Annotated in this window: 37 protein-coding genes (1 of these 37 running past the window's edge); 18 read left to right on the forward strand and 19 right to left on the reverse strand. The window is 43.8% G+C overall.

Annotated features, from left to right (window positions below; translation table 11 throughout):
* The first annotated feature begins 930 nt into the window (after window positions 1-930).
* Both QZ938_RS33125 and QZ938_RS22995 read left to right on the forward strand, forming a co-directional pair.
* Window positions 931-1188: a pentapeptide repeat-containing protein gene (locus tag QZ938_RS33125; RefSeq protein WP_363318822.1), complete on the forward strand. Its 258-nt coding sequence runs from the start codon at window positions 931-933 to the stop codon at window positions 1186-1188.
* A 354-nt stretch (window positions 1189-1542) separates the two neighbouring features.
* Complete coding sequence (locus tag QZ938_RS22995; protein ID WP_293351575.1) at window positions 1543-3288, forward strand: AAA family ATPase; 1746 nt, start codon at window positions 1543-1545, stop codon at window positions 3286-3288.
* Here the strand turns inward: QZ938_RS22995 and QZ938_RS23000 are convergent.
* Entirely contained in the window at window positions 3251-3667 is a 417-nt protein-coding gene (locus QZ938_RS23000) for a hypothetical protein (protein WP_293365641.1), read from the reverse strand. The two genes, QZ938_RS22995 and QZ938_RS23000, sit on opposite strands and share 38 nt — an antisense overlap.
* 51 nt (window positions 3668-3718) lie before the next feature.
* Between QZ938_RS23000 and QZ938_RS23005 the strand changes: the two genes are divergently transcribed.
* From QZ938_RS23005 to QZ938_RS23015, 3 genes are read left to right on the forward strand one after another with little or no spacing between them, the layout of a single operon-like run.
* Window positions 3719-4267: a DUF192 domain-containing protein gene (locus QZ938_RS23005; protein WP_293351571.1), complete on the forward strand. Its 549-nt coding sequence runs from the start codon at window positions 3719-3721 to the stop codon at window positions 4265-4267.
* Between the two features lie 45 nt (window positions 4268-4312).
* Window positions 4313-5332 (forward strand): hypothetical protein, encoded by a 1020-nt coding sequence (locus QZ938_RS23010; protein WP_293351569.1) that lies wholly within the window; start codon window positions 4313-4315, stop codon window positions 5330-5332.
* A gap of 10 nt (window positions 5333-5342) precedes the next feature.
* Window positions 5343-5831: a hypothetical protein gene (locus QZ938_RS23015; RefSeq protein ID WP_293351567.1), complete on the forward strand. Its 489-nt coding sequence runs from the start codon at window positions 5343-5345 to the stop codon at window positions 5829-5831.
* Window positions 5832-5998: 167 nt separating this feature from the next.
* Here the strand turns inward: QZ938_RS23015 and QZ938_RS23020 are convergent, their stop codons facing one another.
* Window positions 5999-6697, reverse strand: a complete 699-nt coding sequence (locus QZ938_RS23020) for a hypothetical protein (RefSeq protein WP_293351565.1) — start codon at window positions 6695-6697, stop codon at window positions 5999-6001.
* A gap of 314 nt (window positions 6698-7011) precedes the next feature.
* Window positions 7012-7995 (reverse strand): hypothetical protein, encoded by a 984-nt coding sequence (locus QZ938_RS23025; RefSeq protein ID WP_293365642.1) that lies wholly within the window; start codon window positions 7993-7995, stop codon window positions 7012-7014.
* A gap of 317 nt (window positions 7996-8312) precedes the next feature.
* Between QZ938_RS23025 and QZ938_RS23030 the strand changes: the two genes are divergently transcribed.
* Entirely contained in the window at window positions 8313-8600 is a 288-nt protein-coding gene (locus QZ938_RS23030) for a helix-turn-helix domain-containing protein (RefSeq protein ID WP_293351561.1), read from the forward strand.
* Between the two features lie 135 nt (window positions 8601-8735).
* A complete protein-coding gene (locus tag QZ938_RS23035) occupies window positions 8736-9782 on the forward strand; it encodes a Fic family protein (protein ID WP_293351559.1) in 1047 nt (348 codons plus the stop codon).
* A gap of 735 nt (window positions 9783-10517) precedes the next feature.
* Here the strand turns inward: QZ938_RS23035 and QZ938_RS23040 are convergent.
* Window positions 10518-11468, reverse strand: coding sequence for a tyrosine-type recombinase/integrase (locus tag QZ938_RS23040; protein WP_293351557.1), 951 nt, complete (start codon window positions 11466-11468; stop codon window positions 10518-10520).
* Window positions 11469-12234: 766 nt separating this feature from the next.
* Here QZ938_RS23040 and QZ938_RS23045 point away from each other — a divergent pair.
* The 4 genes from QZ938_RS23045 to dnaB all read left to right on the forward strand — a co-directional run bounded on the left by QZ938_RS23045 (window position 12235) and on the right by dnaB (window position 18041).
* Window positions 12235-12615, forward strand: a complete 381-nt coding sequence (locus QZ938_RS23045) for an HNH endonuclease (protein WP_293351555.1) — start codon at window positions 12235-12237, stop codon at window positions 12613-12615.
* A 127-nt stretch (window positions 12616-12742) separates the two neighbouring features.
* The gene (locus QZ938_RS23050; protein ID WP_293351553.1) at window positions 12743-14086 is read left to right on the forward strand and encodes a helix-turn-helix domain-containing protein; all 1344 of its coding nucleotides are present in this window, start codon (window positions 12743-12745) and stop codon (window positions 14084-14086) included.
* A 531-nt stretch (window positions 14087-14617) separates the two neighbouring features.
* Window positions 14618-16336 (forward strand): hypothetical protein, encoded by a 1719-nt coding sequence (locus QZ938_RS23055; RefSeq protein ID WP_293351551.1) that lies wholly within the window; start codon window positions 14618-14620, stop codon window positions 16334-16336.
* A gap of 337 nt (window positions 16337-16673) precedes the next feature.
* Window positions 16674-18041, forward strand: coding sequence for a replicative DNA helicase (dnaB, locus tag QZ938_RS23060; RefSeq protein ID WP_293351549.1), 1368 nt, complete (start codon window positions 16674-16676; stop codon window positions 18039-18041).
* Window positions 18042-18244: 203 nt separating this feature from the next.
* Here dnaB and QZ938_RS23065 read toward each other — a convergent pair whose 3' ends face one another.
* The gene (locus QZ938_RS23065; protein WP_293351547.1) at window positions 18245-19396 is read right to left on the reverse strand and encodes a ParB/RepB/Spo0J family partition protein; all 1152 of its coding nucleotides are present in this window, start codon (window positions 19394-19396) and stop codon (window positions 18245-18247) included.
* A gap of 273 nt (window positions 19397-19669) precedes the next feature.
* On the reverse strand, window positions 19670-20500 hold the full coding sequence (locus QZ938_RS23070; protein ID WP_293351545.1) for a ParA family protein: 831 nt from the start codon (window positions 20498-20500) through the stop codon (window positions 19670-19672).
* Window positions 20501-20564: 64 nt separating this feature from the next.
* Here QZ938_RS23070 and QZ938_RS23075 point away from each other — a divergent pair, with 64 nt between their 5' ends.
* Entirely contained in the window at window positions 20565-20696 is a 132-nt protein-coding gene (locus QZ938_RS23075) for a hypothetical protein (RefSeq protein WP_293351543.1), read from the forward strand.
* Between the two features lie 235 nt (window positions 20697-20931).
* Here QZ938_RS23075 and mobV read toward each other — a convergent pair whose 3' ends face one another.
* Window positions 20932-22089: a MobV family relaxase gene (gene mobV / locus QZ938_RS23080; RefSeq protein WP_293351541.1), complete on the reverse strand. Its 1158-nt coding sequence runs from the start codon at window positions 22087-22089 to the stop codon at window positions 20932-20934.
* A gap of 818 nt (window positions 22090-22907) precedes the next feature.
* Window positions 22908-23372, reverse strand: a complete 465-nt coding sequence (locus QZ938_RS23085; protein ID WP_293351539.1) for a hypothetical protein — start codon at window positions 23370-23372, stop codon at window positions 22908-22910.
* A 141-nt stretch (window positions 23373-23513) separates the two neighbouring features.
* On the opposite strand from QZ938_RS23085, the gene QZ938_RS23090 reads away from it, so the two are divergent.
* Complete coding sequence (locus QZ938_RS23090) at window positions 23514-25172, forward strand: DUF3466 family protein (protein ID WP_293351537.1); 1659 nt, start codon at window positions 23514-23516, stop codon at window positions 25170-25172.
* Window positions 25173-25474: 302 nt separating this feature from the next.
* On the opposite strand, the gene QZ938_RS23095 is transcribed toward QZ938_RS23090, so the two are convergent.
* Window positions 25475-25753 carry a hypothetical protein gene (locus QZ938_RS23095; protein WP_293351535.1) on the reverse strand — a complete coding sequence of 93 codons (279 nt, stop codon included), beginning with the start codon at window positions 25751-25753 and terminating at the stop codon, window positions 25475-25477.
* Window positions 25754-26307: 554 nt separating this feature from the next.
* On the opposite strand from QZ938_RS23095, the gene QZ938_RS23100 reads away from it, so the two are divergent.
* From QZ938_RS23100 to QZ938_RS23115, 4 genes are read left to right on the forward strand one after another with little or no spacing between them, the layout of a single operon-like run.
* Window positions 26308-34050: a S8 family serine peptidase gene (locus QZ938_RS23100; protein WP_293365643.1), complete on the forward strand. Its 7743-nt coding sequence runs from the start codon at window positions 26308-26310 to the stop codon at window positions 34048-34050.
* A 27-nt stretch (window positions 34051-34077) separates the two neighbouring features.
* Window positions 34078-37065 carry an S-layer family protein gene (locus QZ938_RS23105; protein WP_293351529.1) on the forward strand — a complete coding sequence of 996 codons (2988 nt, stop codon included), beginning with the start codon at window positions 34078-34080 and terminating at the stop codon, window positions 37063-37065.
* Window positions 37055-38995 (forward strand): ShlB/FhaC/HecB family hemolysin secretion/activation protein, encoded by a 1941-nt coding sequence (locus QZ938_RS23110; RefSeq protein ID WP_293351527.1) that lies wholly within the window; start codon window positions 37055-37057, stop codon window positions 38993-38995. The genes QZ938_RS23105 and QZ938_RS23110 overlap by 11 nt, the downstream gene beginning before the upstream one ends.
* Window positions 38944-42045 carry a CHAT domain-containing protein gene (locus tag QZ938_RS23115; protein WP_293351525.1) on the forward strand — a complete coding sequence of 1034 codons (3102 nt, stop codon included), beginning with the start codon at window positions 38944-38946 and terminating at the stop codon, window positions 42043-42045. The genes QZ938_RS23110 and QZ938_RS23115 overlap by 52 nt, the downstream gene beginning before the upstream one ends.
* Before the next feature lie 30 nt (window positions 42046-42075).
* Here the strand turns inward: QZ938_RS23115 and QZ938_RS23120 are convergent, their stop codons facing one another.
* The 4 genes from QZ938_RS23120 to QZ938_RS23135 are packed head-to-tail and all read right to left on the reverse strand — an operon-like array spanning window position 42076 to window position 48451.
* The gene (locus QZ938_RS23120; protein ID WP_293351523.1) at window positions 42076-42924 is read right to left on the reverse strand and encodes a DUF928 domain-containing protein; all 849 of its coding nucleotides are present in this window, start codon (window positions 42922-42924) and stop codon (window positions 42076-42078) included.
* Between the two features lie 15 nt (window positions 42925-42939).
* Window positions 42940-45306 carry a CHASE2 domain-containing protein gene (locus QZ938_RS23125; RefSeq protein WP_293351521.1) on the reverse strand — a complete coding sequence of 789 codons (2367 nt, stop codon included), beginning with the start codon at window positions 45304-45306 and terminating at the stop codon, window positions 42940-42942.
* A 27-nt stretch (window positions 45307-45333) separates the two neighbouring features.
* On the reverse strand, window positions 45334-46818 hold the full coding sequence (locus QZ938_RS23130; RefSeq protein ID WP_293351519.1) for a DUF1822 family protein: 1485 nt from the start codon (window positions 46816-46818) through the stop codon (window positions 45334-45336).
* Between the two features lie 13 nt (window positions 46819-46831).
* On the reverse strand, window positions 46832-48451 hold the full coding sequence (locus QZ938_RS23135) for a hypothetical protein (protein ID WP_293351517.1): 1620 nt from the start codon (window positions 48449-48451) through the stop codon (window positions 46832-46834).
* Window positions 48452-48534: 83 nt separating this feature from the next.
* Here QZ938_RS23135 and QZ938_RS23140 point away from each other — a divergent pair, with 83 nt between their 5' ends.
* Entirely contained in the window at window positions 48535-48753 is a 219-nt protein-coding gene (locus QZ938_RS23140; RefSeq protein WP_293351515.1) for a hypothetical protein, read from the forward strand.
* 480 nt (window positions 48754-49233) lie between these two features.
* Here QZ938_RS23140 and QZ938_RS23145 read toward each other — a convergent pair whose 3' ends face one another.
* The 6 genes from QZ938_RS23145 to QZ938_RS23170 all read right to left on the reverse strand — a co-directional run.
* Complete coding sequence (locus QZ938_RS23145; RefSeq protein ID WP_293351513.1) at window positions 49234-50514, reverse strand: transposase; 1281 nt, start codon at window positions 50512-50514, stop codon at window positions 49234-49236.
* Window positions 50515-50849: 335 nt separating this feature from the next.
* Window positions 50850-54299 carry a DEAD/DEAH box helicase family protein gene (locus tag QZ938_RS23150; protein WP_293351511.1) on the reverse strand — a complete coding sequence of 1150 codons (3450 nt, stop codon included), beginning with the start codon at window positions 54297-54299 and terminating at the stop codon, window positions 50850-50852.
* 4 nt (window positions 54300-54303) lie between these two features.
* Window positions 54304-54765: a hypothetical protein gene (locus QZ938_RS23155; RefSeq protein ID WP_293351509.1), complete on the reverse strand. Its 462-nt coding sequence runs from the start codon at window positions 54763-54765 to the stop codon at window positions 54304-54306.
* 33 nt (window positions 54766-54798) lie between these two features.
* Window positions 54799-56073, reverse strand: coding sequence for a transposase (locus QZ938_RS23160; protein WP_293351507.1), 1275 nt, complete (start codon window positions 56071-56073; stop codon window positions 54799-54801).
* Window positions 56074-56184: 111 nt separating this feature from the next.
* A complete protein-coding gene (locus QZ938_RS23165; RefSeq protein WP_293351505.1) occupies window positions 56185-57549 on the reverse strand; it encodes an AAA family ATPase in 1365 nt (454 codons plus the stop codon).
* On the reverse strand, window positions 57500-57671 hold the 3' end of the coding sequence (locus QZ938_RS23170; protein WP_293351503.1) for a restriction endonuclease subunit S. The gene runs 1019 nt beyond the window's last position; 172 of the gene's 1191 nt are visible here — the last part of the coding sequence; its start codon lies beyond the right edge, outside the window — the gene reads right to left on this strand; the stop codon is at window positions 57500-57502. The genes QZ938_RS23165 and QZ938_RS23170 overlap by 50 nt, the downstream gene beginning before the upstream one ends.

Raw genomic sequence — 57671 nt, forward strand, 5'->3', positions numbered from 1 at the left:
GTTCCAGGTTCCAATTTTGTCCTAACCAGTCGTGCTGATTTTGTTCCAGGTTCCAATTTTGTCCTAACCAGTCGTGCTGATTTTGTTCCAGGTTCCAATTTTGTCCTAACCAGTCGTGCTGATTTTTTCCCAAGTCAGGTTTTATTCTAATCAGTTGTGCTGATTTTTTCCCAAGTCAGGTTTTGTCCTAACCAGTCGTGCTGATTTTTTCAATTTGGCCTAATAAATATTTGAAAGTGAGGTAACGTTAAATGCAATCTGTGAGTACAGGAGAAATAGTTTCGTTTCAAGAATCTTTTTTGAGATCCGTAGTTGCCGCTGTTGTTAGTGCTGAAATAGCTTTTAAGCAAGCCGAAGAAGAAGCAGCACGACGGTTGCGGGAATTGACTCAACAAGAGGAAGATGAGCGGCGGAAATTAGAAGCAGACGAAAGAAAAAGAAGTTTAGAAAGTGGGATGCAAATAAGCATGGGAGATGTCCTGCTTTTTGGGTATGCAGGCGGTTCAAAAGTAGACACTCTTTCCGGTATGGCTGGTAGATTTTACAATCCAGGCTTGCCAAAAACTTTAGATGCTCTTAAAAATGTTGCAGAAGGCTCAACATTGCCCGGTGCCGCCGATTTGCGAGTTGATTTTGCGGGCAAACCCGTACTGCAAACCGATGCCGAAGGTACTGTTTTAGTTAATAAGTTTATAGGTGCTGGTTTTGAGTCAAATTATTTTGCCTCTTTTTTTAAAGTTCGCGAAAGTTCGCCATTAAGCGAAGAACCCACGCGCATTATTGAAGAACTGAATCGAGGTAAGCAAGTAGTTGTAGAACCTGTAAAGGAAGCTGTCGGGGGTTCTGTCGGAGAGAAGCAATCCGCTGTAAAACCCAGAAGTCGTGCGGTAGCTACTCCGGAGAAGTCAGTATCTTCGCCGTCATTCGCACCTGCACTGGAAGCATCTCAATCATCGCAATTTCAATCATCTCAACCTCACTCATCTCAATTTCAATCATCTCAACCTCACTCATCTCAACCTCACTCATCGCAATCTCAATCATCTCAATTTCACTCATCTCAATCTCAATCATCTCAATTTCAATCATCTCAACCTCAATCATCGCAACCTCAATCATCTCAATCTCAACCATCTCAATTTCAACCATCTCAATCATGGGGTAGCGATTCTAGATTGCGTTATGTAGTCGAGCATTTAGTTGAATTTTCTGCCTCCGTCGGCACGCCTGTTGAAGTGAAAGGGACACACTATATTTGGAAAGCCACTCCCGACGGTAGGTGCCGCATCGACGACCCAAATCGCGGCTGTTTGCTAATAGACGATGGTTGCGGGAACTTCCGCAGTCGCATGACCGAAGCAGATTTAGAGCGTTTTGAAAAAGCTCTTCCTGAATTGATGAAGATGAAGCCGAGTCAGTCTCGACCTTATGAATCTAATTCTAAACAGTCGAAAAAAGCACAGTTAGAACTTTAACTATTGGGGTTTTGGGGTGGATAAATCTCCCACTAATTAGGGCAATGTAAAACAACGAGGATGATTTATGGCTCATGCAAACGCGCTGTCAGGTATTATGGCTTCTGCCGGTTGGGTAATAGAATTTGTGGCTCCTTTGATAGAGCGACCCTCTGCATTTCAATTACTTGAAGAAGCTTCATTAGAATTTAAAATACCTTGCTATTTTTGGGACTTTGGTTCCTGTCGATTTCAAGATATTTCTCGTCCTCACAGTTTCGTAGCTCCCGATTGCTGCGGCATTTTTGATATTTTGAAGTATTTGTGCATGACAGACACTCCGGGTATATTTGTAATCGAGAATATGCAGGAACTCATGCAGATTCGCAGCATTTCCGATTTCAACTCAGAAGAAAGGCAACTGCAACTATCGGCAATAGTTGCCAATTTGTACTTTAAATTTGCAGCCAGCGGTGGCAGTAATTTTTTAGTATTGCTTTCTACAAATGGGCTGCGGGTAGACGACTATTTAAAAAGTTTAGTACCTTCAGTCTTTTTGCCACTGCCGGATAGAAAGCATTTGGTTGAGTCAGCATCTCGATTGTCCGCAGAATTTGGTTTGGAGCAAGCCGATTCGGAACAGTTGATTAGTGCGATGTCTGGTTTATTTTTGAAAGAAATTGCTAGGGGAGTAACTCTTTGGCAGCAGGGTTATTACGGAAATTCAGACATATGCAGCAGTCTGCGCCAGTATAAAATTGGGAAATTTCGGGAATTGGGATTGACTTTTAAGGAACCTTCAATTTTAGGCGAATTCGGGGGTTTAGACTTGCTGAGAAATGCCTTAGAAGACGTAAAATTTCAATTTTCTGGGATGGCGAGAAGCTTTTCTATTCCCTTGCCGAAAGGTTGGCTGTTGGTGGGGCCACCCGGTACCGGCAAGACATTTGCCGCGTCTGTTTGTTCTTCTAAATTGGGCGTACCCTTGGTGAGCGTAGATGTGGGCGCTCTGATTGCTGGAGGAGCGGCGTATTTGTCCTGTGTTTTACAGCGAGTGGAAGCAATAGGAGCTAGCGTGCTCTATTTTGATGAGTTAGATAAGCTTTTTTCTTCTAATTCCAGTTCTCTTTCTGGCGAATCGGGCAACAGCATTCAAATTCTCGGCCAATTGCTGTCTTGGCTGCAAGATAAAACGGGTCACACTTTTGTAATTGCCACTCTCAACCGCCTCGCAGCACTACCCCCAGAGCTAACCCGTTCAGGCCGATTTGATGCGATTTTCTACGTGGGATTTCCGCAAGCGTGCGAGCGAAAGCAAATTGTGGAACTCCACGCTGCTCGTTTTGATAACAGATACAAAAATACTTCAGAATCTCCCCTTTCAGACCGCGATTGGCAGATTTTGTTGAACATGACTAACAACTTTGTTGGAGCAGAACTTGCCCGCATGGTAGAAGTCGCTGCTCAAAAAAAAGCTAGAGAAATAGCGAATATCTTGAGCGGTAAAAACTCGGAATTTTCGCTGTGGAACAAAAGAGATAGAGAGCAGATTCAAGAATTGAGGTGTTTGGTCAATTTACCCGAAAGCGATTTGTTGATTTTGCCTTTGTCAATCGAATCTAAAACTTTACGCGGCATTGTCAGATTGGAACTGAACGATTTTTTAGAAGAGAGGAAGAAAATAACGCCTTTATTCGTGAGAGATACAGATAGAATTCTGGCAATGGAAAATTCATCGCGCTATGTTTCCGTGCCTGCTTCCAGTCCCGATACGAGTTTATTTGCACCCGTACTTTCTACTTTTTGGGGAGAGGAAGTATCAAGTAAATCTTGAATGATGAAATTGATTCCATAAATTCGCTCGCTAGTGCCGACGTACAAAGTAGCAAAATATGAGGATATAAGTGTTGATAAATTGATGGCACAACTTCACCTATACCGACGTAAAAAGCAGCAGAAAATGAGGAATTAAGTAAATGTTCACGAATTGGTTCCACAACTTCATCTATACCGGCGTACAAAGCAGCACGAAATGAGGAATTAAGTAAATGTTCACAAATTGGTTCCACAATTTCACCTATACCGACGTACAAAGCAGCACGAAACCAGGGATTCACTAAATGTTGACAAATTGGTTCCACAGCTTCGCCCATACCAACGCACAAAGCAGCAGAAAATGAGGGATTCACTAAATGTTGACAAATTGGTTCCACTATTTCATCTATACCGACATATAAAGCAGCAGAAAATCAGGGATTAAGTAAATGTTCACCAATTGGTTAAAGTTTGACTGGCAAAGATTTTCTGAAAAAGTGTTTGTAGCTAACACTTTTTTGGGTTGGAGTTTGCTGCTTTTACTGCCTTCAGTTGTGGCGCTGCGAACATTCGTACAGTATCGCTCCAGACAGGCACAATATCTCCAAATAGGAGCTTATTTGATATCGGGAAGCAGGCGAATTGAGTTAGAAGTAGCCCGCAGTTCTGAAGAAAAAGAAAAGGGTTTACAGTTTCGACCGCCACTGACTGGCAACCGGGGAATGATGTTTGTTGTAGACCCACCAATACCTGTATCAGTGGTAATGCCGAACATGGAAGCTGCTCTTGATGTGGTGTTTTTGCGCTCTGGGACTGTTGTAAAAATGGCATCGAATGTTAAACCCTGTTTGCTTCGTCGCGGTGTGGCGCATTCTGATTGCAAACCCGTTTATTACCCGCATCCAGTGGATACAGTTTTGGAATTGAGGGCAGGTACTTTAAGGGAACTAGGCGTACAGCCCGGTTCTGAATTGATTTTAGTCAAACGCAGTCATTAGGCTGCATAAATCATTAATTCTTGGTTGTTTTTGAGGAAAAAAATCATGAAATTATCAACCTTATGGGGAACCATTTTAACTGCATCGATTTTCTTAGTAGTTGCTAAGCCTGTTGTTGCCGCCGTACTGAAGAATAACGAACCCGTTGTCGGTGCGGTGAGAGCGACTAGCCCAATTTATCGTTTTACCAACTTTTGGGAAAGCAGCAATCCCGTCCAGCAACTTCGAGGAGAGGAGCATTTATTTGGAGCGAATGCAGGTGAAAAAATTCTGTTTGATTTTAGAGCCGAAGTACGCGGTTTTAATCCGGTTTTTGCAATTTTTGATTCTTCAAACCGACAGGTGGGTTTCAGTCAGCATCCCTATTTTACATTCATGCCGCCGTCGAGCGGTTACTACAAAGTAATCGTGATGTCTAAAGACCCCTCGATGGTTCCAAATCGCTATTCGCTGCGGGCTACAGCAGTTTCTGCAACTTCGCCAACACAGCCGTCGAATTTCCCGCCGACTGATGGGTTGAGTTCTGACGTTGCAGGTTTTTTGAGCGCTCCGCCGTTTGGAGAAGTACCTTTTTCTCCTGCTACTAATACCCCCGCTGTAAGTAGCAATTCCAGTTTTGGTGGCGGTTTTGTAGAGTCGTTGGAGCGAGCAAGCGTTTCAACTAATTTCAGCAACTCTTTCAGTTCACCAGAGGGGTTGGAGCGACCTGTCACTCAGCCTCCGAATTCTAGCAACAGCACCTTTAGTTCTCCACAACCGGCTGGACAAAACTGTCGCACGTATTTGGCAGGAACCGTAATATTTGCCGGTGCGATTGCAGCGCGTTATTACACTTACTGCTTCCTGCCGACAGCAGTTTTTCCAACTGCAAATCCTTCTATTCCTGCTTTCTCAAATACCGTTCCCTTACCGCAGTCAGTTAACAATTCATTGCCCGTTCCCCCTGGAAATCCTGCTTCCCTGCCTGCTGGTGTTGGCAGCAGCCCAGTCGAAAGTGGCGGTACGGCTCCTGCAAATCCGGGCAATTTCCGCCAGCCTTCAAAGCCAGAGTTTTATCCTTATTGAGGGACAAATTATGAGATTTTTAACAACTTTGCCAGACCAAATGCACTTCCATTGTGATGCCCAACCTTTTCCTGAAAAGTGGGTTTTTTACGAGAATATAAATCCTGCTTTTAGGATTGTTTCGCCTTCTCCCGACCCTTGGGATAACGAGTGGGTAGCGATTGCGACTTGCCAGAAATTCAAGATTAACGGCATCAGCGTTTTTTCCAGGATGGATTTGACACTTTACGATCCAAATGCTTTGTATTATCCGCTGGGCAACGTACCGCATTTGCCGTTAATCAGAGAAACTTATTTCGGGCAGTACGGATTCAATCACTCGCCTTGCATTCCTCTCTTTTTTGCTCCGAGTACCAGCAACCAATTAGACCATCAAAATGCGTGGATATCTTATTATTTGAAGCTCCCCATTTCCGATGTTACTGTCTCTGATTCTGTAGTTGTCGAATACAGGTTGCAGCCGGAAAAATCCGTGAATAATTCCTGGTCTCTCGGCTGATTTTAACTCAAAAATAATGCGACGGCATCAGTTCTTTTGCAAAAAGCAAACAGGGTGAATCTGTAAATAACGATCCACCCTGCGAACTCCCCGCTTCCGTTCCGTCAAGAGCAATCGTACCTCGTTCTGGAGAATAATTTTCCAGCAAGTACGATCGCCTTTTTTTGTTAAATCTCAACTTCTGGAGCTTCCTCAACCAGTCGCAAATAGTATTCGTTCGGATTCTTTATTTCTGGCTGCGTTGTTGACAGCTTTTGCAGCGTTTTGTCCAGGCGTTCAAAGAACGAATTAAACTGTGCAGTGTTGTAGTCAAAGTTGTACTCTACGCTTGTATTGCTGCAACCGTTCACAAACCAATAAGTAAAACTGAGACTTTCTGGTGCTAAATCGTAGTTCTTCGCTAGCAGAAAGAGAGGTAGTTGTGTTTTCCAGTGCTGCTGTACGGTCGCTTCTGTTGGAACATTTCCTTCGTTCCAAGTCCAGTTAATACAGCGAAATTCAGATTTTTCTGGGTTGATAACTATGAGGTCTATTTCAGACCAAATTAGACAGTTTTCCCAGAGTAATTGCACCGTATAATCTTGGTGTACTTGTTCCGATGTATTCAGCCGAAATATTTCCTGGAGTTGTAACTGTATCACATTTATACAGTTAGCAAGCTTAGGATAATTTTCTAGGATCTTTTGCACCGGAACATTCAAGAAAATTTGTTTCATTAAAAGGTGCATTTGACCTGCTTCGCTTTTGCACATTGTTGCGTATCGGTGCGGGTTGTATCTTCTTTCAAAGTCTGAATATTCTAACTTGAAAGACTCTTCTTGCTCTAAGATGCTGAGGCTTTCCCAATTTAGGTGGATTAGTTGCATGGAAATTCTGACCTATTTTTATAGTTCGAGAATTTCGGCGCGGAGCGCTTAAATCAATACTCCGGACAGTTTTTTAACGACTCTGTAAACGTTACAGCGTAAGCCCTGGCATTTTTAATGGTTTTTTGAAACTCAGGACGCTTACTTAAAGATTGAAAAAATACTCATCCCTATAGCCATCAAGGGTTGGAGATACTCGATTATATCTAAAACTGTCCGAAGTATTGTTAAATAATATTTGTACAGAAAACCCGGCTGCAAATTGTCAGGATTCGTGCCGTATATTTTCCGTACAAATGCCAGAAAATGAAAATTTAAGCAGATTTTTCGGGGAGCAAAATAACTCGATTCGTATTGGTTTTGACGCGAACGTCGAACTGCTCTAATACTCGGTATTCCGGGTATAGTAGAGTAGCAATAACGGTTATTGGGTTTTTGATTTCGCTCTTGTAAAATTCGAGAGCTTCTTGATAGTCAGAAGTTGCAAAAACAGCTTTTGTGTTCCTGCGTACTTCGTACTGTTTGGGAAAGGTAAGCGTACTTGGATTTATTTCTGCAAAGTCAGCGGATGGAGGCTGTTTGTTCAGATTGATCAAGTACAGTATTTGGATATTTTTTAACCCCCAGATTTTGATTTCGTGCTTGCAGGCTGTAACGCAATTTGGTGCGCGTAATTGGAATCCAGCAGCATATTTTTCTCGAATCAAGTATCTGCCCCATGATTCAAGTTTTGCTTTATTATTCCCTCTCAGGTAAGAAAATTGTATCTCTCCGTCAGAAGAATACACTTGACCGATTCGGCTGTCGCCACAGTAAGTTAAGTTTGCTTGTTTTTCTGTCAAGAAGCTGTCTTGGTTGCTGTTGCCGTTTTCGGGATGGCTATCGCTGTCTTGGCTGCTGTTGCCACTGTTTTCGGGATGGCTGTCGCTGTTTTGGTTGCCGTTGCTGCCACTGTTTTCGGGATGGCTGTTGCTGTCTTGGTTGCTGTTGCCGCCACTGTTTTCGGGATGGCTGTTGCTGTCTTGGTTGCCATCATCGGGGGCTCTGTCGTTAGGGTCATTGTCCCACAAGGACATGACCGACTTTTTCAATTTCTCGATCGCCAGTGGTGCTATTTCGGTTGCTGTGGCGATGGCGGAAGTCAATGCAGCCATCGCATCGATAACGCTAAGTTCTGCGGATTGCAGCGACGATATCTGCGCTTCTTTGATGCGGATTTCTTCTTGCAATACTGCGATTTCGTCAGAAAAAATTTCTCCTAACATAGCTTTTGACTCCTTGTTCTGGGGTTTTCCCACCTGAGCCACTTCCAATTCGGGACTGGTGGTTTTCGCTCCAGCGCGAAGCGCTTTTAATCAAGTTTTTCAATTGCTATAACTACTAAATCACTTTCCAATTCTACCTTAAAGTAATTAAATATAGAACTAGCTAAAATTCCGCCGGCTCGCTACCATTCTGCTGTTGTTTTAGATGCATAAATAGATGCTAATTTGACTAGATTTTGCCCAAAAAAGTGAAAAAGTAGTATTCCGATTTAACGAGAATTTGAGAATTATCTACTAATTTGCCGTAAAATTGTAAATGCCGTCAGGTCGCCCCTATTTTATATTGTTAAATGAATCGCACGATTCCCGAACAAGAATCCCTCACCGTCGAGTTTAAAAGCGATCGCACTCGCCTACCGGACAAAGACCTGATTGAAACCGTTGTCTGCCTTGCCAATACCGACGGCGGCTTCATTTACCTCGGCGTTGAAGATGACGGTACTGTAACAGGTTTGCACCCCCAACACCAAAACCTGTCCACCCTAGCAGCCACGATCGGCAACCGCACCAACCCCCCAGTCAGCGTGCGCCTTTTAAACGCGCACCGCGCCTTTTTAAACACGCACCGCGCCTTTTAGACACGCATCCATACAGAAGCGATCGGGTACAATACTTTTAATATAGGTACTGTGACCAGGCTAGTACCTATATTAAAAATACTTATATAATAGGCCTAAGCGACTCAATGGCTATGACAGTGGTGCTTTTAATCTATGAAATCTTTTGAACAGACCTTTTTAACCCAGCAACCGATTACCCAAAAACTGCTACAGACGATTCGCTTAATTGGGGAGTACAAAGGCAAGCAGGAATTATACAAGCAACAAGCGCCACAAGTGCTAGAAACTTTGCGGCAAACTGCGATTATTCAAAGTACCGAATCTTCTAACCGCATTGAAGGAATTACCGTTCCTCTGGCGCGAATTCGCAAATTAGTAACGGAACGCACAGCACCAAGGGATCGTTCAGAACAGGAAATCGCTGGTTATCGGAATGTACTGAATACAATTCACGCCAGCTATGGTTATATTCCATTTACTCCGAATATTGTTTTGCAGTTTCACCGCGATTTATATCAATTTAGCGTCGGTTTAGGTGGCTGTTGGAAAACAACAGAAAATCTAATTACGGCAACCACAACTGATGGTAGACAAATAGTGCGATTTACTCCTGTTGCCGCCTATGCCACCTCTCATGCTATGGAAGAGTTGCATGAGAAATTTAATCTATTTTCCCGTGAAGGTGAGATTGAACCATTGTTGTTGATTGCTAGTTATGTTCTCGATTTTTTGTGCATTCATCCGTTTCTGGATGGTAACGGACGAATGGCAAGATTGCTGACGCTGTTATTGTTGTATCAAGCGGGTTATGAAGTAGGGCAGTTTATTAGTTTAGAACAAATTGTGGAGCGCACCAAAGAAAGTTATTATGATGCCTTGTACCAATCTTCTCAAAATTGGCATGAGGGGAAGCATAGCTTGTTGCCTTGGTGGGAGTATTTTTTAGGGGTAATGTTACTGGGAGCTTATCGAGAATTTGAGCAGCGGGTTGGGGTGATTGGAGGAGCAAAAGGAACGAAATCTGCAATGGTTTTACAGGCAATTGAGAGTTTGCCTTGGGAGTTTTCGATGCGAGAGTTACAGCAGCGTTGTCCGGTGGTTTCTGTGGATTTAATTCGTCGCATTTTGCGTCAAGAACGGGATGAGGGAAGGATTAAATGTGTGGGACGGGGAGTGGATGCGCGGTGGCGAAAGTTATAGACAATTTCCAAGGGAACGCATTTCAGAGGCGGCGATTGCTTTTGCTCAACAGATATTAGAAATTTACCAGCGTCGGCTGCTTTTACTGCGGTCGGAACTCCGTTGAATACTCTATTTGTTGCTTGGAACTAACTACCAAGTCAAGCTTGGTTCCCTACTGGATTAAACTTCATATCAATCGACCTACTGCCACTACTGTTGCACGATCTGAACTGGTATTATGTTCTTCAAGTAGCTTAGGAAAAACCTGACAACAGCCAATTATTCTGTAGCTGAAACCCATAATTAGGGCTTGCTGAATAAAACTAGAAAGCTTGCCAGATAATGGGTTTAAGCTTTTTTTGCTTAAAAAAGTGCAAGTTAGAGGATTATAGAGCAATACGGTTGACTTAAGATGGTCATTGCGAGGAACGAAGCAATCTCCGTATCTATTTTTCTTTTCATAGCGGTTTACCCCCAGGGTGAGCTTAAGTAAACGGTATTGGATTATAGAGGCTCAAAACCCTTGCAATGAAAGTTGTTAGTTTCTGGCTTGCATTCCCAAATGCAAGCCAGAAACCTACTATTTTTTAAGCTGTGTAGCCTCGTTTTTCCACTACGTACACTTTTTCAGCAAGCCCCAATTAGCAAAGGCTATTGATAAAGGAACTATAAGTTTCATCAGAGTCCTAGATGTCAGTCTTGCCCACCTTTTATAGTGCGTCAGCACTTAACGGCAGAGAACGTCACAAAGCACTAAAACTCCAAATGCTGCACGGCCCGCCGCTTAGTTTCCTCCCCACGCCTATCATACTTTGCCGTAGTTACCGGAGAAGCATGACCCGCCAACTTTTGCACCGTCACAATATCCACCCCAGCATCAAGGAGGTCCGAACAAAACGTGCGCCGGAAATCGTGGGGACTAAAAGACTCCACCCCAGCGAGGAACGCCCGCCGCTGCACAATCTTCAACACACCATCCTCCGTCATGCGCCGGCACTGAATTTCTCCCCCCTTCCGAATCGGGTACAACAGAGGGCCCGGAGCCTCCCCCCTCAACTCCAGCCACTCGGACACCAAAACACAAGCAGACTCCGGGAGGTAAACCGTCCTGTCTTTCTTACCCTTACCCTCTCGGACGAATAGCGCTCTCGTGGATGGGTTGAAATCTCGCCTCAACAGATTAACCGCCTCACCGCGACGGATGCCACCCCCGCGCAAGATAGCAATCAGCGCCTTATCCCTAACATCAATAGGAGTCTTACCAGAGCAACTTTCCATCAAAGCAGCAATCTCAGAGAGCGTTAGCGCCCGCCCCCTAACTTTTCCCGATTGCTTGACACTCCTGACATCCACCGCCTTACTGTAATCTATTGGGTCGATTAAATCCAACCGCAGAGCTTCCTTCAACACCCGTCGCAGGGCGCACAGCATTTGGTTTACCGTCGCCGGGGCGTACTTTTTCTCCAGGGCCGAGCGTAGGGCCGCAGTATGTTTGTAGCGCAATGCCGCCCAATTCAACGTCATGGCGTCACACTCCCCACCTGTCAGCATTCGGGCCATGATATTGAGTCCTTCTCTCATGGTTGCCTTTGACCGTTCGCTTCCCAAACTGTCCAGGTACACTGCTGCCGGGTGCAGCGCGAGCGGCACGGGTTCTTGCAGCCTCAAGGTTTCCGGCTGTTGCTCTCCAAGTAAGTCGAGCATTTATTCTTTCAAAGTGGCATTATAAATACTAAATTTTACGGCCGAAAGGTACTGCGCGATCGCTCGACTTGGGACTTAGGAATAAAAAATTAATAACTTGACTACTTAGGATCGCAAATTAAATAATTTAGAGAAGTTCGTGGGATGGGCGTCCCGCCCATCCTCTCTGGACGGGCGTCCCGCCCATCCTCTCTGGACGGGCGTCCCGCCCATCCTCTCTGGACGGGCGTCCCGCCCATCCCACAATAATCATAAAATTGTAAGTTATTTAATTATCATTCCTTATTTCGTGAGTCCTCGGCGTCCGGCGGCTAGCGAACTCGTGTTTTCTTTCTTGTGGCCACGGCAAGGAGTAAGGAAGGCTAAAGGATCGAAGTCTAGATTGGCGGCCCCATCTGCGAATCGCTAGAGCAACTGGTATTAATAGTTGTGCAAGAAAACGCGCCACTAGACACCAGATTTACCAACCAAAAATTTCCGAGGCAAACTCCTAGAAATGATGGTACTTTAGAAATTCAGTTACCTAGCTTAAAAACTACTATTTTGGCAAAAATCAAAAATTACATAAATCATTTAGGATTGCTATACAACTTTCTGTACTTTGTGCGTTCTGGATGGCGATAGCTCTTAAGTGAGACAAGCATGAAATAATAGTGAGGAAGGCGTTAAAAGATATGGAATATTGAGGAAATTTACAGCACTCTTTGACTTAATAGCTTCTGAGTGATGGCAATAAAAGCGATCGTCATATTGTGAGAAATGAGCTATGACAAAACCAAAAAGATATCCCGAAAACTGGCAAGAGATTGCATTTTCCATAAAAGAAAGTGCGGGGTGGCGCTGTGCTAAGTGCCGCCAACAATGCCTCCGACCTGGCAACACAAGTGGCTTAACCAAGTCTGAACGTTGTTCCTTGACCTTAACGGTACACCACCGCAACAGAATACCGGAGGACAATCGCCCAGAAAACTTAATAGCCCTTTGTACCGCCTGCCATCTGTCGTATCATAACCGAGGTCAGTCTAACGTATCTCCAGGGCAATTATCGCTATTTCCAGACGATGCGATGGATTGGGATATCATGGATGGTTCTCTGGAATCGGCACAGGACAATCTATCCGATCGCAATCCGCGTCCATTAGTTTGAGCAGGTTTCTTATTACCTATTTTCCAATTGACAACTGGAACTAGACAACATTATGCCAACGTGAAAATCTCGAACTTTTAAAAAAATTATTGAGTAAAATACTAGGCTCTAACTATTGACTAAAATTATGACTGACAGCATTAGCTCAGAAAGTCTGGCTGAAGTTAGAAATACCCCAGACAAACCCATTACAGAACCTCGTCTGTACCAGAATATACCGATCGCCCCTGTTGCGACGCCCCCTCCTATGGTATCTAGCCTCCACGCACAACTTAGAATAGATTTGTGGCAGGAATACCCTTCAGGTGTCGGCTACTTCCAACACCGAGCCAAGGGCGACCCCAACAACATCATCGAGCATTACATTGCCAGCCCCGGTGACATCACGCTATTGCCTTTAGACGAGGCTATGCAAATTATTGACAAATTTGGGCTGACTGCTGCCAAATTACACCTAATTTTTGCAGCTCACATTATGAGACAAGAAGAGCCGTGGAAAAGCTTATTCACTCTCGAAGGCAGTGATTTAATCAAGGAAATGGGGTGGGACAAACGCACAGACTTGCCAGTATCTCAAAAACTGAATGAAATAGCTAAAACTGCGTATGCTCTAGGTTGCTTAGCAATCAAAGCCACATGGATTGAAGGCAAACACAAAAAAGGTGGAATTAGAGCCAGCGTTGACACCTCGCGAATGTGGAATATTCAAATTCAGTTAACAGGTCAGCAGAATCTGGAGGGTAAAATAGAGCATCCTGATGAAGTTTACATTACCGTCCAACCAGGACTCTGGACTCATGCCTTCTTGAACAAAGCAGGTTGCTTCGCCAAGGAAGCCTTGTATCAGTTTGGGTATTTAGCTCAGGACATTCTCAAAATTGACGCCTACCATGATGAAATGGCTTTGCGCTTAGCACTTCATCTGACGATGGAAAGCCGATTCCACACCAGTGGCATTTACAAAGTGGAGACACTCCTACAAGCGCTATTGCCCCAAACGGTAATCGATCTAGCTCGGTCAGACCGCAAACAAACTTACAAGCTGACGAATAACTGGAATCGCACCCTGGAAGTGCTACTGAAACTCAAGCGAGGGTTTCAGATCGAGTTTGACCAAGAGACTTACCCAGAATGGCTGAGACCTGGTAGCAAGTCTCGAAAAAAACCAGGATACTTTGACACGCTGTTGGCAGCCAAAATTACTATCCATCCGCCAGCACCTATCCCCGAACTCCTGGCAACCAAAGCTGAACTCAAACAAATTCAACCCCGTCTGAAAGAAGCTCCCAAACCTAAACTGACAAGCAATGAGATAAAAGAAGCAAGGGTAGCCAAAGGTTGGAGTCAAGCACAATTAGCAGGTTGGCTAGGGATGTCGCAGCGTTATGTATCCATGCTGGAACGTGGAGAGCGAACCCCTGCACCAGAAGTGGAATCACGAATCTGGCACCTATTAATCACATCAGAATAGGCTTCGTTCAACCTGCTCTCAACAAGGCAGCGTCATAGACCAACCATTTAGAGGCTGGTTTTTTTTTCTGCGAAGAATGCTCGGGCTGTTCTGAAACTTGTTCTAAGAAAAATAGCCATTTAAAATAACCCTCAACTTCTTACTAGCTCTCGGTTTGACGGTTAGAACAAAACCTCTAGAATGCCGCGACAAAACCTCTAGAATGCCGCGACAAAACCTCTAGAATGCCGCGACACTTCATTTTTGAAACTCTTTCTACATATGGTTTTCAGCTTTTAGAACAACTCTTATAAGTCTGATAAGACTGATCCGCAACTAGATACCGCAACGATCGACCTGGCAAGATGGAACAGACAGGCGCACACCCAATAAGCGTGCAAATGCAGCGGCGCGAAGTCCATGCGGCCTTCCACAGGAAGGTGGCCCAAGAGCGCTCAATGTCCCCTGCCCAATTAACAGCAGTCTCTTTCGTGTGGCTTGCGACTGCCACAACTCGCAACTTTTACACTCTTTTTTACGTCGGAGGAAAAAATGGTTGTAGCTACAACTAACTGGCACAAGCCGCCACTCGCCAGACACGCAGCAGTTTACGAAGACCTAGCCGACATACTCGAAGGCGCTACCCCCAGCGCCATCAAACTCGCCCTCTACCTGTACAGAACCTGCATCGGTGGCAAACCAGAGGAAATCGACATCCATTGCATCCCCTTGGGCGAAAAACGAGCCACTCCAGTCCGCAACGGCAAGCCCTACAGCGCCAACACCAGGCGGGCAGCCCTCAAAGAGCTCGAAAAATTCGGCTTGGTCAAAATCCTCAAAAACTATGGGCATGGCATTTTCCGCATAGCAGTACAGCACCTGGGGGAAGTTCGCCCCTTCATTCATACCCAGCAAAAATTCCAAAAACTGAACAAACAATCAAAAAATCAACGTCAACAGTCAAAAATTGAGCAAACAGAGGGTTCAAACCCTGATGGTGCCGTACTCTTTACAAAGGATAAAAAAGAACAGCAAAGCACTGAAAATGTTGCTGCTGTTTTTTCAAATTCTTTTGAAGAAAAAGAAAAATTAGCAAGCCCAAGTATAAAGCTTAAAAATGTAGAATCGAAACTTGGTACTGAACTTGCTACTGAAATCCAGACCAAAAACAGTCAGTCGAAAGAAAATTTACAACAAAAATTAAAAATTCTGGATGAGAATAAGTGTTCCGCCCCAACGGTTGAATGCCTGAACACTAATTCAGATAAAATTCCAGCGCTCGACAATGCGACAATACCTTGCAGTTCAGAACAAACAGGTTTAACCTCTGAACCCCCGCAAGAACTACCTACAAAACTCGACAGCCTCGGCCATCAAAGAATCTCTGGCACCGAACCAACAATAATCAACAAGGCTGTCCCGTTAAATCTCGAAACATCTTCCTTTGTTAATCCTGAAACCGATAAATTTGTCGAACCAGTTGTAATTGCCAATTCCAAAGCAACTGAAATTATCGAAGAGGTTGCAATTGTCAATGCCGAAACGATTGCAATTGCGAACCCTGATATAACTGAAATTGCCGAAGCGGTTGCGATTACTAACTCAGAAGCAACTGGAATTGTGGAAGTGGTTGCAATTTCTACTTCTAAATCTGTTGTAATTCCTAATCCTGATGTAACTGAAATTATTGAAGAGGTTGCAATTGTCAATTCCGAAACGACTGAAATTCCCGACCCTAATGCAATTCCTACCAGTGAAGCGGTTGTAATTACAAACCCCGATGCGACTCAGATTGTGGAGATAGTTATGCAAGCCACAGGAGGGATGAATCCCGAGTTGAGAGTTTGCATTCTCCAGTACAACTTAGAGGAAATTCAAGCAGCCATAAACCTGCTGCAAATCAGAAGCGAAACAAAGCAAATATCTAACCCTTCAGGATGGATAGTTGACTGTTTGCGCGGTCGTTGGTGGGAACAAACTAACAGTTTTCCAAACTCTAACCCAACAAATGTTGTTTCGTCTTCAGCTTCAACAGGCTGCCCCCCAGTTACAAAAAATTCTCCTTCTGTACAGACAACAATAATAACTGAGGATTATATTGACCCTCAGTATATGCCATTAAAAACTCACCAAAAGTTATTAAAACAGTTCCAAGAACTAGGCCAAGAAGCTTTCGCATCGCTAGGTATTCAACAGCAAATTTACTTGCAGTGGATGCAGCGGTTTCCTCAGCGAGCAAAACAAATTCTAAGCAAATTGTCTACTACTTAGCTATTTATGGCCTTGTTCAGAAATATGAGGTACTCATGGGCATAGGCAAAACCGGGCATAGGGCATAGAGCATAAGAATCCATGGGTATACCTCACTTTTTTGAGAAAGGCTATACCTCAATACGGTTTACTTAACTCTTTTTTAGGAATTTCATCTGACGATTTTCTAGGCAATACAGACATTTTTTGCAAGTCAGATTCTTCTTAAGTAAATGGTATTGGGCCATACCTTAGTTGTGAAAACAGTGATTATCCAACCTATCTAGACAGCTTTTAATCCTTTAGACAACTTTTCTCACAGTTCAATTAGCAACAAAATCAAAGGAGAATACCAGATATGGCAATCAGTTTAGTTGACAAAATTATGCCTAGCAATATTGATGCAGAGGAAGCCATTTTAGGCGGAATTCTGATCGATCCAATTGCCATTAAAAGAGTCGCAAATATTCTACACCCCGAAGCATTGGCAATTACAGTTCACCAACATATTTATCGGGCCGCTTTAGCGCTGCACTCTAAGGAGCAGCCCACAGATTTGATGAACATCACTACCTTCCTGGGCGACCACAACCTGCTGGAAGTAGTAGGAGGTCTAACCAAACTGGTAATGCTCGTAGACCGGACTGTTTCAGCCGTCAACATCGACCAATATGCTTTGCTAGTGGTGGACAAGTTTGTCAGGCGCGAACTCATCAAAGCTGGTAATGACATAGTACAGCTTGGCTACGAAACTTCTACTGAATTAGGTGCGATACTAAATAGGGCCGAGGAAAAGATTTTTGCCCTCAATAAGTACAAAGAAGAGCGACAAAAAGCTATTCGACCTCTCTGGGAATATTGCGGGGAGCTTTGGCGGTATCTAGATGAAATTGAGGAAGAACGCTTGAAGACTGCTAACTACTTTCCTGGAATCAGCACAGGGTTTTACGACCTCGACGACCTACTGGGAGGGGGATTTTACCGAGGTGAATTGATTGTCATAGGAGGTCGCCCCGGTAGCGGCAAAACAGCTTTGGCTTGTGCCCTTGGGTACAACATTGCTTCCCTTCCCACGAACGGTCGAGTTTTGATGTTTTCGATGGAAATGCCAGGTCGGGACTTAGCGGCGCGGCTAGTAGCACTTGAGAGTGGGGTGCCGGTGAAAGATATCAGGAAAGTTAACTTAGCTGGTAAGTACGAAGTGCTAGCCTCGGCTTTAGGGAAAGTTAGCGATGCTGATTTTTGGATAGACGAAAGTTTGGAACCGTCTCCCTTGGAAATTCGTTCCAGAGTCAGGGAGTTTGTTTGTGAGCGCGGCCCCTTGGGCTTGGTAATTGTTGATTACTTGCAATTGATGGTGAATTCGGCGGATGAAAATGTTGTGAATAAAATCAGCGAAATTACCCGACAGATGAAGATTTTAGCTCGCGAGGTTGACGCGCCCGTTGTACTGCTTTCTCAGCTCAATCGGGGAGTAGAGGCTCGCACAAATAAACGTCCGAGTTTATCGGATTTGCGTGGTTCTGGTGGAATTGAACAGGATGCCGATGTTGTACTTGGAGTTTACAGGGACGATTATTATAATCCTGATTCTCCCGATCGCGGAACGGCTGAAATTATTGGGTTGAAAGGACGGAATAGCGGGACGGGAACGGTTAAGTTGCTGTTTGATGCTGAATGCTGTCGGTTTCGGAATATCTATAAACTTGGGCAATTGGCAAGGTGACACAGCCTTTGCTCGCATTCGGCACCGTAATCTGTCACAATCAGTTTTTTCTTGATTTTGCAAACAAATTAAGTTACTTTTTGTACCACAGATTGGGAAATCTATTTGGCGCTTACCACTCGAAAATGCTCAAATATCTAAAAAAATTAGTAGTTTGACACTTTAGAGTGCGGAATGTGGGCTTCAACAAGCGTGGAAGTAGTTTACTTGGAATTTTTGCCGATCGCATTTTGCTTCAAAACAGCTTCAATTTCCGCTAACTTCTGGCGCAAAACCTCCTGTAGTTCCACAAGTTGCTCAACTTCCGATTCCTCCAAAACCTGGGGTGACAGCTTCTTCAAATTCCCAGCAGCCAGTTTGACCTGTTTGAGTTGCTGAGCCGAAGCTGGAAACTTAGTGAGATTAGAACTGATAATTTCCTTCACCAATTTACGAGTTTGGGCAGCCGATAATTTCTCGGTACAAACTTGGTTAGTTGCCTTAAGTCGAATGAGCTCCGCCTCTTCTGGTAAAACTCCCAAATTCTTAGCAGAGAGTTTAGAGAGAGCCATAGCGTGAACCCCCTTGAGTCCGCTCCGAATCGCCAGTTTTAGATCCGGCGCAATTGACAGCATGGGAAAAATATTGGCATCAATCGAGGCCGGGTTGAGTTGCAAATCGAGTAAACCTTCCATTACAGTTCGCTCTTGCTCATCTAAATCTAAAACCTCCAAACCTTGTCGTTGTTCTTCAGGTGTTGCCCTCACCAACTCAGAAACCAAATTCATGCGCTTTTGTACGTTCAGCCGCCGCACAGCAGTCGAGAGAATGCGGGGGATATTTGCAGGCTCTAAGTCAGAAGAAGTAGTTAACTCGCGGACAATCGCCTCAGCTTTGTCCAGGGGGTTGAGGTCTTCTCTGTGTAAAGAGGTAAGTAACGCCTTGCGATGCAGAGATGCTGGCTCTGGAATAATCACAGCTTCCAGAGCTTGCCAGCCCAGGTTTTTAGCACTACGCCAGCGTCGCTCTCCGTCGAAGATTACTAACTCTCCCCGCTGAATTAAGATGATGGGTTCTAGCTGTCCGTCGCTAGTAAGGGAGCGGGACATTGATTCGATACTAGAGGGTAAAAATGTCTGTCTGGGTTGTTCGGGGTTGGGTAGAATTTGATCTAGGGGAACTGAGAGAACGCCTCCAGCCACTTGCAGTTGCTCTCGCAGAGCAGCTAGCTGTGCTTCAAGTTCGGCTGCACCGGACTTCCGCAGCTCTTCAACTTCGGTTCTTAATTTCTGAATTTCTTCCTCAGCCTCGGATAGCTGCATGGATTGCTTGGCTGCTGAAAAGTAACTGGTCAAGTCGGGAGTTTTACGGGCCATAGGGATTTAAGATTTTTGATTGGGAGTGAACAAAAGAAAGTTTGCTTTATTTACAGATAAATTTGCTTTGGTCAGAACCCGGCAGTCAGGAGTCAGGACTCGGCAGTCAGAAGTTAGGGCTCGGCAGTCAGAAGTCAACACTCAGAAGTCAAACGTTTGTATATCAAAGGTTTCAGCAATCATCAATGTCCGGTGCTGCCCAAACGGTTGGTATACCTTGGGCGGTTGTTTCGGCCTTGCTTGGCTTGGGATAGAGCCTGTGCGTAAGTCCTGCTACTTTTTCTTTTTGGTCTTTTCGTTGTCTGCTGAAGTAACTTTATTTGGCATCAAACTGGCTACGTGCTTCACAATTTCCTTAAAGTCGCCCAAGGCAGGATGAAGGGGGCGATAAATGTGTAAAGGCAGTCCCTGCCCGCAGGCGTTGATAAATTCTGCGCTGTCCCGAATGGCAGGAAAAGTGTGGATATTCATCTGCTCTAGTTGAGCTGGCAAAGACTCTAAAAGTTGTCGGTGGGTGGCTCGTTTTGTATCGTATTGGTTAGGTACAAACCCGATAATTTCTGGCTGGGGCTTGAGGCGCAAGTGTTTGCAATGGTGGTAGTACCATTCCAATAAGTGAGCCGCGCCCTGAATTGATTTTGGTTCGAGCTGCACCGGCACCGCTATATGAGTGGCGGCAGCTAGCGCCATTAGGGGCAAAGGGCCTAACGTGGCGGGGCAATCAAAGATTACCAGGTCGTGTTCTAGCGGATAGTCGGTCAGGCAATCGCTCAGAAGGTAAGCGCCGCGTTTGTGCAAAACTAACTCGTCTGCTGTTTGTGTTAGCGTCATCCCACCCTGACAAACGGTTACATTATTGGTGTGGGAAGTCCAGCTAGGAGTGAGGGGCCAAGAGCCATTGAAGCCGTCTCGGAGCACGGCGGACAGTGTGTGTTCTGGTTCTGGTGGCATCAACCCGCAAAAAAGGGTCTGCGAGCCTTGGGGATCTAGATCCATGATGGCGACCTGGAAACCCTTCAAACCTAGTTCGTAGGCGAGGTGGACTGAAAGTGTGGTTTTGCCACTGCCCCCAGCATTGCTGATGACTGCTAATCGAATTTGCATGGTGTTAAATTGAGGTAAATGATTTAAAGATTGTAGAGCGATCTGGTGAATCATATATCGATATATGATTAATTTCGAGATCGGCATACTGAAATACTATTCAGATGTGGTTTTAGCGATCGACCTCAAAAGCGAATTAGAGACGAGATTGGGAAACACGGCTCAGCTTAAAAACTTAATACTTGAGCTTGTCTAAATAGAAGGAACGATGCGTGTGAAACAGGTGTTGCCGGAGCGAAATTTCAATTAGGCATGGAGCATAATTCGGCGATCATCTTGGGTTAGAGTTCGGCGATCGTCTTGAGTTAGAGCTCGGCGATCGTCTTGAGTTAGAGCTCGGCGATCGTCTTGAGTTAGAGCTCGGCGATCGTCTTGAGTTAGAGCTCGGCGATCGTCTTGAGTTAGAGCTCGGCGATCGTCTTTGGTTCGGCTTAAAGTTCTAAGTTCGCATTTTTTTGCTTTCCAAGTCGATCGTACACTGTGGCTTGCAACAAATTAGAGAAGTCAGCCAACTGTTGCAACTCGGTCTTTGCAAGTTTTGCGATCGCTCGTGTAAAATCCGTGCGTGAGGCTTGTAAATTAAACCCGTGTTGGTTTTTGATTTCTATGCAGCCGTTGTGAACTCGGAACTGCCATTCTGAGCCTATGACTTCGTTGGTTTTTAGATCTGCCTGCAAACAATTCGCCAGAACGAAGCAGCAGCCGGCTAACTGGGAGAGCAGAGCAACTTTTTCTTCCTCTGCAATCAATACAGCTTTTTCTGCAACCAGTTCTTTCTCGACTTGTTCCCTATATTTTTGAGCGAGGATAGCTTTCTCACGTTCTAGTTCCTGCTGTGCTATGGCCCTTTGGCGTTCTGCAAGCACCTGGTTGATGGCGTCAGAACCGGGCTGTAGCAAAGCAATTGATCTAGATCTGTAATTGGTGGCAGTTTCTTCTGGTTCTGGTGAGGGAAGCCATAAGTTTAAATCTAATACAGTTTCTTGCGAGTTGACAGCAGTGTAATACTGCCGGATTTTTTGATGCCGTGCCGGCGAAAATTTGATACCGCGTTCGATACCTAAGTGGGCAACGGCTGCGGCGTAGCTGTCTTGAAGTTTGCTCAAGCCGCTTCTTGTCCCTCCAAACTCGGTACTCCTGTAGCTCAGTTTTCCCTCATTGTTGATTGGCACCCAGAGACAGTGGATGTGAGGGGTGGCTTCATCGAGGTGCAGGGCGGTTTGAAGGATGTTGCTCCCTACGTGTTCTTCGAGCCAGTTAGTTGAAGCTTCTGTCCATAGAACCAATTGCTTTTGCTGCCAGTATCCGTAGTCTTCGGGGGCTGAGGGTCTGAAGTAGCTGGGGGAAGCCCCCAGGAGGATGTCTGCGGCAATGACTGCATCTTTTCGGACTTTTTGAGATCCAATTTTTGCCCGTGCTAGTTCCACGACTGCTTCGGGCGATGTTTGGCCTTGCAAGATTTCAACAGTCTTGTTTTCGTCAGCATTTGGTACGACAGTGGTTCGGCTGTTGTGTCTGGCGGCTGTTCTCAAATGTTCGATCGATTTAAGTTTTCCAACTCTCAAAACGGCTTGTGGTGTACGAAACATGGCGGTATCCTCGCCTTCCAAGTTTTGCTTTTGACTTATGCTTTTGACACTCCCTGGCTAAAGAATGCCTTCAAGGTCGATCGTTTTTATGGTGGTATTCTGACCTCCCAAGTTTTGTTTTTGAGACTCTGTGGTTAAGGGATGCCTTCAAGGTCGATCGTTTTTATGGTGGTATTCTGACCTCCCAAGTTTTGTTCTTGACTTGTGCTTCTGACAATCTCTGGCTAAAGGATGCCTTCAAGGTCGATCGTTTTTATGGTGTTCCTTGCATATTGTAGGTGGGGCGAACTCAAACCAGAGAAGTCCTCAGAGTCGATCGTAACAAGCATCATAGCCGCTCCTGACTTAAAGCCACAAAAATAATTGCGATCGCCAAAAACAAGCCGAACACGCTTACTGGTTACAACTGGCTTGTTTAGACTGATTTACCTTGGTTTTTCGCTTCTCCATTTGAGTCGAAAAAACAGAGATTTCGATGCCCCCAGGTATTCGGTAACTAAGATTGTAAAAAACGGTGCAATGCGGAGTAAGTAGAGACGCGCAAGTTTTGTATCCATGCCCCCCTGTAGTATTTGCCTGAATCTGGGTCTTTGGCAAGGTTGGCTTCCTATCCAATGCAACTTTTTACGTTACCAAAAACCCTGTAATCCTTGTTGTGTATGAGTCTTGAATAAATAGACTAAAAGGGATATAAGTGTAACGTTAATAGACAAAAGTATAAAGTTCGCAGACGAAAATGAGATGAAAGTGTACGAAAATGGACGAACTGCAAACGAATGTGGTCACGTCAAGTTTGGTGTAGTTTGACTATTTATAAATCAAGTTTGGTTGCAGTTTGGTATCGCTCGATCGCAGTAAAATCTAATTTGGTTGCTGCTACGAATCGGTATCATTAAGCACATTTTTGGGGAAATATTGTGCAAATTGTCGATCGAAAAACCGTAGTTTATTGTTGTCCCTCTCACGACACCCTCAGGGTCAGGCCAGATATAAAACTCAGATGGTGAGGCAACCAGCTTGCTTTTTAAGGGTTCAGCAGAATGTGCAGTTGGCAGTCCCCGCCAGAGGGGGCCTGGTTGCGCGTAGAATACATAGCGCAGCCCGTGAACCAAGAATTCCAATACCGCTTGTTTCAAAATTTTTCGCCCTTGAGCCATACCCGCAATGCCTAGAAATGTAATTGAATAATAATGTAATTGAATAATAATAATGACGATCGAACAAGCGGTAAGGTTGGGAGAGCCAGCCGTCGGCGAACTCTCCCACCGGAGCGTGATTATCATTCTGGAACCTAGTATTCTCGTAGAAAACTCGGTTTTTGGACGGCGAGGCGTAGGTTTTAGTAAATTTTTGTAACAAATTGTCGCGTCAGCGCATAAAATCTCGATCGACACCCTGATAGATATACAGGGAACTCGTTCTCTATGCAAACAAGCAACGCCAACCCAACCATCGACTCTGAGGTGCACGTGAAAAAATTAAAAAAAATGTTTGAACAAACTTCCTCTCGCGGGTTTGTTCAAAGTTGTCTGTCGCTGACTGCTTTTACTTTATTGGGATTTACCACAGTTGAACCAGTCAACGCAGCCAGTATCCATACAGGTTTTGCCTCCTATACCATTAAAGACCTCGGCCCCGGCAACACTTACAGTATCAACAATCTCGGACAAGTGGTAATGGGTAAAAATGGTGTGGGTTGGATTTGGGAAAACGGTCAATTGACTGAAGTTACCAACAGCACTTGGGCTTACCAAATCAACACTTCCGGTCAAGTTGTGGGCCGCTATCTCAGCGAAAATTGGACGGATAATGCCTATGTGTGGGAAAACGGTCAAAGGACAGACCTCGGTTATTTTGGCGGCATTAGCAGCAGCGCTAGTGACATCAATGAAGCTGGGCAAATAGTTGGTAAGTTTAACATTGCTCAAGATAAATTTAACCCCTTTTTGTGGCAAAACGGTACAATGACCGATCTCGGTACTCTTGGTTTCAACGGTGGGGCTATGAGTATCAATAACAAAGGGCAAGTAGTTGGTTATTCTGGTCTTGTTGTCGGCATAACTCATGCTTTCCTGTGGGAAAATGGCACGATGACTGACTTGAAAACCCTGGACGGACACAACGACAGTATTGCCTACGATATCAACGATTTGGGACAGGCGATCGGCTATTCTGCAAATAAGAACACTCAGCAAAGTACACCTGTTATCTGGTCGAACGGTAAACTTACAGAACTCAAAACTCTGGGCGGCAATGTCAATTATGGGGTTGCAATTAATAATAAAGGACAAGCAGTCGGTTTTGGTAACACCAGTGTCAATGGCAGCCTCAGTCACGGTTTAATCTGGGAAGATGGCGAAATGGCTAACCTTAACAGTCTGATTTCTGACGATTCTGGTCGGATTATTGCCGATCCTGAATGGTTTGTACAGCAAATCAACGGCATTAACGATCTCGGTCAAATTGTCGGTCAAGGAATTAACAAAAGGACTGGTGCAAATCACGCTCTTTTGCTCAATCCCGTCAGCGGTAGTTCTCAGCGCAATCCTGTATTACCTAATAATTTTGAGGATGGTTGGCATATTTTTAATAATGTACTAAATCGCCTGTGGTTTGACCCGCCAACCTCGGCGGGTTTTGCGTTCAAAATCGGCGAGAATACTGTTGGGTCAAATGCGATCGCATTTAATCCCAACCCAACCCAACCATCGCTATTTACGAAAATTCTCGGTTTGCCCAGCGGTATTGATGCTGACGAACTTTTTTCTGTTATAGTTGGCGGTCAAGAAATCGGCAAATTTAAGCCTAATGAAATAGTGGATTTTGTGGCTTTGCTCGGTTACGGCGTTTCCGAGTTTAACGTTACTGGTATTGATGCGCTAATCGATCCGAAAAATCCCCTAGCTTTTCCGATAAAATTAGAATCAAACCACGATAAGTTCTCGTTTAAAATGCGGGCGATCGATGGTGCTGAACCTGTTCCCGAACCTTCAGAAATTGGAGGGATAGTAACTGCGGCTGCGGTTTTTGGTGGCTTGTTGTGGAAACGCAAACGCACCGATCGAAAAGTGCAAGTCAAGTAATCTCTTGTGCGGGCGATCGATTATATTTAATTACTCTGCGTTCGCTCATTTTGATCGAGTGTCTGGATTTATCTACGAACGAATAGGCATTACAGGCACAAAAAAAACTATTGACATACCTTAAAATATGTGCATAGATTCTGAGCAAGCTAGTGTGGATCAATAATCACACAGATGACACTACATATGGTGTTATTTAGCGTCAGATTAATTCATAAAGCACTAGAGAAAATGAGCGAACGGACAGTAATTAAGCTGTTTTACATTTAAATCGATCGGGCTATCTCGACAAGGTAAGGGTTTCAGCGCTCAAAAATCCCAGTTTCAATGCGAAACAGCTTAGAGTTTTCTGAATAATCGATCGCCCGCAAAGAACAAGTGCGATTTCTGGTATCCCCTTGACAACTGCCATACAGGCTTAACTTGTTACCGATGGGTAGAGGCTGTGGGTACCGTGGCGGTTCCGGTTCGACAAGGTTGAGGGCGCGCCACAACAACGAAACTTCGTCCTGTGGGGGTAAGTTCCGGTTCGAGAATGTTTTGGCCAGATCCCTTGCTGAGCCAACTTCTGGCGACTCCATTATCGAATTTGTAAAGTTTTATGAAGATTAGGTAGCATTCTGCATAAAACTAACGCCTGCTTCCCGATAGATAAGTAACGGCCGATTTTTGAGTGTGACGGGATCTCGACCTTTAACACTCGCTGGCTGTGGGAATGGTGCATTAACAATAAAGAAACTGGGTTTTTTGTCCGGCGTTCTATCGCTAGAAGTTGCCAGGATTGTTTGATAAAATACCGCTAAAAATTCAATTTTACCAGTTGAAAAATTGCAAATTACCAACGTTCGATTGAACTTATGCAGAACAACAGCACAAATTAAAATGCTTCATCAAATCTTTATCAAGCCTTTATCAAGTCTTCATCAAAAAAAAGATTTACAGGAGAGAGAAAATGCCTAATAATGTAATTTGTTAAAAAGGTTTCAGAACTTACCCATTAAAATATCACTTTGTCATTCTGAGTGAGTCGAAGTATCTTAAACGACAGTAAAAGTGTCAAAGATTCACAATACCTGTATTTATTTTCTGATTGTTGTCTGATAAACCTAAGTTTGTTAATTAAGGGGAGTGTCAAATGTCTAATATTCAAATCGGTAGCCTCAACGATAACTATTTCTCGATCGGTTCAACGGATAACACCGATCCTAAAGATAGCTATTTTTTCAGTCTTCCCAAGATGGGTAGCGCCCGCATCTCTGCGATCGGTGTTAGCGGCGATATCAATATGGAACTGCGCGACAAAGAAGGGAAGGTAATCAAAAGTATTTCAACTAGCGACATAAAAGCTGGAATTATTAACATTGATAATTTAGGGGCGGCGGACTATATTTTAAATATTTCTCCTGTTTCCGGCTACACAAATTATCAAGTCAGTTTAACTGCCGATGGTAGAATCGATCCGTTAAGCGGTTTGGGGGTTGATGCGGGATTTTTTGTCACGCAAAAAAGTGAGGTAGGCTTCGATTTTCTCAACGATGGCGGCAGATATCAAGGGGAAATAGCTATTTTCAGTCTCGATGGTATGGAGCAATTCGCTTCAAATTATAAGGGATTTATGAAGGAAGCGGCCAGACGATCGCTGAGTAATTCTGTATTGGGTCATATCACAATTTCTGAGTCTGTAGAGGGTGCAAATCCTCTATTTAGGGGGACTTTGGGAGAAGAAAATTATAATAATGGGCCGTATCAGGGTGTGAAGACATTTACCACAACTCCCGGAAAGGCTTATGCTGTAATGTTGGTGCCAAATGGTAAAGTGCAAGAGGTTTTTGACAATCCCGATATTGGTGGAGATAAGCGCCCGCTGTTTTCGTTATCTAGCCTCAATCCAAATGATGCTTGGCTGTACGGTCAAATATCCGATGTTGATGGTGGTGGCTTGGTATTTTCCCTAGAGGATCAGCGGGTTGATACGGGTTCGGATGGCGATTATCAGGATGTTATTTTTAAGTTGACAGGTGCGATCGGCAAAGCTGTACCGTTGAAAGAAGTAATTAATCCTGCTAAGGATTGGACTACTTCTGAAGGCGGGAAGAAATTTATCGATTATCTCAAACCAAAGCCGCCAATAAATACGCCCCCGAAAGACTTACAGTTCGATTTGAAAGCAAGTTATCAAACTGGTGAAGCGATCGAGTTAACAAGTGGAAAAGTAATCGATGGTAATGGGGCGATCGACCTAGATAGCATAAAATTATCATTGCGAAAAGCAGGCGGTGAGTGGACGAATTTAGCAGATGCAACGAATTTTACAGCCGGCAGTCAGGAGTTGGCAACTTTCAGTTATTCTCTCCCTGCTTTAGGGGCGGGGAATTATGAATTAAAGGCGATCGCCCATGACAAAGCAGGCGCTACCAGCGAGACGATACTCAAAAGCTTTAGTGTCAAAGAATCTACTGTCGTACCAACGCCAACGCCGCCAACTCCGACACCTACACCGCCAACTCCAACACCGCCAACTCCGACACCACCAACAAACACAGCTCCTAAAAACTTGCAATTTGATGTTTTACCTGCTTACACAGTGGGAGAACAAATCAGCTTTACAGGCGGTAAAGTTTACGACGCCGACGGTGTTGATAACCTGGAAAAAGTAGAATTTTCTAGAAAGAAGGAAGGTGGAGAATGGATGAAGGTTATTAATGCTGAAAATTTCATCGCTGATAGTCAAGGGTGGGGAACTTTTAGCTATTTTTTGTCGGATTTAAGTGCAGGTGAGTATGAGGTAAAGGGGACTGCCTATGACAAAGCAGGCGCTACCAGCGAGACGATACTCAAAAGCTTTAGTGTCAAAGAATCTACTGTCGTACCAACGCCAACGCCGCCAACTCCGACACCTACACCGCCAACTCCAACACCGCCAACTCCGACACCACCAACAAACACAGCTCCTAAAAACTTGCAATTTGATGTTTTACCTGCTTACACACTGGGAGAAACAATTAGCTTTACAGGTGGTAAAGTTTACGATGCAGATGGTGTTGATAACCTGGAAAAAGTAGAATTTTCTAGAAAGAAGGAAGGCGGAGAATGGATGAAGGTTATTAATGCTGAAAATTTCATCGCTGATAGTCAAGGGTGGGGAACTTTTAGCTATTTTTTGTCGGATTTAAGTGCAGGGGAGTATGAGGTAAAGGCGATCGCCTATGACAAAGCAGGCGCTACCAGCGAGACGGTACTCAAAAGCTTTACTGTCAATGAGGTTACTACACCAACCCCGACACCGACACCAACACCCACTCCGCCACCGACACCAACACCCACTCTGGTTAATCGATCGCCAGAAAATTTGCAATTTAGCCTGCCAACTACTTCTAAACCCAATGAGGCAATTCCGCTAACAAATGGCAAGATTTTTGATGCTAATGGAGCTGATAATTTAGCCAAAGTAGATTTCTGGTTGCAGAAAGAGGGGGGAGAATGGACGGATATTAGTGATGCTACAACTTTTACTCCCGACAGTTCCGACAATCGTTGGGCAACTTTTAATTACACGTTGGGTGGGTTATCGGCGGGTAAATATCGGTTGAGGGCGATCGGCTACGATAAATCCGGTGCCGCCAGCAATGAAACGAGCAGCACTTTGTTAGTTAATAGTGCGCCGGGGGATTTACAATTTAGAACTTTACCTCTTTATACCAAGGGTGAAAAAATTAGCTTTAGTGGCGCTAAGGTTTTTGATTCTGAAGGAGTCGGCGATATTGCTAAAGTCGATTTCTGGTTTCAAAAAGAAGGTGGCGAGAAAATTGAAATCGCTAATGATGTTACTGAATTTACCGCTGACAGCAATGGGGTTGGTCGATTTAACTTTAGTGATAGTTTGAGCGCTTTAGCACCGGGGCGCTATCAATTATCGGCGATCGCCTATGATAAATCAGGTGGTGCTAGTGCAGTATCGAGTCAAAAGTTTGCGCTGATTAGCGATCCTGGTGAAGATGGGTTGTCTGATGAAGTCAGATTGGCGATCGCAGGTGCTGCAAATATTGACAGTTATCCGCCAGAAGCTTTAGCAGAAACAAAGGAGTGGGTTGTTTGGCTGACACCCGGAGAGTCTTCCCAAGAATTAGCAGCTAGAATTGGGGCGATCGATCGGGGAGATACCGGCCACATTCCCAACACTTTTATCTGGGAATTTCCAGAGAGAAGAAATCCGAAAGAGGTGGCGGCTCAGCTAGCAACAATCGGAGGAGTAGAATATGCTTACCCGCAGGTTCCTGTCAAATTAAATTTGTTGTACGAGCCGAAGGAAACTTTATACAAAGAACAGTGGAATTTAAAAAATGCGAATCTCCCCGCAGCTTGGGATGTAATTAATCCTGCAACTTCTCAAACTGTGCGGGGGAGGGGCGTAACGATTGGGATTATTGATGATGGTTTGGAATACAAGCACCCAGATTTGGCAAGTCGGTACAACCCGAATTTGAGTTGGGATTTTACTGACAAAGATAGCGATCCGTCGCCATCATCCACAACTACATTTTTAGCAGATCTTTCACGACCAAAAGTTAATAGTTGGAGTAGTATCCACTTCTCTCTTCCTGTGAATTTGACAGGGATGGTAAAAGATGTTCGGGCTAGCTTCGATTTCAGTCAATCTCTACCACCTAATTTACCAAAACCTGAAGATTTGCAAGTATTTCTGTACAGTCCTAATGAAGATGCGTTCAGCCTTTTCTATCGGCGTGCTGCTTCTTCTGTCGGAGTATGGTGGCCGGGGAGGGATGATTTGAAATTCTTGCAAAAGGTGAAAATTAATTTTGGCAAAGATAGCTTCCAAAGCTTCAACCTGAATCAATTTTATGGGAGTTATGCAGGTGGTGATTGGCAATTAGAGATTAAAAATCCCAATCCCGATGAGTATGATGCGGAGGAAATGCACCAACTTAGTCAAGAACTTTTGAAACGTTGGACATTACAAATTAACACTGCGAACACTCACGGAACTGCTGTTGCTGGGATTGCAGCAGCCACTGAAAATGGCAAAGGTATAGTTGGTGTGGCTCCTGAAGCGAAGTTAGCAGGGCTGCGACTATTTGGTAACACTGATCCACTCAATTACAAGGTTGATCCTTTAGGAAAACAGGTTGCTGATGCTTTGTTCGATCCTCGCACACAACCGGGACAATCTAATCGCAATCAGTCGATCGATATTTTTAATAACAGTTGGGGCCCTGAATACATGAGGCGGCAACCTTTAGCTTTGCAAGCCTTACAAACAGGAGTTAACAAAGGTCGAAATGGGCTGGGAAATACCTATGTATTTGCTGGTGGGAATGAGGGGAACTTTAACGGGAATGTCAATTATAATAGTTTTGCTAGTTCCCGTCATGCGATCGCCGTAGGTGCGATCGATCGAGCCGGAAATCCTACTACTTATAGTACACCCGGATCGGCAATTTTCATTTCAGCATCCTCTGATAATAGCGATCCCATTAACCCACAAGGGATTACCACAACAAGTATTTTTGAAAATGGATCTCCCTATGCTAACGATTTTGGTGGAACTTCTGCCGCCGCGCCTTTAGTTTCTGGAGCGATCGCTTTGATGCTAGAGGCGAATCCTAAACTAACTGCGCGCGATGAGCAACACATTTTGGCCAAGACGGCTCAGAAAAATGACCTCAATGCCAAAGATGGCCAAGGGAAACCAAAATGGGAGCAGAATAAAGCAGGATTTTGGGTGAGTTACGAACAAGGCTTTGGGGCGATTGATGCGGCCGCTGCGGTGAAAGCTGCGGTTAATTGGACACCAGTCGGTAAGCAAGTTTTAGTAACTTCTAACTTGGAAAATGTGATGAAAGCGATTCCTGATGGTAGCGTAGCAGGAATAGAAGCTAAGACTACGATTACCAAGAATATTATTATCGAAACAGCAGAAGTAATTCTTGATGCTGAGCATCCCGAGTGGCGTGACTTTACAGTGAAACTAATTTCACCAGATGGCACTGAATCAGTATTAGCAAATACCATGCCTGACATCCCAAAATCAAACACTAGGGATAGATTATCGCCAGATTTTAAAGAGTGGAAATTTATCTCGATCCGACACTGGGGTGAGTTATCAAAAGGTGAATGGAAGTTGCAAGTTATTGATAAAAGTGGCAACGAATTGAAAGGAGCTTGGAATAGTTGGAAGCTCAATCTTTACGGATTGGAACTAGACGAGTCACCCAATGTTGTTACCAATACCAAAGATAGCGGGCCAGGAAGTTTGCGAGAAGTTTTAAATTGGGCTAATAGCAATCCGGGTAAGGATACGGTTATCTTCAAAGTTCCTCCTACAGATCCTGGTTACAACACCAGCAACAACGCTTTTACCATTCGGCCGCTATCACCCCTGCCACAGATTACCGATTCAGCGATTATTGATGGTACGACTCAGCCGGGATATTCAACTCGACCAGTAATTGAATTAGATGGTAGTAATGTATCAGTGGATGGTTTGTATATCTCTGCTGGCAACAGTACGGTTAGAGGATTAACAATTAACCGTTTTGGTGTTGATGCTATCAAATTGCGTGATAATGGTGGCAACATCATTGAAGGAAATTTCATCGGTACTGATGTAACTGGCACTCAAGATTTAGGTAACGGCTATAGTGGCATATCAGTTTGGACACCTAATAATATTATTGGCGGTCAAACGGTTAAAGCACGAAACATCATATCTGGCAATGAGCGATATGGCATTTACATTAAAGACTTAAATGCTAATAATAACCTCATTCAAGGCAACTATATTGGCAGCGATATCACTGGTACTAAAGATTTGGGCAATACACATAGTGGTATTGCTATTTTGGATAATGCAAGTAATAATACCGTTGGTGGGACAACGATCGATGCTGGAAACTTGATATTCGGTAACGGTAAACATGGTGTCTTTATTAATGGTTCCGGTTCCACTGGAAATGCTATTTTATCTAATTCCATTTCGGGGAACGATGACTTTGGCATCGGTTTTGGATATAATGGATTAACTGTAAATGATTTAGGAGATCGCGACACAGGTATTAATAATTTACAGAATTTCCCTGAGTTGACTTCCGCTATCTCTAGCAATGGGAATACGGCTATTAAAGGCAAGATAAATAGCACTCCCAATACTACATTCAGAGTAGAGTTTTTCTCTAACAGGGTTTTAGATGACTCTGGTTTTGGAGAAGGAGAGAAGTTCCTTGGATTCCAAAATGTAACGACTGATAGCAGCGGTAATGCGACTGTCGCCATTAATTTACCGTTAGCTGTTCCCATCGGTCAATTTATTACTGCTACTGCTACTGACGCAAATAATAACACTTCGGAGTTTTCTCAAGGAATTGCGATCGCAGCTAATCCAGCACCCACACAACTATTTACCGACATTAATGCTACTTTGGAAGGAGTTTTCTACAGTTCGGCAGCCTGGGGAGATTACGATAACGATAGCGATCTAGATATTTTGGTGACAGGCACAAACGGTCCGAATTCCGTAGCCAAAGTTTACCGAAACGATAGTGGCAACTTTACGGATATTAATGCTGGTTTGAGTGGAGTTAAGAATAGTTCGATCGATTGGGGAGATTATGACAGAGATGGCGATCTCGATATTCTGCTAACAGGTTTGGATAATAGCTCAAATCCAGTCTCGAAAGTTTATCGGAACGATGGCGGTAATTTTACGGATGTCAGTGCTAACTTGCAAGGAGTTTGGAATAGTTCAGCAAATTGGGGAGATTACGATAATGATGGCGATCTCGATATACTTCTGACAGGTGGTGCCATTATTTCTGGTTCCTCGGTTAAGATTGCGAAAGTCTACCGTAATGATAGCGGTAGCTTTACAGATACAGCCGCTAATTTACAGGGAGTTTGGCAGGGTTCAACAGATTGGGGTGACTACGACAAAGATGGAGACCTCGATATTCTCATAACTGGTAATTCTGATGGTTCAGTTTCATCGGATATCTCTAAGATTTATCGCAACGATAATGGCAGTTTCACAGATATAGGTGCGCCATTAACAGGCATTTCTTCGGGTGACGCAGCTTGGGGAGACTATGACAATGACGGCGATCTAGATGTACTTTTGACTGGTTTAACGCCGAATAATTCATCTCCTATTGCTAAGATTTATCGTAATGATGCTGGCAGTTTCACGGAGATTCAAGCAGGCTTGCAAGGAGCTTATTATAGCTCTGTAGATTGGGGCGATTACGATAATGATGGGGACTTAGATATTCTTTTGACAGGTGCTTCGCCATCCAGAATCTCAAAACTCTACCGCAATGATGGTGGTAGGTTTACCGATATTAGTACCAACTTACAAGGAGTTTTTGGCAGTTCAGTACGTTGGGGAGACTATGACAACGATCGCGACTTGGATCTGCTCTTAGCTGGCAATCGCTTGGGTTCTCCTTCTGCTAGTACCAAAGTTTACAGAAATAACCTTTTCACTGTAAATACTGTTCCGGTAACACCTGCTGGACTGATCTCTTCAGTCAATGGCAATTCTGTCAGCCTAAATTGGAACCCTGCTACTGATGCTGAAACACCGCAAGCAGGTTTGACTTATAACCTGCGAGTAGGAACAACTCCTGGAGGTTCAGATATTATGTCTCCGATGGCTAATAGCAATGGAACCCGCAAAGTAGTCCAAATGGGTAATGTCAATCAAAACACAAATTGGACGCTTAAAAATCTCAAACCGGGTACTTATTACTGGAGCGTACAAGCAATTGATACTGCTTTTGCAGGTTCGATATTTACTACGGAACGCAGCTTTACAGTTAGTACAAGCTCAGGTGCAAGTGGAAGTATTACGATTACAGCCTCCTAATTCCTCAAGTAGGAATTAGCAGACAGGGTGCAGCGCTGGCTTCTGCTGGGCTGCACTCAGGCAACCGATCGCAACCTTTGTCCTGTAAGATACTCTCAGTGCTTTTATGTGAAACCTCTTTTAAATACTCCTTCCCCCGTGAACGATCGAACAAAAGCTAAAATATTCAGCATCCTATTTTACATTTGTGGCTTTCCGACATTAGCAACCGCCCAAATTGTCCCCGATACCACTCTACCGGTCAACTCCACCGTCACGCGAGACGGCAGCAGCACCTTTACCATTGAAGGCGGTACAGAAGCGGGGCGCAACCTATTCCACAGCTTTCGCGAATTTTCCGTTCCCATCAGTGGCACGGCGTTTTTTAACAACGTTGATACGATTCAAAATATCTTCACTCGCGTCACAGGCGGGTCAATTTCTAATATTGATGGCTTAATCCGAGCCAACGGCAACGCTAACCTATTTCTCCTCAACCCCAACGGCATTATTTTTGGCCCGGATGCCAGCCTGAATATCGGTGGCTCGTTTCTAGGCACTACAGCCGATAGTATCAACTTCGCTGACGGCACTTCATTTAGTGCTAGAAATCTCCAAACAACTCCTCTGCTAACTATCAGCATTCCTACTAGCTTGCAATTTGGCTTAAATCCCGGTCAAATAATTGTCGATCGACCTGTAGCAGTTCCTGCCTCTGAAAATAATGACCAAGGAAATCAGAATCCCAGTCAAATTGTCGATCGATCTGTAGCCGTTTCTGCTGTTGAAGACAGTGGCGAAGGAAATCAGAACCCCGTAGGTTTAGAAGTTTCACCCGGTCAAACTTTAGCGCTAGTGGGCGGCGACATAGCGCTTCCCGGTGGAATTTTGACAGCGCCGGGAGGAAGAATTGAACTTGGCAGCGTTGCTGGCAACAGCTCAGTCAGCCTTACCCCCAACGATTCAGGTTTCACTCTAGGATATGCAGGTGTCCGGGACTTCCAAGATATTCAACTGTCGCAGGGTGCGGTTGTAAACGCTAGTGACAAAGACGCTAGCGGTGAAGGTGGCGGCACTATTCAAGTACAGGGGCGGCGGGTGGTGCTGACGGAGGATTCAGGAATTCTCTCACAGACTTTCGGCAGCCAAGACGGGGGTAATGTCTCTATCCAAGCATCACAGTTCATCGCTGAAGGTGGCGGTTATGTAGATACAACGACCTATGGGGCTGGGAGAGGAGGCAATTTATCCGTCACGGCGACAGATTCCATTGAACTGAGTGGAACTAATCCTGATGGCACTTTGCCCAGCGGTTTCTTTGCTCAAGTCGATCTACAGGAGGGGCAAACTGTACCAACCACGGGAAATGCAGGAGATTTGACGATCGCCACAGGTCGATTAATTCTGCGAGACGGGGCACAGATAGCCTCAAATACTTTTTCTGAGGGTTCAGGGGGAAGATTAACTGTCACTGCTTCGGAGTCTGTAGAAGTAATTGGGCGATCGGAAAATGGTCAAATTCTTAGCGCTTTGGCAACTCTAACTGAGCCTAATTCTTCTGGCAATTCACAAGATTTAATCATTTCCACCAGAGAGTTGATTTTGCGAGATAGAGGTGAAATTTCATCTTCCACCAAGGGCACGGGGAATGCGGGCAATATAATCATTCAAGCGTCCGAGCAGTTGATTATTCAAGATCGGGCAACACTTGCTGCTCTAACCACTGGTAGCGGACGCGGTGGCAATATCAATATCGAAACAGGACGCTTAATCGCTCAAAATGGCGGTCAGGTATTAGCAACAACTCAAGGTAGCGGGCAAGCGGGGACTTTAAATGTAAATGCTAGAGAATCTGTCGAACTCACTGGCACGGGTATAAATGGATTTCCTAGTGGTTTGTTCACCCAGTCCACAGGGTTAGAAACCGACTCTGATGCTGGTAATGCAGATAACCTAACAGTAACAACTCGGCAGTTAACGGTTCGGGATGGAGCCGCGATATCAGCAGATACTTTTGCTAGTGGAAGGGGAGGTGATCTCACAGTCAATGCCTCCGAGTCGATCGAAGTGACTGGAACTTCCGGCATCGTGTCAGCAGAGGTTTCTCCCTTCGTCAGGGCGGACGGGCGCTTGCCCAGCCGTTTGACGGCAGCAACAACGAGCACCGGAGAAGCAGGGAGTGTAAGGATTAATACCGGACTGCTGAGGGTACGGGATGGGGGAAGTGTTGCTGTAGATGGGAGCAGAGGTACGGGATCTGCCGGCAACCTGGAGGTAAAAGCCAGCAACATCCGACTAGACAGAGGAACCATTACGGCAGAAACTAGATCCGGTGACTCCGGCAATATCAACCTCCAAGTGTCAAATTTCTTACAGATGCGCGACAACAGCAACATTACAGTCACCGCCATCGGCGATGCCACAGGTGGCAATATCAACATCAATACCAGAGCCTTAATTGCTGGTATCAACAGCGACATCACAGCCAATGCCGTCAACCGGGCAGCCGGCCGCGTGGAAATTACAGCCCCAGAAGGCATTTTCGGAGCCCGATCGCGCCGCCTCACAGATCCCGCCTCCAACCTCACCAGCGACATCACCGCTACTTCCCTGGCCGGCCCGCAACTCGACGGCGACATACTCCTCAACACCCCTGAAGCAGACCCCACCCAAGGCGTGGCTAAGCTACCGGAGACGATCGCCAATCCCGACGCGATCGCCCAAATTTGTCCCGATCGACGGCAGCCGGGAGAGGCCAGAACCTTTACCAGAACAGGGCGCGGCCTTCCCGCCAATCCGGGGGAAACCCTCAGCGACGGCCCTGCAACCGTCGGTTTAGCTGATGCCGTACCGCCTGTCGAAGGGCGATCGAGAACTGCCGCACCCCAACAAGCGGTTCGCCCCGCCCCTCGCCCCATCCAAGCAGCCCGAGGTTTGGCGGTTAACAGCAAAGGAGAAGTTATTTTCACTGCTTATCCTGCTGCGGTGCCGCTGCAAAGTCCCGTTATTCCCCACCCAGCCTGCAATGTTCAATAACAGAAACCGGAACAGGCGCGATCGCTGGCTGCCGTTGAGTGCGGGCTTGTTAGCAAGCAGTTTGACGGCTTGGCCGCTGAAGGCAGAAACTTTGCTGCAACCAGCAGGAGAGTTGAATCCGGGCGGCCCAGACTTGACGGTTCAAGTTCCCAATCCCGCAGAACCTCTGGCACCGCAAACCACTCCTTCCCGGCAAAACCCGCAAAACCTGCCACCTACAGAGCCCTCTCCCACCCTGGAAGAAAGAAAGACTGAACCCAATTCCGATACCGGTGAAGCTTACGAATGTTCTATCCCAGTGCCGCCAGCAGATCGATCGCCCGCAACTCCCACGGCAACTCCCACGCCGGAAGATAGTAAAACCGATGAGGCGATCGAAGCAATCTCGATCGCTAATTTTCGCTTTGTTGGCAATACTGTTTTCAGTCAAGAAACGCTCGATCGAGAAATTACCCAAAAATTTCTAGAATTAGACAGCACTACTAACAGATTTCGAGAAGGACAAATTACTTTCGCTCAATTGCAGCAAGTAATTTCTGAAGTCACAAAGTTTTACAATCAAAAAGGATATATTAACTCTTTTGCCTACATTCCTACAACCAGTGAAGAACCCAATCAACGATTGCAAAATAGAGGAACTCCTGGAGCAGTTATCATTAAAATTGTCGAAGGCGGATTAGAATCAATTCGAGTCAGGAGGCGGAGGGGAAGGCAACGCCTCAACCTCGATTATGTATGCAGCCGTTTGGCGATCGCATCGCAACCTTTACAAGTTTCTCGCCTGCTAGATGCTCTGCGATTGCTCGAACTCGATCCATTAATTAAAAAGATTACCGCTGAATTGATACCCGGTTCGCAGGTACACAGAAGCAGTTTAGAAGTTAAATTCGAGGAAGAACAAACTTTTAATGTCGAAGTAGCAGTAGATAACCGCCGCGCTCCCAGCGTCGGTACTGTCCGCCGCCAAGTACAAATAAACGAAGCAAATTTATTGGGCCGGGGAGATGATTTGAATCTTGCCTACACGAATACTGACGGCAGTAATGCCTTCGATTTAAGCTATGAATTGCCTTTAAATCCGAATAACGGTACGATTAAGGTAGCAGCAGGAACGACTGCAAATCGCGTCGTCGAACCGCCTTTTGAAGATGTCGATATCAGAGCTGCGGCGCGATATTTAGATATCACTTTGCGCCAACCTGTATTGAGGAATCCCCGACAAGAAATTGCGATCGGTTTGACTGCAACTCGGCGGGAAAGCGGCACTTCAATTTTAGGCGAAGATTTCCCCCTCTCTCCGGGAGCCGATGAAAAAGGGCGATCGCGCATTTCGGCCCTGCGATTTTTTCAGGATTGGACGGTGCGAAGTAATCAAGAATTATTAGCGTTTCGATCGCAATTTAGCTTGGGATTGAGCGCTTTTAATGCTACTGTTAACAGTGAAGCTCCTGACAGCAGATTTTTGGCATGGCGGGGACAGGCGCAGTGGCTTCGCCGTTTGGCAAGAGACACTTTTGTCTTTGCCAGCACCGACTTGCAATTAGCAGATAGAGCGCTTTTACCTCTCGAACAATTCGGCCTTGGAGGTTTCAATAGCGTGCGAGGCTACCGACAAGATCTACTTTTGGGCGATAACGGAATTTCCGCATCAGCCGAGTTGCGATTTCCGATCGTTGGCAGATCCGATCGAGGGTTAGGAGTCGTACAAATTGCTCCTTTTATTGATGCAGGCACGGTGTGGAACAGTTCCGAAGAGGATTTGAAAACTCAAACTTTGGTATCTGTGGGGGCGGGTTTGCGGTGGGAAATGAGCGATCGACTTGCTGCAAGTTTTTATTGGGGCATTCCTTTAGTTGACGTGAATTCGAGGCAGAGGACATGGCAAGAAAAAGGGTTACATTTTTCAGTGCGATCGAGATTTTCTTTTTGAAACTCGCGCGCAAAATTAATACCAATTTAAAACGAAATAATACCAATCTTAAACGAAATAACAATACTCTTGTCCCCCCCCTTGTAGGGGCGGTGGATGGTGCGTGCCCGCCCTGGTTAGGGAGGGTCAAAGATTGTTGCACGATTTTAGAGAAATGGTATAAGAAGAAAACTATTAGGTTATTTATTTTCCTATTTTTAACAGTATTGTTCTCATTTTTAGCAACAAATGTCCGAGCCAATCAAATATTTAATTGGGAATTAGGAAAAACAGAAATTATTCAACAAAATCGTACAATAGTGAGTTCCACCGCCCTCCCGCAGCGAGAGGGAAGTGAATGGGAAAAGTTAGCTAGGGAGCGTTATACGGCGGGAGAGTTTGAGGAAGCTGCGAAATATTGGCAGCAAGCTGCGGTGGCTTTTGAAGTTAAGAGAGATTGGTTAAATCAAGCGATCGCCCTCAGCAATCTTTCGCTAACTTACCAACAGTTTGGAAGCTGGCAGGAGGCAGAAAAAGCTATTGAAAAAAGTTTGAATTTGTTGCCGCCGGAATCAAGAGCAAATTCACCAGCAGAATTAAGGGCGATCGCTCAAACTCTCGATATCAAAGGTAACGGGCTATCGGAACGCGGGCAAGTCAATATTGCTTTAAAAACTTGGCAGCAAGCTGCTAGCATTTATGTTAAATTAAAAGATGAATTAGGGTGGAAGCGCGGCTTGATTTCTCAAGTCAAAGCCATGCAAGAGTTAGGGCTTTACGAACAGGCTTGTCAAACACTAATGCCCGCGATCGAGGTGGATAATCAAGGAAAATTTGCAATTCCCGATCGAACCTGCTCCCAGTTAACGGATCGCAATAGTTTAAATGAATTACAAAAGCTTTTACAAACACCGTTAAATCCAAATTTAAAAAGCATCCAATTAACAGGAAGTCGCCTCCTCGGCGATGTTTTAAGGCAGCTTGGATTTTTAAACAATTCACAGGAGTTGCTGGAAAAAGTCGATCGAGCCATTACTCAAGAAAAAAACACTCAAGAAAAAGCTTTGGTTTTGCTGAGTTTAGGCAATACTTATGAAGCTTTAGGGAATAGAAATCGATTTCTAGCTGAGTCTGGAGATAACACTAAAAATTATTACTCAACTGCTTTAGATTACTATCGAAGAGTTATCGAAGTTGCTGGAACTTCCCTAATTAAAATCCAGGCAAGGTTAGATTTATTCAGCCTTTTAGTAGATCCAAAAATTGGAAATAAAATAAATCTCCGAGAAGCTGAAGAGTTGCGATCGGCAATTTTATCTCAGTTAAATCAGCTACCACCGAGCCGTCAGAAAATCTATGCTGAAGTTAGATTGATGCAAAGCTTATCTAACCTGAAAAATGAAGAGTTAAAAGCTGCAAACGATCGGCCTAATTTCAGGGCTGAAAAGTTAGAATTACTCTCTAACTACTGTTTGCCCGATTCCTTAACTGTTTCTGAAAGCTTGTTTCAAAATACTCAAGCTTTATCTTGGAGAGAAATGGTCAATTTAGGAGCAAAAGCTGTCAAATTAGGTAAGGATTTAGGCGATTTAAGGGCAACAGCCTATGCTTTGGGTAATTTGGGCGAAATTTACGAACAGAAACAGCAATGGTTAGAGGCTCAACAATGTACGGAACAAGCTTTACTTTTGTCGCAAAACGTGCAGTTAAATTCGCCGGATCTTACCTATCAGTGGCAGTGGCAATTGGGGCGGATTCGTCGGGATGGGAAAGAGAAAGATATTAAAGGTGCGATCGCGGCTTATACGGCTGCATTTAATACTTTACAGTCGGTACGCAACGATTTGGTGCCGATCGGTAGGGACGGACAGTTTGATTTTCGCGATCGGGTAGAACCAGTGTATCGCGAATTGGTGGATTTGTTGTTGCGGAGCGAGGAACCGATTCAGGATAATTTACAGCAAGCAAGGAATGTCATTGAGGCCCTTCAGGTTGCTGAATTAGATAACTTTTTTAGAGCAGCTTGCATACAGCCGCGAGAGATAAATATTGACAAAATAGATAAAGAAAGTGCTGTTATTTACCCAATTATTTTAAAGAATAGCTTAGAAGTTATTATCAAGTTCCCTGGTTTAGAGCAACTCAAACACTACCGTACTAAGATAAATTCCAGTATAGTAAAAACAGCTCTCATAAAAGTACGGGAAACAATAATAAATACAAATCAAAATAACATACAAGAATTGAAGACATCATTACACAATATCTATAGCTGGTTACTGAAACCAGCTAAGACAGATTTAGAAAAAAACAGTGTTAAAAATTTAGTATTTGTGCTAGATGGTGAGTTAAGAGATATTCCTATGGCTGCTCTTTATGATGGATCTCGTTATTTGATAGAGTCCTATAGTTTAGTTTTGGCACCAGGATTAAAATTAATAGATGCAAGACAATTAAAATTGGAAAATATCAAAATTCTCGCAGCGGGAATAAGCCAACCACGTTCGGGGTTTTCTGCCCTACCTAATGTCGAGAAAGAGCTGAAGGAAATTCAAGCCCAAATACCGAGGAGTATTGTCTTGTTAAATTCTGAATTTATTGATTCATCTATACGAGCAAAGATTAACTCGAATGAAAGTCGTATAGTTCATCTAGCTACTCATGGAAAATTCAGTTCCAACTCTGAAGATACATTCATTCTCAATTGGGATAAACGCATCAATATAACCCAGCTAAATCAGTTACTCAAAAACAGAGACGAAAACCAATCTAAGCCCATTGAATTACTGGTATTGAGTGCCTGTCAAACAGCAGCCGGAGATAATCGTGCAACCTTGGGACTTGCCGGAGTAGCTGTGAGAGCGGGGGCGCGCAGCACCTTAGCTTCTTTATGGAATATTCCTGATGATTCAACCTCTGTTTTAATGAAGCAATTTTACAAAGAGTTACTTACCAATAAGCGAACGAAAGCTGAAGCTTTGCGCCAAGCCCAGATATTGCTATTAAAGAATCCTAAATACAACAATCCCAAAATTTGGTCGCCCTATATCTTGGTAGGGAATTGGTTATAGTTTTGCCTGTCGTTTATCTATTACCTTTTGTCAATTTTCTGTTTTGCAACATTCGACTATTGGTTCTGAAACAATATTAGATAAGCCAATTTGTCGTAAAAGAGATGGCCAATGACCATCATAGGGAGAGGTTTGGCGAAGTTCTCCGGCTGCTGTTAGTGCGTCATACCAAATACCATTGGCTGCTAGAATACTAGCGCGATCGCTCACTGTAGCTTTTTCTAGCTGACTTCTGAGAGCTGGATTGGAAAAATTTACTCTTTTAATTTTACCATTAACAGATATAGCTGGTTGTCTCGGTTCGCAATAAATATTAAAGTACCACTGATACTGTCGATCGACTTCTAAAGAAACTGATGGTGGTAGTGATATTTGAACAACTCCTGGTTTCCCAGTTAGCTTAAAGGGAACTTCATATACTGGTTTATTTCCCCCATCGTAAAGAACAAAATTACCAGAAGATTTAGCCTGATAAGGCACATAAAACCAAAGAGTAGGATTAGCAGAAACCGTTAATCCAAAAACTGAGGTTGCATCTTTGCTTTCATAAACTGGAACCAATGCTGTAAGAGGCTTTTGTTCGGAACCTTCAGGCTGATTAGCAACGTCCTGACAGCCTCGCGAACCTCCGCCAGTCCGATTATCCGAGCTTCTTGTATCAGATGGCGGTGGCGGTGGTGCCTTAAACACGGGTTCCCTGAATTGTGCGATTGAGTTAGTAGTGGGGCGCTGTCCGATAATTACAGCACTAGCTGGCTGAATCTCTAACTTAATAGAGCTAATTATGACAAAATTAAGTGCCAAAAACCCGGTCAGCCGGTAAAAAAATAGGTGGTGCAAAAATAGGTGGTGCAAAAATAAGTAGATTTTGGGCAGCATTCCACACTCTTAAATTTAGTTTGCTGTATTTTGAGAACGACTATATACTAACACAGCAAAACTTGTACCCACCAAAGCCAGACCGGCAGGAATCAATGGCACCCAACCACTATGGGTCAAGAAAATCCAGCAAACACCGTACAATATAACAATGCTTGCACCCGTAACTGCGAAATACTGTTTCGATTGACAGTGCCAAGCGATCGCGCCACCTACAACGCCCCACCCCCAAATCCACAATCCATCTACCCAAAAATCCCACCACCAAATTAAGGGCCTCTCATTTAAAGCAGCACTAATAAGTTGACTTACCATTTGAGCGTGGATGATGATATTAGGTAATTTTCGGTAATTTTCTTGGGCTGTAGAGTAAGGAGTGGGATTATAAGATTTAAAACTTTCGGCGGTAGTACCGATCAAAACAATTTTATTTTTCACATCCTCAGGTTTAAGCTGGCCGTTGAGAACTTGTGCGAGGGTGACTCTGGAGATCGCATCTAAAGGCGACCTATAGGAGCGGTAGTTGAGCAATATCTCGTAAGCCCGATCGTCTATTTTATGATAACCCCCCATGTGGGTTCGCAACCGTTTTAAATGTGCTTTACCTAGTTGTAACTCTTCTTTATTGTATGTAGGAAAGATACCATTTGTTAAATAGAGATATTGAAATGCTAATTGAGCGCTGAAGGCATACTCTGCTTTACAAATAGAAGCTACATCCGGTTTGAAAGCAATCAGATGGCGGCGGATCGTACCATCAGCATCCAGAGAAAGATCGTTAAAACCTATTCGTTCTTTTTGCTCTTTTTCCGGGATATTAAATGGCGGTTTAGTACCTGAATTTTCAACACTACGATTGGGAGCTGTACAGGATGCAATTAAGTTTTTAGACTGCTCCATTCTCGCAATTAATTTTGGCAGATTTTGGTCGATCGAGAAATCGTAATGAATTCCTAAACCAATTATTTTTGCTTGATATCTTTCCAGTTTATCCAAAGTTAAATTTAGCGCTTTCTCCGACAAGGAACCTTTTTTATCTTTTTGCTCCGGGAGGTAAAGATCTGACTCGGTAACTTCAACTACTAAAATTCGATTGTCTTCTCCTTCTCCAGGACGGAGTTGCAACATACGATCGTAACTTTGCAATTCTAATGTTTGTAAAATTCCCATCGATCGCATTCCGATAACAGCACCTGTGACTAACACGCTAGCTACCAAAACATTCCGAAGGTTGCGCCAAATCGAAACACGCTGCCGCTCTTCCTCATTCCCCTTCAGCAACTCATCCCAACTTGGAGAATCCACAGCCGGATGCTCGTAAATCATCGGCAGCCAACTAGCAAAGGGATATTCACCCTCCATCCCGTGCAGCTTTTTCCGCGCCTGCATAATAGAGTCACGCAAAGACTTTTTTTCTTTAGCAAATGCGTTTAAAAAATACTCCAAAAACTTCTGAGCAACTTCATCCGGCACTCGCTCTCGCATGGCAATCACGGCTGGAATTTGTAGAGAAGCCAGTTCCTTGACTAATCCCATGCCGTCACAAGAATTAAAAATCACTATTTTCAAACCGCGCTTAATCGCATTGTCTAAACCATATTTTAAATCTTTAATCGATATACTTTCAGTTTCACTCAGAGCTAAATTACCTTGACTGTAATCATGTTTGCTGGAACTATGACCTGCAAAAAATAAAATATCCCAATTTTGCTCCCATAACTGTTCGTTAAGGTCGCGACTGCTAGTAGCTACTAAGGTTGTAATCTCGGCGTTACGATCGACAATTGATTGCTTTAATAGCAGCAAATCTGCTTCAATATCTATGCCTGTACTAGCTCCCAAAATTACTAAAATCCTAATTACATCTTGAGAGTTAATTGGCCGCAGATTGGATATTGTCTGAAAACTGCTAATCACAGGTTCAACTTCAAATTGTTGAAACTTCTCCCATAAATGCCAAGGCAAACCCCATAAATCGACATCATCTGTTTGAATAATGAACCTGACATTAGCCTGGCCTTGCTCTTTACCTTGTTCGTGACTTAATACTTCGATGATTTTATCTCGAATTGGCTGAAAAAAAATATCGCCAAAAGTGAGCCAACTATTAATACTATTTTCTAGGGAAGCTCCTAATTCTTTAATCGAGTAATCGATCACTTTACCCTTATTGATATGCTCTAATTTGCGAGAAGAACCTAAATCGCAATCTCTTCGACAAGTGTTAAAGTTGTCATAGCTTTTTCTCAAATCTTGAGCTGGAGGTAAGTATCCATTAATTTGAAAATTTATAGAGTTAATGCTATCACCGATTCTGAGGGTGACAGGATAGCGTTGGTCTCGATCGAGATTGCGTATTTCCAAAATTACGAGCTTGCTCATAGTCTTTGACTTCTTATCCTAGTTGAGTTAAATGGTAAAATTTTCTGTGACGCTAACTCCACCGCAAGCGACTTTCACCTGGAAATAATCGCCGACAGCAGCCGTAAATTCATAGTTGGGGATATTCTTAATTGAATTCTGAGCCTTTCCTTTCCAGAAAACTTCACCCTCTTCATCTAGGATAATTAACTCGAGATTTGGTGGCAGAGTTTTCGATGTTTTCGATGGCACAGGCAATACGCGCAACTCAATATTAGTCTTATCGGTTCCTTGAGGTAAAAGAGTTATTTCCAGTACAACACGAATAGTATCAAGCTGTATGGTTAATTCCATTATCTTACCAATTCTCACCCCGGCAGCGGAATTATTGGGGTCAAGTTTTCCCAAACTAACAGCAGCTTGGCGTTGCACAATATCATTTTGGGTAGTTTGCAGCAAATTACTCAATCCTGCGATCGCCTCCTGATTTCCAACCTCAACACAACCTAATAATTCAGCAGCCCGCAATTGATTGCTTTTATGGCGATGATCTTGCAATACTTCAAGCAGTGTCGGAATTCCATTCTGGTTACTCGAACCACCGTAGCGATAACCTTCACCTTCCATCGCAGCAATGAAACCAGAATCTAAAATTCCCAACCTCTCTTTTATTTCATCAGCTATTTCCCATCCAGCTTGCAAATAAGCTTTTGCCCGCTGAATCAAACTTGTTTGACTTTGAACCACCGCAGAGGATGCGGCAGCTACTACTGGTTTCTGAATAATTCCTAAACGCCTATCGTACAGTTGTTGCCTGCATTTATCATTAGCTAAAAAAGATGCCCACTCTGCAAATGGAACTATCAGCCTAGGAGAATATACTGATGAATTACCCAAAGTATGCAGTAATTCATTCACTTTCAAATCGGATAAACTTGGCAATGGTGCAATTTCTTGTTGCAAGTTTAACCCGAAAGTAATTTGCATCACGGTAAGAGATGCTGTTAACTCCTCGATCGCTAAAGAATAAGTTCGATCGCCCAAATTATACCTACCTTCATGCTTTAGTTGGCGGTGCGTCGCAAAGCCGCATAACTCTATCCAACACTCACCATCATCTCCATCCAAATTAACTTGTACGGGGAGATAATAGTCAGCACTCCAGTTGGGAATATCTACCCACTCCTGCGGTACGGAAAACTCTTCTAACTCTGCTTCATCACTGGGAATTAAAATCAGCCTAGTTTCGCCAATTTGAAATGCAGTACCATTCAGCACTTCCCAAATACTAGCAAGATCCTGAGCGTGCCAGACTGAAGGCTGAGGGAATGCTTCTTCTGCAAACCATTCCGATAACCAGTTCAAGAATGTCTTTACACAAACACCATTGAGATAAGCATTGTAGCGAGAAATCGGATTAGGATGATATTGAGCTTGATGCCATACATTTTCTCGATCGGCTTCGTTAATTGTCAATTGCAAACAATTCGAGTTATGAAAAGCAAAAGACTGTAATTTGTTGAGTTCAAACATTGTTTTATTCTCCTTATTTAGAAGTAGTTAAATTTTTCAGAAATTCTTGAACGATCGCGTCAATATCTTGAGAGCTATATGGGCTATCTATCGATAAATTTAGAGCGCGACAAGTAGCTAAAAATTGAGGTTTATAAAACTCAATTAGCCACTTTTCTACATACTCAGCTTCCCAAAAATTCAGCAAGTTTATCAATTTTGCCTGTAATTTATGCTGGGATTGAGAGATTGTAGCAGCGAGTTCTAATAAATTCATGCCCAGCTGATCGGCAATCTTTTCTTCTGCTAACTGCCGGCCGTACCGCAGCCGCAAAACTTCTTGCTGTTGAGAATCAAGTTCTGCGATCGCTTCAACTAAAGCCGCCGATCTGTAATCGGATCTATCGGGTGCCCGGAAGTCTTTTTGCAGCCATCCCACTACATACTCATCAACCCTTCGATCGGGTTGGGACAATTTTCCCAAAGTTTCTAATAGTTGAATTTTCATCCTTTTGAGTTTTCTCGAAATAGATGTTTGGTCTATTCCTATTGAAATTTCTAGTTGTTTTTGCTTGAATCCGGCACCGTAATAAAGTAATAGCATTTTACGCTGCTCTGGTTGGAAGGTTTCTAACTTTTCGCGAAAAGCAGAGTCAATGAGGCGGTAAGTTTTCCATGCTGGGGTGTCCGAGTTTTCTGGCTCTAATTCACATAATAATTTATCACGATCTCCCTCAGAAAGCTCTTCTAAAGATTTTGAAAATTTGGTAAAGTTGGGATAAATTTCTAACTTAATAATGCAATCTTTCATCCATAATTGCATTTTTTCTGGGCTGATGTTTCTACCTGCCGAAACTTCATGTGGCGCTGAAGGCAAGAACTTTTCTGCATTGTAACATTCCGCTGCTGCCTGAAAATCTTCAATGTCAGCATCCGGCCATTTTTGCCCTCTTTGCCGAATAGCGAGATTATTCACCTTATTAAAGTTATAAACTTGTTTAAAGTATTTCCGTGCAAATTTAATTTGAGTAATATCGGGTTCTCGATATCCAGCTCTTTCCAGTGCTTCCTGAAGATCTCGATCGCTTTTTTTAACTAGCAGCCGCCAGCGCGAGAACTTACCGACACCTGATTCAGATTTGATAAATCCTATCAAACTTTGCTGAACGTAGGTATCTAAAGAAGTTTGGCGAGAAATATCATAGGATTTTAATAACCTCAAAAGATTGTCAGAACTGTAAATAAAAAGGCGAGGACAGTAGATATATTCCTCCCAAGAACTAGATTTTGACTGCTGCCATACTTCTCTAGCGGCATAGTAGCAACTTTTTTCAAAGTAACTAGCCAAGTGTTCTAAAGCTAGTCTTCTCCTGTTTTGTGGTTCCCAATCTTCGGCAATCTGCGACGGAGCATCAATTGCTATGTGCCTCCAAAATTCGGCTATATTTTTACTTCGATCGGGCTGATCGCACAACTGTGAAAGTTCCTGATTTAGTTCTTGGTATAACTCAAAGTTGCGTTTCAGTTCAGGATAGATTTGCCACTGAATGACAGGGCGATCGTTCCGGGTATCCAACACGAAATAGGTAAAAAATTTCTCGCCATTATCTCGACGATCGGGTAATTTGGGCATACTTCCCTGAAAAGTGGGCATCTTAGCTGATTCTCCAATAACAACAGACAACAAAAAAGGAAAAATCGATCGGGGATTTTGTAGTTGAAATTTGACTCGCCTAGTTGGAAACTATACCTGAGCTCGGGCAGTTACTCGATCGCAGACTATTCGCCGATACGGGGTTGGAGGTGTTGCTGAGCGGCAGCAGGAAAGGTGCGATCGATCTGAGCATAGAGGCTGTAATAGAACTTTGGAAGCTTACTACTTATTTATTGGTGCTACCAGCCGATAATTATGCAGGTGGCTTTGAGTTGGAGACGCAGAATTGTTTCCTACTTTGAGCGAGGACATCAGTCCGGTAGTTCACCAGACAGATTTTTCGTCGGGCGTCGAACGCTGAAACAACCTTTTTTCCTTGAAAATCATTCTACTGGACTGGCGTTCCAGGAGTGTATCTGTTGCTTGCCCGCCTGCTGAGGCTGAAAGTAGGGCTGGTGTCTGAGTCTTGAGACATAACTGCTTGGGTTGGAGTTGCTACAGGCGAACTTCCCGACGCATTTCTCCAAAAGTGGGGCGCTAGATGTTACAGGCAGTCTTAGGGAGTCGGTATAGTAGACTATTTTGACAAAAAGAACGAAATATATATTATGTAGGGGCGATCGCACGAAGGCGACAGTAGATCGCGATCGCCAACCATTTTTTTGCCCTCATGCGAGAGCTCTGCCAAGGTCTAAATCAACATACATACTATGCTACTTGTGTCAAGTCCTAATACTAAACCGCAGCTACGGCGTCGGTTATAACAATACTTCGGACAGTTTTTAAGCAGCGAGAGTACCATAGGATAGGACTGAGGGAAGGTTAGGGTGATTTAAAATTAAATTCCGGTCTAAATCTAACTTATCAATAAAGGTGTAAAGTATATGCCTATTGAATTCACGGCGTTTATAAGAGGTCATCGAAAACACGAATGGCTCGGGCGATAAATGACTATTATAAGCTTCATATTTAGCTAAATTTAAAGCAATTAGACTGGCATTAAAATGAAAATCAAGGCATTGACCACTACGAGATTGACAATTGGATAAGCCCGTAAATTGTTTGGCATCACGAAAAATAAACTCAATCTGAAAACGAGCCTGATAATACTCAAGTATTTGCTCACCTGTCAGCTCGATATCAGTGCTGAATAATAAAATATTTTTGATTTTACCATTGGGTTGAACTTCTGAAAGACAAGCTAAACGTATTTTGCATTTTAAAGAAACACTCCATACTACTAATGAGTAAAGCTTAACTCTCGGTTTTACTTCTTTGATAAAGGTTAAGTCTTTTAACTTATTACAGTCTACTTTTCCATCGTATTTACGAGGTGCACCTCTTGGATTTTGTTCACCTGTATAGAGGTATTTTAAGTTGGCATCTGACCGTAATTTACTAATCAAATTTAAATTTGAATCTCGTACAGCATCCCAGAACTTAGCGCGGCAATAATAACCGTCAGCTACCAAATAACGTACAGATTCTGGCAATAAAGAACGGGTTTTTTTTAAATGTTGAGCATAGTCGTCAACTCTTGTTATCTCAGGCGTTGAGCTTTGAGAGCCTTTCTTTTTAGTAGTTTTTTTTGACTTTTTTTTCGCTTGAGAAGTGAGGGGATTTTTGGGTAGTTCTGTGGGAGGACGGTAGGGTGTTTGTTGTACACTCACACTATAAGACAAATGAGTTTCGACTTCGACCACAGAAATTACAGAAATTTCTAATCCCTCTTCTGGTCTGCCAGCTACACCATTATAAAAGCTAGCTTTTCCTTCAGTTTTTTTGCCACTCTTGTCAATAAATGAACAATCGATTACAGCAATAATGGTTTGCTCAGAATCCAAGGCTTTATTGATAAAATATTGATGAAATTCTGCGAAATCAAAGTTTTTCAAAAAATGACGGCGATAAGTTTTTTCATTCAACGAACTGTAACGGCTCAGATTGGTAAAGTTCACCTTGCCATAAACAAGCAATATGGTGGAAAACAAGGTCACCATAAACTTTTTTTGGGATTGACTAATCCCTGACATTTGTTGTAAAATAGATTCTAGAATATTCATCAGGCATTTTTTTAAGTTCGTCTGTTTTTTGAGCTTAACGTAAAAAGTGCCTTTTTTTTTGATTTTCGGTTAAAATCCCAGGGACTTTTTGTCTCTGCTCGGGGAGCGTCCCTGTTCCAAAACTGTCCGAAGTATTGTTATAATTCAATACCGTTTACTTAAGACTACCCTGAGGGTAAAACCCGATGAGAAATAGATACGGAGATTGCTTCGTTCCTCGCAATGACTATCTTAAGTAAACCGTATTGGGTTCTAATTAGTTGCTAGAAGATCACTATCGCGCCACCCGCCTACTGGAAAATTGTTGCAAATAATGATATTGTCTGTTGCTGAAATTATGCAGCAGCCCGCGTACAAACTTCTTCAAGTATCAGAAATAATTCATCTACTTGCTCCGAGGTAAATAATCCGTCTGGGCCCTGTGGTGTAATGTCGGTAAATGGCGATTCATAGAGGATTGCTGCATCCATTGCTCCATGTTCGGTTAGGTAGTCTACGATCGTATTCACAAACTCAATCTGATTCGAGTTAAGATTTTTTCCAGATATAAATTTGCCTAGTTCCTGTTTGGCTACCTCGCGATCGAGTCCTACTAAGGAACGGACGAATAAACCCAACCCGTGGGATTCTTCTTTAGCACGGTTTATATCTTCCTCAGCGCCTAATTTGTTCTCTAGCAATATCTTCTCTAACTCAGATAGATCGGATAAAGTCAGTTGTTTGTTAGTTCGCAGTTTGAAAATGACTACATTATCTTGATACGATCGCAAAAAAGCCCTTGCTTTAGCCCGGAACTTCTCAAAGTTATCCAATGCTGTGAAACCAGGCAGCTCAACTATTACCTCATCCCCCATCACATCCTCAAAGTCGGTGTAAATAGGTTGGCGTTTTTGTTTCTCAATCAGCCTTACTAGCCCCCGCAGGCGTTTGCGTAGCACTTCCAGCATTGGTAATGTCACATCTTGCCACCACTCATTGGTTTGTACCTCCTGAATCAAGGATAATTGTTCTTGCACTAATGGAATGGCAGATTTTTCCTCTAGCAATCCTGCAAGTGATTTCACCTGTTCTTGCAAACGCTTAAATGTAGCATCCGATCGCAGGATTGCTAATTGTAACTTCAGCATCAGCACGTCAAATCTTTTTACCTCTTCTGCTTCTGTTTCCAATTGGGAAGGCAAACCAGCTACTTCTTGATTGAGTTCGGTAAAATCCTCGATCGACAGCGACGCCCATGCTGCGGAATTAGCATATTTCTCGACGAATCGCCGCTTGGGGCGGACTATGAAGTTTTCGCTATTCATCGCAGCAACTTCTGTATAGAGTAAATTGGCTACTTCGTGGCGCAATTGTGCATCATTTTCGGGTTCTTTAGAGAAGGGTTGATGCTCTTGCAGCCCGAGCGAATTTGCTTGGCTCGCCGAGGTAATTTCAGGTGTTCGTTTATCTAGTTCTTCGATTAATTTCAATCTGGCAGTAAACAATTGCTTGCCCAATGACTTAGCTATTGGCGCATCAATAGTGTCGGGGGTATGTTGAAAAAACTCTAGGTTTTGGCAATAGTCAAACAGGTAAAAGAATTGCTTATCTTGCCCTATTCCAAATAGATCTGGACACAGCCTAGTACCTCGCCCTATCATCTGCCAAAACTTAGTTTTGGAGCGAACAATTTTGAACAGCACCAGATTTACTACTTCTGGCACGTCAATCCCAGTGTCGAGCATATCGACTGAGATAGCGATATGGGGTTCTTTATCTTTTTGGGAAAAGTTATCGATCAGATTTTGAGCATAGGGGGTTTTGAAGGTAATAACGCGGGCAAACTCACCTTTAAAATGTGGATAGTTGGCGTTGAACCGTTCGGCAATAAACTCTGCATGATCTTGGTTTTTAGCAAAGATAATAGTTTTACCCAGCCGATCGCCCCCAGCAACCTTTAAGCCCCTAGTCATCAGATGCTCTAGCACCCGATCCACGGTATTTTTATTGAACAGCCACTTGTTGAGCGCTTCTGCTTCTACGCGATCGGGGGCGTTGCCTTCTGTGTCCCATTCTAGCGCATCCCACTCTTCTCTTTCCGATTCCGAAAGTTCGTTATAATTAATTCCCTGGCGTTGAAACTTAAGCGGTACAGATATAGCTTTTGGTGGAACTAGATAACCATCCTTTACGGCATCTTCAAGCGAGTAAGCATCGGTAGGTACGCCGTTTTCTAAGTCAAACAGTCCGTAAGTATTGCGGTCTATTTCATCTTTTGGCGTGGCGGTTAGTCCTAGCAAGAGCGAATCAAAATAGTTGAAAATTGTGCGGTATTTCTGGAAAACAGATCGGTGAGCTTCATCAATAATAATTAGGTCAAAATGCCCGACGCCAAAACGACGCTGGCCGTCACGGGTATCATCAATTAATCCCATCATGGTGGGATAGGTGCAAGCAAAAACCCGCCCTTCGGTATCTTTTTCTGTGACTAAGTTGACTGGGGCGGCATCGGGGAGATGTTTCTTAAATACATTAATTGCTTGATTTACTAAGGCCACACGATCGGCTAAAAATAGTACCCGTTTCACCCAGTTGCAACGCATCAGCATATCTACTAAGGCGATCGCAGTTCTGGTTTTGCCCGCACCAGTCGCCATGACTATCAGGGCTTTGCGGTCTTTATCAGTCTCGAAAGCTTCGGTAATGCGGCGGATACCGCGAGTTTGATAATATCGTTCGGCAATGCTAGGATTAATGGTGGCTGCTGCTAAAGATTTGCGGGTAGTCCGGCGCTGTACGAGTAATTGTAATTCAGTTTTTTTGTAAAATCCTTGCACTTGCCGCGGTGGGTAATTAGTATCATCCCACTGCCAATGTTCGTAACCGTTGGAGTAGAAAATAACTGGGCGTTGATTGAATTGTTTTTCTAGACAATCTGCATATAATTTAGCCTGTTGTTGTCCGATGCGGGGGTCGTTTCGAGTGCGTTTGGCTTCTACGAGTGCTAGAGGTTTACCGTCATCGCCCCAGAGGACGTAATCAACAAAACCTTGACTTGATGAATTGGGCATTCCTGTAACCGGAAATTCCCGATCGCGCTCTCGATCTAATGCCCATCCTACCTCTTTTAACAACAAGTCGATAAAAATATCGCGGGTTTGTGCTTCAGAATAATCATGGGTATCGGGTTGGGTGACACTGGCTTTCTTGACTGCTGCCAATTCTGCCCGTAGTTGTTTCAGTTCCTGATCAATTGCGTTTTTGTCTGCTACAAGTGTTGAGAGCTTTTCATCGCGTTGGCGTAGCCCGCCGAAGGCATCGCGCAATTGAGTTTCTAGTTTCTGGAGTTGTTCAATGGTTTGCTTAGGAACTGGTGCAGTCTTCGGCAATGCGTCGGGATTGAAGGTAAGCCCCGCATTTGGTTTGCTGCTGCGTCCATAGGTGTGTGCTAACCAATATGTAACATGAAACAACTCCCGGACTGCATTTATAGCATCATTAACAGGGATAATTCTGGCACTGTGGACTGCCGGATTTCCGAGTTTAATAATGACTCTTGCTTTGTTAAAGATTGCTTCACCTACTAAGTTTTTAAAGGTAGGCTCGTGAATCAAAGCGCTTAGATTATCTTGATAAGGAAGTTCAAGGGAATTATCATATTTGTATAACCAGTTTACCGTTAACTCCAAAGTTCTACGGGCATAAAAGCAGGCAGTGCGAGGGTCGGGATGTACTGCATCAACTGCTTTATTGGCTGATTCGTAAATTGTGGGAAAATCCGATCGAATAAAGGTAAACTGGCTCATGAATTTATGGCATTTGGTGATAACTTTTTAAATCGCTGTCTAGTGACCAAATAAAAACTTCACTCATTGAAAAAAGATTACAGGACTTATGAAATTCCTGAATGATGCTGAGATCCCCGAAGCTTGTTCCTTCTAATTTAAGAGGTGCTTTGTTTTTGCCAGCCAGATCCGGAAATTGGTCAATCCATAGCAATATCTCTTCGGTGTTCGGGAATGTGGTAGGTCTCCAGGGGGCTACACCCGTGAAAGCTTGTTTAACTTCTTTAACAAAACGTATGGCTGTTTTCCTTCGCACTGTGCCGTCCCCGTTTTGGGCGATGTGGTTGCCTGTTTCGAGTATTGTTGCCATCGGCAACAGAAAAGTACAGCCAGTTTGAGAATAGGTGATAAAATCTTCAAGAACTGATGCTCTATGCTGATTATAGTTGGGAACGTTGAGTATTTCGAGGAATATGCTGGTATCCATCAGGCAAATAGCTTGTAAAAGTATAGTCATCTATTACATGACATGGGAGGCGTTCAGTCCCTCCCCTTTCTTTTTTACTTCGAGCGGATTAACCCGCCTTGGCTGAACTACGCAGCTCTCTATCCCATTGCCGAAGGCATTTGGGATTGCTTTTTTCAAAATATTATAAGACCCGTTAACATCGGCATTAATCAATCGACCGTCCGATGTTTTGTACAATCCTCTCTTAATTCGTTTACCACAAAACTTCATATGAGCAGCACCATTCTCCCCGTAAACAGGAATCGGGTCTAAATTCAGGAAACTGGATATAGAAGTATATGATTCTTCCTGCACCATCACTCTTATTCCCACCAATGCAGCCTTATATTCCAACATCTCAATCAATCGAGCATGAGGAACTGTTACGAAGTTCTGATTAGTTTTTTTTCCTAAATTTATCTCGTTTTTCCATTGTACATTTTTACCAATTACCAGAGTTCCCATCTTTCGTTCTCTTAAAATATTAATGATCGAACGACTGGCATGGTGTAAGTAATTATCGATTTTCTGGTTTCGACAACGAGTTAGGCGTTGAATCCGTGATGAGGTTTTACGCAAACCTTTTAGCTGGGATTGTAACTGTGCTTTACGTTTGTTGTAGAATTGATTAATTGATTTCAATGGTCGCCCGTTAATCAGCAGAGGGGTAAAGCCCGGCTGATTTGAAGTTAACGCCATTAAATTATTCAATCCTAAATCAATACTAGCTATTAATTCTTTTTGGTTTTCATCCAGGGTGGACTCCGGTTCATTGTAAATTACCTCAATTACATAGCAATCGCATTTGGGAACCAATCTAACTTGACAAATCTGCTCTTGTTTGAGCTGAGTTTTAATTAAAATATTAGTACCTGAAAGCTTGATAATTCCTTTCTTTAGTTGCTGGCGACTAATCGCCTGAATTGTATAGACGAGAATATTCCGACCCTTGACTTTATCTTTGTACTTTGGTAATTTCGGGCGACCCGTGAATTTCGTGGGCTCTATTTGGTAAGCTTTGACTGCTTCAAAAAAAGACTTCCAATTTTTGTCCAATATCATTAATATTTGTTGACTTACCTTGGCCGGTAAGTTCTTGTATGCTTGATGAGACTTCATCAAACGGTTCATTTCGTTGTAATTAATGTAACCCCATCCATAGACAAAACTCTGACGGATAACGTAGTTAGCCGCGTTGTACAAATTTTTGGATTTAAAGGCTAATCCGTCAATTTCAACAAAACGATTCTCGGTGGATTTAATGATGTGTCTCTCTGCTAGTTGCATTTAGACTCTCCATTTTTTAACGCTCGCCATCATTCTCTGACTTGGCTTTCTTGGCTATATGATACTACCATTGTCTATTGATGCTTAGAATCTTAATGAAGTTTTATAATACTACTCATTCCCATACTCCTGTAACCGAGACAGCCATGCCGTAGCTTGCTGTTTTCTGTCTTCAGGGGTGTGCGGCGATTTGACGAATCGATCGACTATTCCAGCAGTTACCAGTTGACCGATCGGCCCCTGAGATATCAGACTGGGAAAATCGTACATCTCTCCAAGCCGTACCAGGCGGCTATCTCCTGCCTCTGGATTGCGGTAACAAAACACTACATCACCCAGGGCAGCATCGGGTAAGGCATCCATTAAAGCTGGGTTGTGAGTAGACAGCAGCACTCGCAATTTACGCCTCTCGGCAATATCTCGGATGCTGGCGAGTAAATGCTTGGCGCGATTGGGATGAACGCCGTTGTCGATTTCCTCGATGACGACTAAACTGCCTTCGATAGCTGATAGCATAGCTGCTGCGATCGCCAAAACTCGCAAAGTGCCATCGGATAATAATGCCGCCTCACAATAACGACGGGTATTGCCAAAGGTTTCGGCTAGCCGCACCATCACTTCATCCCGCGGGCCGAAAATGAAATCTAGCCCATCTATAGCTTGCTCTGGTAGACTCTGGATAAAGTTGAGAATTGCCTGTTGATTTTCGGCTTGATTCTCCCACAAACGAAACAAAACGCTAGAAAGATTAGTACCATCTTCTTGCAATCGCTTATCAGATTTGAAGCTATACTCGCGCATTCTGGCGGGGACGGGATCTAAAAATAGGATATTTTGTAAGACTTTTTGATATTCGCGGACGGTTTCAGGAATGCTTTTTTGGGATTTGGGGTACTTTGGATCAAAATGGGCAGGGGTGTCTAATTGCACGAATATAGCCATTTGATCGCTGCACGTTATTCGTGGCTTGTTCTTCCCTTTTGTAAAGTTGTTATAGGCCACACGAACATCAGTCCCTACTCCTTGAGAAGGCTGATCTAGCTGATATAGCGGGACTTGACTTGTTGAGTCAACGATTCGCTCATTACTGATGTGCAGTTCTCCGTCACGCACATTTAGGGTGATATCGAGTTGGTTCCATTCTGTTGAGTCCAAACGGCAACCGATGGTAAAATTTGACTCTCCCCGATGGCACAAGTCATTTACTCGACCGCGCACAACACGGTCTGCACTATTGACGGCATATTGAATACTGGAGAGTTTTTGACCTTGGGCCAGCCATGACAGAAAGCGCAAACCTTCAAGGGCGTTACTTTTGCCTGCGGCGTTTGCACCTATTAGTACAGTCAGCGATCCAAGGGGTAATCGGCTTGTACTGTAACTTTTGAAGTTAGCGAGGGTAAATTCCGTTAGCATGGCGTTCATGTCATAATTCTCCTCTAAATGCTCGATGTTGGAGGGAAGCAAAAAGGGCATCGAGTTCTGACAGTGAGGCGCGGTGTGCTGCTTTGAGTTTTTCTACGACTTCGACGCGGTGGACAAATTCTTGTTGGAGATCAATTGAGGGGATAGGAACTTGGAAATTTTTAATCTGCTCA

Origin of the sequence: Microcoleus sp. CAWBG27 (assembly GCF_020883145.1) — a bacterium.
In the GTDB taxonomy this organism is placed as follows: Bacteria; Cyanobacteriota; Cyanobacteriia; order Cyanobacteriales; family Microcoleaceae; genus Microcoleus.

Bases quoted from the DNA above. Each gene is read 5' to 3' on its own strand.
- QZ938_RS22995 (WP_293351575.1), top strand. From the start codon at position 1,543: ATGGCTCATGCAAACGCGCTGTCAGGTATTATGGCTTCTGCCGGTTGG.
- QZ938_RS23005 (WP_293351571.1), top strand. From the start codon at position 3,719: ATGTTCACCAATTGGTTAAAGTTTGACTGGCAAAGATTTTCTGAAAAA.
- QZ938_RS23010 (WP_293351569.1), top strand. From the start codon at position 4,313: ATGAAATTATCAACCTTATGGGGAACCATTTTAACTGCATCGATTTTC.
- QZ938_RS23015 (WP_293351567.1), top strand. From the start codon at position 5,343: ATGAGATTTTTAACAACTTTGCCAGACCAAATGCACTTCCATTGTGAT.
- QZ938_RS23020 (WP_293351565.1), bottom strand. From the start codon at position 6,697: ATGCAACTAATCCACCTAAATTGGGAAAGCCTCAGCATCTTAGAGCAA.
- QZ938_RS23030 (WP_293351561.1), top strand. From the start codon at position 8,313: ATGAATCGCACGATTCCCGAACAAGAATCCCTCACCGTCGAGTTTAAA.
- QZ938_RS23035 (WP_293351559.1), top strand. From the start codon at position 8,736: ATGAAATCTTTTGAACAGACCTTTTTAACCCAGCAACCGATTACCCAA.
- QZ938_RS23040 (WP_293351557.1), bottom strand. From the start codon at position 11,468: ATGCTCGACTTACTTGGAGAGCAACAGCCGGAAACCTTGAGGCTGCAA.
- QZ938_RS23045 (WP_293351555.1), top strand. From the start codon at position 12,235: ATGACAAAACCAAAAAGATATCCCGAAAACTGGCAAGAGATTGCATTT.
- QZ938_RS23050 (WP_293351553.1), top strand. From the start codon at position 12,743: ATGACTGACAGCATTAGCTCAGAAAGTCTGGCTGAAGTTAGAAATACC.
- QZ938_RS23055 (WP_293351551.1), top strand. From the start codon at position 14,618: ATGGTTGTAGCTACAACTAACTGGCACAAGCCGCCACTCGCCAGACAC.
- dnaB (WP_293351549.1), top strand. From the start codon at position 16,674: ATGGCAATCAGTTTAGTTGACAAAATTATGCCTAGCAATATTGATGCA.
- QZ938_RS23065 (WP_293351547.1), bottom strand. From the start codon at position 19,396: ATGGCCCGTAAAACTCCCGACTTGACCAGTTACTTTTCAGCAGCCAAG.
- QZ938_RS23070 (WP_293351545.1), bottom strand. From the start codon at position 20,500: ATGCAAATTCGATTAGCAGTCATCAGCAATGCTGGGGGCAGTGGCAAA.
- QZ938_RS23075 (WP_293351543.1), top strand. From the start codon at position 20,565: ATGATTAATTTCGAGATCGGCATACTGAAATACTATTCAGATGTGGTT.
- mobV (WP_293351541.1), bottom strand. From the start codon at position 22,089: ATGTTTCGTACACCACAAGCCGTTTTGAGAGTTGGAAAACTTAAATCG.
- QZ938_RS23085 (WP_293351539.1), bottom strand. From the start codon at position 23,372: ATGATAATCACGCTCCGGTGGGAGAGTTCGCCGACGGCTGGCTCTCCC.
- QZ938_RS23090 (WP_293351537.1), top strand. From the start codon at position 23,514: ATGCAAACAAGCAACGCCAACCCAACCATCGACTCTGAGGTGCACGTG.
- QZ938_RS23095 (WP_293351535.1), bottom strand. From the start codon at position 25,753: ATGGAGTCGCCAGAAGTTGGCTCAGCAAGGGATCTGGCCAAAACATTC.
- QZ938_RS23100 (WP_293365643.1), top strand. From the start codon at position 26,308: ATGTCTAATATTCAAATCGGTAGCCTCAACGATAACTATTTCTCGATC.
- QZ938_RS23110 (WP_293351527.1), top strand. From the start codon at position 37,055: ATGTTCAATAACAGAAACCGGAACAGGCGCGATCGCTGGCTGCCGTTG.
- QZ938_RS23115 (WP_293351525.1), top strand. From the start codon at position 38,944: ATGGCAAGAAAAAGGGTTACATTTTTCAGTGCGATCGAGATTTTCTTT.
- QZ938_RS23120 (WP_293351523.1), bottom strand. From the start codon at position 42,924: ATGCTGCCCAAAATCTACTTATTTTTGCACCACCTATTTTTGCACCAC.
- QZ938_RS23125 (WP_293351521.1), bottom strand. From the start codon at position 45,306: ATGAGCAAGCTCGTAATTTTGGAAATACGCAATCTCGATCGAGACCAA.
- QZ938_RS23130 (WP_293351519.1), bottom strand. From the start codon at position 46,818: ATGTTTGAACTCAACAAATTACAGTCTTTTGCTTTTCATAACTCGAAT.
- QZ938_RS23135 (WP_293351517.1), bottom strand. From the start codon at position 48,451: ATGCCCACTTTTCAGGGAAGTATGCCCAAATTACCCGATCGTCGAGAT.
- QZ938_RS23145 (WP_293351513.1), bottom strand. From the start codon at position 50,514: ATGAATATTCTAGAATCTATTTTACAACAAATGTCAGGGATTAGTCAA.
- QZ938_RS23150 (WP_293351511.1), bottom strand. From the start codon at position 54,299: ATGAGCCAGTTTACCTTTATTCGATCGGATTTTCCCACAATTTACGAA.
- QZ938_RS23155 (WP_293351509.1), bottom strand. From the start codon at position 54,765: ATGGATACCAGCATATTCCTCGAAATACTCAACGTTCCCAACTATAAT.
- QZ938_RS23160 (WP_293351507.1), bottom strand. From the start codon at position 56,073: ATGCAACTAGCAGAGAGACACATCATTAAATCCACCGAGAATCGTTTT.
- QZ938_RS23165 (WP_293351505.1), bottom strand. From the start codon at position 57,549: ATGCCCTTTTTGCTTCCCTCCAACATCGAGCATTTAGAGGAGAATTAT.